The organism is Frigoribacterium sp. SL97, from assembly GCF_026625765.1.
GTDB lineage: Bacteria > Actinomycetota > Actinomycetes > Actinomycetales > Microbacteriaceae > Frigoribacterium.
On record NZ_CP113062.1, the window covers coordinates 2955204 to 3012874 of the forward strand.

General features: G+C 71.5%; 50 protein-coding genes, 2 tRNA genes and 2 pseudogenes (2 of these 54 cut by a window edge). 19 read left to right on the top strand and 35 right to left on the bottom strand.

All coding sequences use genetic code 11. The features are described 5' to 3' along the window. The 9 genes from OVA02_RS14445 to OVA02_RS14485 all read right to left on the bottom strand — a co-directional run. Nucleotides 1–17: the 5' portion of a PTS sugar transporter subunit IIA gene (locus OVA02_RS14445; protein ID WP_056046397.1), read on the bottom strand. Its footprint begins 430 nt before the window's first position; 17 of the gene's 447 nt are visible here — the first part of the coding sequence; it begins with the start codon at nt 15–17; its stop codon lies beyond the left edge, outside the window. Between the two features lie 2 nt (nt 18–19). Continuing rightward, on the bottom strand, nt 20–1141 hold the full coding sequence (locus tag OVA02_RS14450; protein ID WP_056046400.1) for an adenosine deaminase: 1122 nt from the start codon (nt 1139–1141) through the stop codon (nt 20–22). Nucleotides 1142–1273: 132 nt separating this feature from the next. Beyond that, a complete protein-coding gene (locus OVA02_RS14455) occupies nt 1274–2569 on the bottom strand; it encodes a thymidine phosphorylase (protein WP_267658726.1) in 1296 nt (431 codons plus the stop codon). 83 nt (nt 2570–2652) lie between these two features. Continuing rightward, nucleotides 2653–3090 (bottom strand): cytidine deaminase, encoded by a 438-nt coding sequence (locus tag OVA02_RS14460; RefSeq protein ID WP_162234605.1) that lies wholly within the window; start codon nt 3088–3090, stop codon nt 2653–2655. Further along, nucleotides 3087–4376, bottom strand: coding sequence for an ABC transporter permease (locus OVA02_RS14465; protein ID WP_056046404.1), 1290 nt, complete (start codon nt 4374–4376; stop codon nt 3087–3089). The genes OVA02_RS14460 and OVA02_RS14465 overlap by 4 nt, the downstream gene beginning before the upstream one ends. Next, entirely contained in the window at nt 4373–5647 is a 1275-nt protein-coding gene (locus OVA02_RS14470; RefSeq protein ID WP_056046406.1) for an ABC transporter permease, read from the bottom strand. Before OVA02_RS14470 ends, OVA02_RS14465 begins: the two co-directional genes overlap by 4 nt. Then, a complete protein-coding gene (locus OVA02_RS14475) occupies nt 5644–7164 on the bottom strand; it encodes an ABC transporter ATP-binding protein (protein ID WP_056046408.1) in 1521 nt (506 codons plus the stop codon). Before OVA02_RS14475 ends, OVA02_RS14470 begins: the two co-directional genes overlap by 4 nt. 157 nt (nt 7165–7321) lie before the next feature. Continuing rightward, nucleotides 7322–8407, bottom strand: coding sequence for a BMP family lipoprotein (locus OVA02_RS14480; protein WP_056047703.1), 1086 nt, complete (start codon nt 8405–8407; stop codon nt 7322–7324). A gap of 167 nt (nt 8408–8574) precedes the next feature. Further along, the gene (locus tag OVA02_RS14485) at nt 8575–9693 is read right to left on the bottom strand and encodes a mannose-1-phosphate guanylyltransferase (RefSeq protein ID WP_056046410.1); all 1119 of its coding nucleotides are present in this window, start codon (nt 9691–9693) and stop codon (nt 8575–8577) included. Nucleotides 9694–9789: 96 nt separating this feature from the next. Here OVA02_RS14485 and OVA02_RS14490 point away from each other — a divergent pair, with 96 nt between their 5' ends. The 5 genes from OVA02_RS14490 (at nt 9790) to OVA02_RS14510 (ending at nt 14649) form a co-directional block, all read left to right on the top strand. After that, the gene (locus OVA02_RS14490) at nt 9790–10932 is read left to right on the top strand and encodes a glycosyltransferase family 4 protein (RefSeq protein WP_056046412.1); all 1143 of its coding nucleotides are present in this window, start codon (nt 9790–9792) and stop codon (nt 10930–10932) included. Between the two features lie 186 nt (nt 10933–11118). Further along, nucleotides 11119–11571 (top strand): succinate dehydrogenase, cytochrome b556 subunit, encoded by a 453-nt coding sequence (sdhC, locus tag OVA02_RS14495; protein ID WP_082460414.1) that lies wholly within the window; start codon nt 11119–11121, stop codon nt 11569–11571. 4 nt (nt 11572–11575) lie between these two features. After that, a complete protein-coding gene (gene sdhD / locus OVA02_RS14500) occupies nt 11576–12025 on the top strand; it encodes a succinate dehydrogenase, hydrophobic membrane anchor protein (protein WP_267658727.1) in 450 nt (149 codons plus the stop codon). Between the two features lie 58 nt (nt 12026–12083). After that, a complete protein-coding gene (gene sdhA / locus OVA02_RS14505; protein ID WP_056046417.1) occupies nt 12084–13892 on the top strand; it encodes a succinate dehydrogenase flavoprotein subunit in 1809 nt (602 codons plus the stop codon). A 1-nt stretch (nt 13893) separates the two neighbouring features. After that, nucleotides 13894–14649 (top strand): succinate dehydrogenase iron-sulfur subunit, encoded by a 756-nt coding sequence (locus tag OVA02_RS14510; protein ID WP_056046419.1) that lies wholly within the window; start codon nt 13894–13896, stop codon nt 14647–14649. Between the two features lie 101 nt (nt 14650–14750). Here the strand turns inward: OVA02_RS14510 and OVA02_RS14515 are convergent, their stop codons facing one another. Together OVA02_RS14515 and OVA02_RS14520 are read right to left on the bottom strand one after the other, a co-directional pair. Continuing rightward, entirely contained in the window at nt 14751–15098 is a 348-nt protein-coding gene (locus tag OVA02_RS14515) for a hypothetical protein (RefSeq protein WP_056046421.1), read from the bottom strand. Further along, nucleotides 15098–16306, bottom strand: coding sequence for a DUF6177 family protein (locus OVA02_RS14520; protein ID WP_157485342.1), 1209 nt, complete (start codon nt 16304–16306; stop codon nt 15098–15100). The genes OVA02_RS14515 and OVA02_RS14520 overlap by 1 nt, the downstream gene beginning before the upstream one ends. 189 nt (nt 16307–16495) lie before the next feature. Here OVA02_RS14520 and OVA02_RS14525 point away from each other — a divergent pair, with 189 nt between their 5' ends. Continuing rightward, entirely contained in the window at nt 16496–17239 is a 744-nt protein-coding gene (locus OVA02_RS14525) for a hypothetical protein (protein ID WP_267658728.1), read from the top strand. Nucleotides 17240–17376: 137 nt separating this feature from the next. Here the strand turns inward: OVA02_RS14525 and ptsP are convergent, their stop codons facing one another. After that, the gene (ptsP, locus tag OVA02_RS14530; protein WP_082460298.1) at nt 17377–19026 is read right to left on the bottom strand and encodes a phosphoenolpyruvate--protein phosphotransferase; all 1650 of its coding nucleotides are present in this window, start codon (nt 19024–19026) and stop codon (nt 17377–17379) included. A 164-nt stretch (nt 19027–19190) separates the two neighbouring features. Between ptsP and OVA02_RS14535 the strand changes: the two genes are divergently transcribed. The 9 genes and pseudogenes from OVA02_RS14535 to OVA02_RS14575 all read left to right on the top strand — a co-directional run bounded on the left by OVA02_RS14535 (nt 19191) and on the right by OVA02_RS14575 (nt 29424). Then, nucleotides 19191–20351 carry a YihY/virulence factor BrkB family protein gene (locus tag OVA02_RS14535; protein WP_056046426.1) on the top strand — a complete coding sequence of 387 codons (1161 nt, stop codon included), beginning with the start codon at nt 19191–19193 and terminating at the stop codon, nt 20349–20351. A 10-nt stretch (nt 20352–20361) separates the two neighbouring features. After that, nucleotides 20362–21207 carry an exodeoxyribonuclease III gene (locus OVA02_RS14540; protein ID WP_056046429.1) on the top strand — a complete coding sequence of 282 codons (846 nt, stop codon included), beginning with the start codon at nt 20362–20364 and terminating at the stop codon, nt 21205–21207. 48 nt (nt 21208–21255) lie between these two features. Beyond that, nucleotides 21256–22261 (top strand): annotated as a pseudogene (gene trpS, locus OVA02_RS14545) (tryptophan--tRNA ligase). 44 nt (nt 22262–22305) lie between these two features. Beyond that, nucleotides 22306–22968, top strand: a complete 663-nt coding sequence (locus OVA02_RS14550) for a GNAT family N-acetyltransferase (RefSeq protein WP_267659713.1) — start codon at nt 22306–22308, stop codon at nt 22966–22968. Nucleotides 22969–23006: 38 nt separating this feature from the next. Further along, nucleotides 23007–24008, top strand: a complete 1002-nt coding sequence (gene ribD, locus OVA02_RS14555; RefSeq protein WP_159825525.1) for a bifunctional diaminohydroxyphosphoribosylaminopyrimidine deaminase/5-amino-6-(5-phosphoribosylamino)uracil reductase RibD — start codon at nt 23007–23009, stop codon at nt 24006–24008. A 17-nt stretch (nt 24009–24025) separates the two neighbouring features. After that, nucleotides 24026–24646: pseudogene (gene ribA / locus OVA02_RS14560) on the top strand (GTP cyclohydrolase II); the annotation flags it as partial. A 218-nt stretch (nt 24647–24864) separates the two neighbouring features. After that, entirely contained in the window at nt 24865–26211 is a 1347-nt protein-coding gene (locus OVA02_RS14565; RefSeq protein WP_056046434.1) for an MFS transporter, read from the top strand. Between the two features lie 173 nt (nt 26212–26384). Continuing rightward, a complete protein-coding gene (locus OVA02_RS14570; RefSeq protein WP_056046435.1) occupies nt 26385–28334 on the top strand; it encodes an ABC transporter ATP-binding protein in 1950 nt (649 codons plus the stop codon). Nucleotides 28335–28389: 55 nt separating this feature from the next. Next, nucleotides 28390–29424: an enoyl-CoA hydratase/isomerase family protein gene (locus tag OVA02_RS14575; protein WP_056046437.1), complete on the top strand. Its 1035-nt coding sequence runs from the start codon at nt 28390–28392 to the stop codon at nt 29422–29424. A 69-nt stretch (nt 29425–29493) separates the two neighbouring features. Here the strand turns inward: OVA02_RS14575 and OVA02_RS14580 are convergent, their stop codons facing one another. From OVA02_RS14580 to OVA02_RS14650, 15 genes are all read right to left on the bottom strand, one after another. After that, nucleotides 29494–30546, bottom strand: coding sequence for a Gfo/Idh/MocA family oxidoreductase (locus tag OVA02_RS14580; RefSeq protein WP_056046439.1), 1053 nt, complete (start codon nt 30544–30546; stop codon nt 29494–29496). Beyond that, nucleotides 30543–32009, bottom strand: coding sequence for an NAD-dependent succinate-semialdehyde dehydrogenase (locus OVA02_RS14585; protein WP_420709659.1), 1467 nt, complete (start codon nt 32007–32009; stop codon nt 30543–30545). Before OVA02_RS14585 ends, OVA02_RS14580 begins: the two co-directional genes overlap by 4 nt. Before the next feature lie 11 nt (nt 32010–32020). Then, complete coding sequence (locus OVA02_RS14590; protein WP_056046441.1) at nt 32021–32629, bottom strand: isochorismatase family protein; 609 nt, start codon at nt 32627–32629, stop codon at nt 32021–32023. Nucleotides 32630–32667: 38 nt separating this feature from the next. Next, nucleotides 32668–34083, bottom strand: a complete 1416-nt coding sequence (dacB, locus tag OVA02_RS14595; RefSeq protein ID WP_267658729.1) for a D-alanyl-D-alanine carboxypeptidase/D-alanyl-D-alanine-endopeptidase — start codon at nt 34081–34083, stop codon at nt 32668–32670. A 144-nt stretch (nt 34084–34227) separates the two neighbouring features. After that, nucleotides 34228–35211, bottom strand: coding sequence for a Gfo/Idh/MocA family protein (locus OVA02_RS14600; RefSeq protein WP_056046444.1), 984 nt, complete (start codon nt 35209–35211; stop codon nt 34228–34230). A gap of 68 nt (nt 35212–35279) precedes the next feature. Then, nucleotides 35280–36008 carry a hypothetical protein gene (locus OVA02_RS14605; RefSeq protein ID WP_157485346.1) on the bottom strand — a complete coding sequence of 243 codons (729 nt, stop codon included), beginning with the start codon at nt 36006–36008 and terminating at the stop codon, nt 35280–35282. 196 nt (nt 36009–36204) lie between these two features. Beyond that, nucleotides 36205–36280, bottom strand: a tRNA-Thr gene (locus tag OVA02_RS14610). A 57-nt stretch (nt 36281–36337) separates the two neighbouring features. Then, complete coding sequence (locus tag OVA02_RS14615; protein WP_055971509.1) at nt 36338–37000, bottom strand: TetR/AcrR family transcriptional regulator; 663 nt, start codon at nt 36998–37000, stop codon at nt 36338–36340. Between the two features lie 113 nt (nt 37001–37113). Further along, nucleotides 37114–38262, bottom strand: coding sequence for a DNA polymerase III subunit delta' (locus tag OVA02_RS14620; protein ID WP_200413110.1), 1149 nt, complete (start codon nt 38260–38262; stop codon nt 37114–37116). Nucleotides 38263–38302: 40 nt separating this feature from the next. Next, a complete protein-coding gene (topA, locus tag OVA02_RS14625) occupies nt 38303–41230 on the bottom strand; it encodes a type I DNA topoisomerase (protein ID WP_056046450.1) in 2928 nt (975 codons plus the stop codon). A 159-nt stretch (nt 41231–41389) separates the two neighbouring features. Further along, entirely contained in the window at nt 41390–41770 is a 381-nt protein-coding gene (locus tag OVA02_RS14630) for an Rv3654c family TadE-like protein (protein WP_123570478.1), read from the bottom strand. After that, nucleotides 41767–42141 (bottom strand): TadE family type IV pilus minor pilin, encoded by a 375-nt coding sequence (locus tag OVA02_RS14635; protein WP_267658730.1) that lies wholly within the window; start codon nt 42139–42141, stop codon nt 41767–41769. Before OVA02_RS14635 ends, OVA02_RS14630 begins: the two co-directional genes overlap by 4 nt. 5 nt (nt 42142–42146) lie before the next feature. Beyond that, the gene (locus OVA02_RS14640; RefSeq protein WP_056046454.1) at nt 42147–42425 is read right to left on the bottom strand and encodes a DUF4244 domain-containing protein; all 279 of its coding nucleotides are present in this window, start codon (nt 42423–42425) and stop codon (nt 42147–42149) included. A 102-nt stretch (nt 42426–42527) separates the two neighbouring features. Continuing rightward, the gene (locus OVA02_RS14645; RefSeq protein ID WP_267658731.1) at nt 42528–43580 is read right to left on the bottom strand and encodes a type II secretion system F family protein; all 1053 of its coding nucleotides are present in this window, start codon (nt 43578–43580) and stop codon (nt 42528–42530) included. Further along, nucleotides 43577–44659 carry a TadA family conjugal transfer-associated ATPase gene (locus tag OVA02_RS14650; protein ID WP_267658732.1) on the bottom strand — a complete coding sequence of 361 codons (1083 nt, stop codon included), beginning with the start codon at nt 44657–44659 and terminating at the stop codon, nt 43577–43579. The genes OVA02_RS14645 and OVA02_RS14650 overlap by 4 nt, the downstream gene beginning before the upstream one ends. Before the next feature lie 369 nt (nt 44660–45028). Here OVA02_RS14650 and acs point away from each other — a divergent pair, with 369 nt between their 5' ends. After that, on the top strand, nt 45029–46981 hold the full coding sequence (gene acs / locus OVA02_RS14655) for an acetate--CoA ligase (RefSeq protein ID WP_267658733.1): 1953 nt from the start codon (nt 45029–45031) through the stop codon (nt 46979–46981). Between the two features lie 69 nt (nt 46982–47050). Here acs and OVA02_RS14660 read toward each other — a convergent pair whose 3' ends face one another. Together OVA02_RS14660 and OVA02_RS14665 are read right to left on the bottom strand one after the other, a co-directional pair. Continuing rightward, complete coding sequence (locus OVA02_RS14660; RefSeq protein WP_056046459.1) at nt 47051–47521, bottom strand: RidA family protein; 471 nt, start codon at nt 47519–47521, stop codon at nt 47051–47053. Beyond that, the gene (locus tag OVA02_RS14665) at nt 47521–47679 is read right to left on the bottom strand and encodes a hypothetical protein (RefSeq protein WP_167599048.1); all 159 of its coding nucleotides are present in this window, start codon (nt 47677–47679) and stop codon (nt 47521–47523) included. The genes OVA02_RS14660 and OVA02_RS14665 overlap by 1 nt, the downstream gene beginning before the upstream one ends. 50 nt (nt 47680–47729) lie before the next feature. Between OVA02_RS14665 and OVA02_RS14670 the strand changes: the two genes are divergently transcribed. The 3 genes from OVA02_RS14670 to OVA02_RS14680 all read left to right on the top strand — a co-directional run bounded on the left by OVA02_RS14670 (nt 47730) and on the right by OVA02_RS14680 (nt 51408). Continuing rightward, a complete protein-coding gene (locus OVA02_RS14670; protein WP_082460303.1) occupies nt 47730–50288 on the top strand; it encodes a transglycosylase domain-containing protein in 2559 nt (852 codons plus the stop codon). Between the two features lie 44 nt (nt 50289–50332). After that, the gene (locus OVA02_RS14675; protein WP_123570827.1) at nt 50333–51253 is read left to right on the top strand and encodes a metallophosphoesterase; all 921 of its coding nucleotides are present in this window, start codon (nt 50333–50335) and stop codon (nt 51251–51253) included. A 78-nt stretch (nt 51254–51331) separates the two neighbouring features. After that, nucleotides 51332–51408: transfer RNA gene (locus OVA02_RS14680), tRNA-Pro, on the top strand. A gap of 151 nt (nt 51409–51559) precedes the next feature. Here OVA02_RS14680 and OVA02_RS14685 read toward each other — a convergent pair. The 6 genes from OVA02_RS14685 to OVA02_RS14710 form a co-directional block, all read right to left on the bottom strand. Further along, nucleotides 51560–52165: a thymidine kinase gene (locus OVA02_RS14685; protein ID WP_056046465.1), complete on the bottom strand. Its 606-nt coding sequence runs from the start codon at nt 52163–52165 to the stop codon at nt 51560–51562. Next, nucleotides 52165–52914, bottom strand: a complete 750-nt coding sequence (locus OVA02_RS14690; protein WP_082460304.1) for a response regulator — start codon at nt 52912–52914, stop codon at nt 52165–52167. The genes OVA02_RS14685 and OVA02_RS14690 overlap by 1 nt, the downstream gene beginning before the upstream one ends. Next, complete coding sequence (locus tag OVA02_RS14695) at nt 52901–54073, bottom strand: hypothetical protein (RefSeq protein ID WP_267658734.1); 1173 nt, start codon at nt 54071–54073, stop codon at nt 52901–52903. Before OVA02_RS14695 ends, OVA02_RS14690 begins: the two co-directional genes overlap by 14 nt. Further along, nucleotides 54070–55311 carry a sensor histidine kinase gene (locus OVA02_RS14700; protein WP_267658735.1) on the bottom strand — a complete coding sequence of 414 codons (1242 nt, stop codon included), beginning with the start codon at nt 55309–55311 and terminating at the stop codon, nt 54070–54072. Before OVA02_RS14700 ends, OVA02_RS14695 begins: the two co-directional genes overlap by 4 nt. A gap of 177 nt (nt 55312–55488) precedes the next feature. Then, nucleotides 55489–56682 (bottom strand): Rv2578c family radical SAM protein, encoded by a 1194-nt coding sequence (locus tag OVA02_RS14705; protein WP_267658736.1) that lies wholly within the window; start codon nt 56680–56682, stop codon nt 55489–55491. Between the two features lie 78 nt (nt 56683–56760). Further along, nucleotides 56761–57671, bottom strand: partial view of a malate:quinone oxidoreductase gene (locus tag OVA02_RS14710; protein ID WP_123570488.1) — the 3' portion only. 571 nt of this gene lie beyond the right edge of the window; 911 of the gene's 1482 nt are visible here — the last part of the coding sequence; the start codon falls outside the window, past its right edge; its stop codon occupies nt 56761–56763.

Genomic DNA, 57671 nt, shown 5'->3' on the forward strand with positions numbered 1-57671 from the left:
AGCGGCGGGAGTGCCATGGTCAGGCCCCCTCGAAGCCGGCGGTGATGCGGTCGGCCAGCGCCTCGCGGTCCTCGAGGGGCAGGAAGCACGACGCGGCGGCGTTGAGTTGGAAGGTCTCGTGGTCGTCGAGGTCGTAGTCGAAGGCCTGGCTGAGCAGGGCGAGCTCTTTGCAGAGGCTCGTGTCGCTCATCAGGCGGTTGTCGGTGTTGACCGTCACGCCGTAGCCGAGCTGGTACAGCAGGTCGAAGGGGTGGTCGTCGAGGTCCGTTCCCCAGGCGGCGATGGCACCGGTCTGCAGGTTCGACTGCGGCGACAACTCGAGCGGGATCTCGCGGTCGCGCACCCACGACGCGATCGGCCCGATCTCGACGGTGGAGGTCGACCCCTTGCTCGCGACGACGCGGATGTCTTCGGCGATGCGGACCCCGTGGCCGAGCCGGAGGGCCCGCCCGTCGATCAGCGCACCCCGGATGCTGTCGAGACCGTCGGCCTCGCCCGCGTGCACCGTGACGGGCATGAACTCGCGGGCCAACAGGTCGAAGGCGACCCTGTGGTCGGCGGCCGGGTACCCCGCCTCGGGACCGGCGATGTCGAAGGCCAGCACGCCGTTCTCGCGATGGCGCACGGCGAGCTGGGCGATCTCGAGCGATCGCTCGCCCTGGCGCAGCGCACTCAGGATCTGCCCGACCGAGATCTCGTACCCGTCGTCGGCCAGCGACTGCACGGCCGACGCGAAGCCCGCCTGCACGGCCTCCACCGCCTGGTCGAGGGTGAGCCCCTGCCGTTGGTGTTGCTCGGGGGCCCAGCGCACCTCGGCGTGGACGACGCCGTCGGCGGCCAGGTCGAGGACGAACTCGTGCGCGACCCGGGTCAGCTGCTCGCGGGTCTGCATGACCGCGACCGTGAGCTCGAAGGTCGCGAGGTAGTCGACGAGGGTGCCGGAGTCGGCGTTCTCGACGAACCAGCGGCGCAGCGCCTCGGGTTCGGACGCGGGGAGATCGACGCCGGCCTCGACCGCGAGGTCGACGATGGTCTCGGGCCGGAGTCCGCCGTCGAGGTGGTCGTGCAGCGAGACCTTCGGCAGGGCCGCGAGGCGCGGGCCCCCGTTCGGCAGCCGGTAGTCCTTGTCGGGAGCGCTCATGCCCTCAATCTACTAGCGCTCCGGGCGGCGACTCTGGACGCGCGCCACGAGAGAGGTGCGCTCTCCACGAGAACCGGCACCGCGCCTCCTGGACGGAGGCGCGGTGCCGGTGGGACGTGCTCGGGCGGGTCGTCAGCCGATGCGCTCGGCGACGATCGTGCGCGCCGCCGGAGCCTCGTCGCCGATCGTCCACGCCCCGTCGACGGCCTCGAGGGCACGCTCGAACCGCTCGGGTTCGTCGGTGTGCAGGGTGAAGAGGGGCTGGCCCTCGGTGACCCGGTCGCCCGGCTTCGCGTGCAGCTCGATGCCGGCGGCCGCCTGCACGGGGTCCTGCTTGCGGGCGCGACCGGCACCGAGGCGCCAGGCACCGATGCCGAAGGGCAGCGCGTGCTGCTCGGTCAGGTGACCACTGCGCCCGGCGGTGACGACGTGCGTCTCGCGGGCGGTCGGCAGCGCGGCGTCGGGGTCCCCGCCCTGGGCACGGATCATGCGCTTCCAGGCGTCCATGGCGCGTCCGTCGTCGAGGGCGGCCTCGACGTCGGCGTCGGGTCTCCCCGCGAGGGTCAGCATCTCGCGGGCGAGTGCCACCGTGAGCTCGCGGATGTCGGCGGGGCCGCCTCCGGCGAGGGTCTCGACCGACTCACGGACCTCGAGGGCGTTGCCGATGGTCAACCCGAGCGGCACGTTCATGTCGGTCAGCAGGGCGGTGGTCGCGACGCCGGCGTCGGTGCCGAGGTCGACCATGGTGCGGGCCAGCTCACGCGACCGCTCGATGTCCTGGATGAAGGCGCCCGACCCGAACTTGACGTCGAGGACGAGGGCGGCGGTGCCCTCGGCGATCTTCTTGCTCATGATCGACGACGCGATCAGCGGGATGGCCTCGACGGTGCCCGTGATGTCACGGAGCGCGTAGAGCTTGCCGTCGGCGGGGGCGAGGCCCGACCCGGCGGCGCAGACGACGGCGCCGCTGTCGGCCATGATCTCGCGCATGCGGTCGTTCGAGATCGAGGCCTGCCAGCCGGGGATCGACTCGAGCTTGTCGAGTGTTCCCCCGGTGTGGCCGAGGCCCCGGCCCGAGAGCTGGGGCACGGCGACGCCGAACGAGGCGACGAGCGGAGCCAGCGGCAGGGTGATCTTGTCACCGACGCCACCGGTGGAGTGCTTGTCCACGGTCGTCTTGCCGAGCCCGGCGAAGTCCATCCTCTCGCCCGACCGGATCATGGCCATCGTCATGTCTCGGATCTCTCGGCGCTCCATGCCGTTGAGGAAGATCGCCATGGTCAGCGCCGACATCTGCTCGTCCGCGACGTACCCGCGCGTGTACGCGTCGATGAGCCAGTCGATCTGCGCGGTGCTGAGGGCGTCGCCGCCCCGCTTGACGCGGATGAGGTCGACGGTGTCGAACGGTTCGACGGCGTTCTGGGTCACGGCGGGGCTCCTAGCAGTGGTGCGATGGGTGGTGCGAGGGCGCGACCACGGGGTCGCGACCGGGAGGGACGAGGAGGCGCGGGTCAGCCCTGCGAGGCGCGGTACGCCTCGAGCTGCCGCGGTCCGAACGCGTCGGGGATGACCTCGTCGATGGTCTTGAAGCCCGAGACGGTGTCGAGGACCATGGCTTCGTCGGAGTGTTCGTAGAGCAGCTGACGGCACCGCCCGCAGGGCATCAGGACCCCGCCGTTGCCGTCGACGCAGGCGAAGGCGACCAAACGGCCCCCTCCCGACATGACGAGGTCGGACACCAATGAGCACTCGGCGCAGAGGGTGATGCCGTACGAGGCGTTCTCGACGTTGCAGCCCGAGACGATCCGACCGTCGTCCGTGACGGCCGCGGCCCCCACGGGGAAGTTCGAGTAGGGGACGTACGCCTTGCGCATGGCGTCGCGAGCCGCCCCGCGGAGGGCGTCCCAGTCGGTCTCGGCGAGCACGGACTCGCTGCTGCGGGCGGTCACGACTTGATGTAAGGCTTGCCCGAGGCCGCGGGGCCCCGGGACTGCCCGACCAGGCCGGCGACCGCGAAGATCGTCACGACGTACGGCAGCATGAGCATGAACTCGCTGGGCACCGGCGAACCGATGGCGCCGAGCACGTTCTGCAGGTTGCTCGCGAAGCCGAACAACAGCGCGGCGAGCGTGGCCCGGATTGGGTCCCACCGACCGAAGATGACCGCGGCCAGGGCGATGAAGCCCGCGCCCGCCGTCATCTCTTTCTGGAAGTTGCCGAGCGAACCGAGCGTGAAGTACGCCCCGCCGAGGCCGGCGATCGCCCCCGCGAGGGAGACGTTCCAGAACCGGGTGGCGTTGACCTTGATGCCCACGGTGTCGGCCGCCTGCGGGTGCTCGCCCACCGAACGGAGGCGCAACCCCCACCGCGTGCGGAAGAGACCGTAGAAGACGACCGCGATCGCGATGTACATCAGGTAGACGATGATCGTCTGACGGAAGAAGACCGGCCCGACGATCGGGATCTGGCTGAGGACCGGGATGTCGAGCTGCGGGAACCGCACGCCGCGGTTCAGCGACTCGGACTTCGACAGCACCTGCGAGTACAGGAAGCTGGTGAGGCCCGTGACGAGCACGTTGAGCACGACGCCGACGATGACCTGGTCGACGATGTAGCGGATGCTGAAGACCGCCAGGACCATCGACACGAGCACGCCCGCGATCATCGCCCCGACCAGGCCGACGTAGGCCGACCCGGTCGCCGAGGCGACCATGGCCGAGACGAAGGCTCCGGCGAGCAACTGCCCCTCGATCGCGACGTTGACGACACCGACCCGCTCGCTGATGACACCGCCGAGGGCACCGAAGATCAGCGGGGTGCTGAGTGCGAGGGCGCCGAGCAGCAGACCGGGCACCGGGATGGTCTGACCGGCGCTCGCCCACGTGAGGAAGCCGAGCAGGAAGAGGACGCCGAACACGGCGATCAGCCAGATCGGCACCTTCTCGAAGCGGACGGCGCGCAGCACCGCGACCACCGTGATGACGGCCAGGAGCACCGTCAGCACGATGCCGGTGCCGGCCGCCGGCAGGACCGCGTCGGGCAGGGCGAAGAAGTCCGTCGTCGTCGACAGGCGGAAGGTGCTCTCGCCGTCCCGGGCGAGGCCGAGGAACAGCACGGCGGCCACGACCGTGAAGATCGCGAACGCGATCGGGGCCTTGAGGCTGCGGGAGGAGGCCCGCGCCAGGTCGGGCGACGGCGCGGCGGGGACCGCGGTGTCGGGGGTGAGCGTGCTCACTTGGTGACCACCGCCTCCTTGTTCGAGGCCTTGCGCACCGGGCGGAGGCCCGGGGCCGGCAGACGGAAGATCGCTCGGACCAGCGGGGGCGCGGCCACGAACAACACGATGAGGGACTGCACGACGAGCACGATGTCGATCGGTACGCCGTTGGCGGCCTGCATCGAGTACCCGCCGGCCTTGAGCGCGCCGAAGAGGACGCCGGCGCCGAACACTCCCCACGGCCGCGAACGACCGAGCAGCGCGACCGTGATCGCGTCGAAGCCGATGCCGGCGTCGATGCCCGAGGTGAAGCCGCTGGTCAGCGTGCCGAGCACCTGGGTCGACCCGGCGACGCCCGCGAGCGCACCCGAGATGAGCATCGCGTAGAGGTAGATGTTCTTGACGTTCATGCCGGCCGTGCGGGCTGCGTGCGGGTTCTCGCCGACGGCACGGAACCGGAAGCCGAGCGTCGACCGGTTGATCAGCCACCAGACGACGGCGGTGATGACGATGACCAGCACGAAGCCCCAGTTGAGGTTGTACCGGGCGCCGAACAGGTCGGGCAGGATCGCCGTGTCGAGCGTGGCGGGCGACTTGGGGTTCGCGCTGCCCGGAGCCTGCAGCAGGCCCTGCGTCCGCAACATGAAGGCCAACAGGTAGAAGGCGATGTAGTTGAGCATGATCGTGAGGATCACCTCGTGGGCGCCGGTGCGGGCCTTGAGCAGGCCCACGATGCCGCCCCACAGGGCACCCGCGGCGATGCCGGCGGCGAGGGCGAGGGGAAGGTGCACGGCGAGCGGCAGGTGGAAGGAGAAGCCCACCCAGCCGGCGGCGGCCGAGGCCATCAGCATCTGCCCGCGGGCACCGATGTTGAACAGGCCCACGCGGAACGCGACCGCGACGCCGAGGCCCGCGGCGATGAGGGGCACGGCGTAGTTCAGCGTCTCGGTCAGCGGACGGATGCCCGCCGCGAAGCCGTCGACCCGGAAGTTGTAGATCGCGCCCTGGAAGAGCGACGAGTACGACCCGCCGACCGCGGTCCAGAACGCCTGGAAGAAGTCGGCCGGGCGCGAGAAGAAGTAGCCCAGCGTGCCCTGCACCGTGGTGTCGGTGAACCCGATGAGGAGGCCCGAGACGACGAGTGCCAACACGACGGCGAGTACCGAGATGGCGGCGTTGCCGGTCGTGATCTCTCTCAGGAGGCGCGAGCCGCGTCCCTCGGTCGACTCCGGTGACGACGGGGCGGGTGGCGTGCCCGGGCCCGTCGTGGTGGTCGTGGCGTCGCTCACGCTGCCTGCTCCGTTCCCTGCGGCATCTCGCCGGCCATCATGAGCCCCAGCACGTCGCGAGGGGTGTCCGCCGGCACGATGCCGACGATGGTGCCGCGGTACATCACGGCGATGCGGTCGGCCAGGGCGGCGACCTCGTCGAGCTCGGTCGAGACGACGATGACGGGCACGCCCTGGTCGCGGGTCTCGACGATGCGCTTGTGCACGAACTCGATCGACCCGACGTCGATGCCGCGGGTGGGCTGGGCGGCCACGAAGAGCCGCAGGTCGCGGCTGAGCTCGCGCGCCAGAACGACCTTCTGCTGGTTGCCGCCCGAGAGGCGGCCGGCAGGCGTCGTGATGCCCTGGGTGCGGATGTCGAACTCCTTCACCTTGGCCACGGCGAACGCCGCGAGCTCGGCGAGCTTGAGCGAGCCGCGTTTCACGAAGGGACCGGACTGCGAGCGGTCGAGCATGAGGTTCTCGGCCACGGTGAACTCGCCGACGAGGCCGTCCTGGTTGCGGTCCTCGGGGACGAAACCGACGCCCGCGTCGAGGACCTGGCGCACGCTGCGGCCCGTGATGTCGCGCCCGTCCAGGGAGACCCGCCCTTCGACCCGGGGCTGGAGGCCGAGGATGGCCTCGGTGAGTTCGGTCTGGCCGTTGCCCTGGACGCCGGCGATGGCGAGGATCTCGCCCCGGCGGACCTCGAACGAGACGTCGTCCACGACGACCTGTCCGATGGGGTCGACCACCCGGAGGTTCTCGACCACCAGGGCGGGCTCGCCGGCTTCGGCGGGGGCCTTCTGGACGGTGAGCTCGACGGCGCGACCGACCATGAGCGAGGCGAGCTCGGCGTTCGAGGCGGTCGGTTCGGCCTCGCCGACGACCGTGCCGAGTCGGATGACGGTGATGCGGGTGGCGACCTCGCGCACCTCGCGCAGCTTGTGGGTGATGAAGACGATGGCGGTGCCGGCGTCGCGCAGCTGACGCATGATCACCATGAGCTCGTCGGTCTCCTGCGGCGTGAGCACGGCGGTGGGCTCGTCGAACACGAGCACCTTGGCGTCACGGGACAGGGCCTTGATGATCTCGACGCGTTGCTGCACACCGACGGGCAGCTCCTCGACGAGGGCGTCGGGGTCGATGTCGAAGCCGAACCGGCTGCTGATCTCTCGCACCTTGGCGCGTGCCGCGGCGAGGTCGAGCCGGCCGCCGGACCTGGTCTCTTCGTGGCCGAGCATGACGTTCTCGGCGACGGTGAAGACGGGCACCAGCATGAAGTGCTGGTGGACCATGCCGATTCCGGCGCCCATGGCGTCGCCCGGACCCGAGAAGTGCTGGACGGCGTCGTCGAGCAGGATCTCGCCCTCGTCGGCCTGGTAGAGCCCGTAGAGCACGTTCATCAGCGTGGACTTGCCGGCACCGTTCTCGCCGAGCAGGCAGTGGATCTCGCCGGGCTCGACGGTCAGGCTGATGTGGTCGTTGGCGGTCAGCGCGCCGAATCGCTTGGTGATGCCCCGCAGTTCGAGCTTCATCTCAGGTGGCTACCTCGGGTCTAGGCATTCGGGTGGGGACGGGCGGCACCGGGTCGGCGGCCCGCCCACAGGCGTTGAGAGGGCCGGGAGCGACGGGGTGACCGTCGCTCCCGGCCCTGGGTCAGTCGATGCTAATCGATGACGGGAGGTGCTTTCGTCAGCTGGTGAGCGCCGACGGGGACTCGACCTCGATGGAGCCGTCGATGATGCCGGCCTTGATGGTGTCGAGCTCGTCCTGCAGACCGGAGTCGACCTTGTCGGCGTAGTCGTGGAACGGGGCGATGCCGACGCCGTCGTTCTCGAGCGTGCCCACGTAGGGCGTGCTCGAGAACTTGTCCTCGCTGGCCTGCGTGACGACCGCGTCGGTCGCCTGCTTGATGCCCTTGAGCACCGAGGTGAGGAAGAGGTCCTTGTTGGCACTGTCGGTCTCGTAGGTGTCGCTGTCGGCACCGACCAGGACGACGTCCTTGCCGGAGTCGCGGATCGCCTCGGCGGCGCTCTGGTAGATCGGGCCACCGACCGGCAGGATGACGTCGGCGTTCTGGTCGATCAGGGTCTGGGCGCTCTGCTTGGCCGTGGTGCCGGCCTCGAAGCCACCGGTGAAGGTGCCGTTCTGGGCGTCAACGTCCCAGCCGACGACCTTGACGTCCTTGCTCTTCTGCTCGTTGTAGTACTTCACGCCGTCGGCGAAGCCGTCCATGAAGATGGTGACGGTCGGGAACTGCATGCCGCCGAAGGTGCCGACGACGCCGGTCTTCGAGTAGCTCGCCGCCGCGTAGCCCGCGAGGAACGCGGCCTCGGACGTGTTGAAGGTGATCGGCTGCACGTTGTCGGCCGTGATCGACGAGTCGTCGATGGTGGCGTAGTTGATGCCCGAGTTCGCCTCGGCCGCCGACTTGGTGGCGTCGGCGAGCGCGAAGCCGACCGTGACGATCAGGTTGCAGCCCTGGTCGGCGAGGTTCGACAGGTTGGCGTCGTAGACCGTCTCGTCGGCGGACTCGACCGTCTTGGGCGTGGACCCGATGGTCTTCGCGGCCTCGGTCAGGCCCTCGTAGCCGAGCTGGTTGAACGACTTGTCGTCGAAGCCGCCGGCGTCGGAGACCATGCAAGGGACGAAGTCGCTCGAGGCGCCGCTGGTCGAGCCAGAGCCGCTCTCGGGGGCCGAGGCACAGCCGGCCAGGATGACGGCGGTGCTCGCCAGGGCGAGGCCGCTGAGCACGGCCTTGCGCGCAGTTGTAGTCAAGTTGTCCTCCAGGGTGCAGCCCGGCACGAGGCGCGCCGGGTGGGTATGGCTGACAGGTTACCTACTGTGACGAGCGCCTCCGACCGACGGGTGGTAGTGATGCCGAGGCGTTACACAGTCGCGACCACGACGTAACGAGCACGAAACGTCCACGGGCCCGGAGCGGGTCAGAGGACGTCGCTGCGACCGCTCAGCTTGAGGGCGTCCACGACGCCCTTGACGCGTTGGGCGTTCGCCGTCGTCGTGACGAGCAGGGCGTCGGGGGTGTCGACCACGATGATGTCGTTGACGCCGATCAGCGAGATCAGCCGGCCGCTGTTGCCGACGACGATGCCGCTCGAGCTGTCGGCGAGCACGCGGGCGTTCTCGCCGAGGATGGCCAGGTCGCTCTTGCGACCGCCGGCGTGCAGCTTGGCGATGGAGGCGAAGTCGCCGACGTCGTCCCAGTCGAAGTCGCCGGGCACGACGGCCAGCCGGCCCGCCGCGGCGGCGGGTTCGGCCACGGTGTAGTCGATGGCGATCTTCTCGAGGCCGGGCCACACCTTGTCGACGACGGTGCCGCGCTTCGGGGTGTCCCACGCCGCCGCGAGCTCTTCGATGCCCTCGAGCAGGTCGGGACGGGTCTCGCCCAGCTGCTCGAGCAACCGGTCGGCCCGCGAGATGAACATGCCGCCGTTCCAGAGGTAGTCGCCGCCGGAGACGTAGCGCTCGGCCGTCTCGAGGTCGGGCTTCTCGACGAACGACTCGACCGTGCGGGCGCTCGGTGCGCCCTCGATGTCGAGCGGTGCGCCGACATGGATGTAGCCGAACCCGATCGCGGGTTCGGTGGGGGTGATGCCGATCGTGGCGATGTAGCCCTCGTCGGCGGCGACGATGGCCTCGCGGACGGCCCGACCGAAACCGCGGGTGTCGGCGATGACGTGGTCGGCGGCGAACGAGCCGATGATGACGTCCGGCTCACGACGACGGAGGACGGCGGCGGCGAGGCCGATGGCCGCGGTGCTGTCCTTCGGCTCGCTCTCGAGGACGACGTTGTGGTCGGCGAGGCCGGGCAGCTGCGACTCGACCGCTGCTCGGTGTGCCCGCCCGGTGACGACCATGATGCGTTGGTCGCCGTTGAGCGGGGCGAGGCGGTCCCAGGTGCCGCGCAGCAGGGTCGACCCGCTGCCGGTGAGGTCGTGCAGGAACTTGGGCGCGTCGGCGCGGCTGAGCGGCCAGAGACGGGACCCGATGCCACCCGCCGGGATGATGCTGTAGAACCGGTCGAGGCTTTCCTGGATCGTCATGAGTTCACCTTATCGACGCCCCTCCTCCATGCCTCCGATCCCCTCGCGCCACCGTCGCCGTCGAGGCTCGCAGCACGAGCAGTCCGAGGAGGACCGATGCGAGTCGTGATCGTGACCGAGAGCTTCCTACCCACCGTCAACGGGGTCACCACGAGCGTGCTGCGCGTGCTCGACCACCTGGCCCGACGCGGACACGAGGCCATGGTCATCGCCCCGGCGGGCCGCGGGACCACGAGCTACGCCGGCTTCCCCGTCCACCGGGTGCCGTCCGTGGCCTACCGCCAGTTCCCGGTCGGTCTGCCGAACCCGCAGGTCGCGGCCGCCATCGCCGGGTTCCGACCCGACGTCGTGCACGTCGCCTCGCCGTTCCTGCTCGGCGCCCAGGCCATCGCCGCGGCGGCACGCCTGGGCGTGCCCTCGGTCGCCGTCTTCCAGACCGACGTCGCCCGGTACGCGGGGACGAACGGCCTCGGGCTCGGCTCGGCCGTCGCCTGGCGGCTCGTGCGCCGGATCCACGACCAGGCCACGACGACGCTGGTCCCCTCGCGCGCCTCCTTGCGGGACCTCGAGACGGCCGGCGTGGGCCGGCTCGCGACCTGGGGGCGTGGAGTCGACTCGGCCCTGTTCCACCCGAACCGCAAGTCGGGCGACGCGGTGCGCGCCCTGCGGGAGTCCTGGGGCGCACCCGATCAGGTGCTCGTCGGCTACGTGGGCCGGCTGGCCCCCGAGAAACAGGTCGAGCGGCTGGCCGCCCTGCGCCCCCTGCGGGAGGCCCGCCTCGTGGTCGTCGGGGGCGGCCCCTCACTGCCCGCCCTCCGCCGCCGCCTGCGACAGCTCGACCCGGTGTTCACCGGCCCTCTGCACGGTGAGCACCTCGCGGACGCCTATGCGGCGCTCGACGTGTTCGTGCACACCGGCTCGACCGAGACCTTCGGTCAGACCGTCCAGGAGGCCCACGCCAGCGGACTGCCGGTCGTGGCCCCGGCCGCGGGCGGGCCCCTCGACCTGGTGCGGCACGGGGTCGACGGGTTCCTCTTCGAGCCCCGCCACGACCACTCGCTCCGCCGGAGCGTCCGCACCCTGGTCGCGTCGGACGAGCTGCGGGCCCGCTTCGGCGAGGCCGGCAGGCGGGCGGTCGTCGGACGCACGTGGGAGACGCTCGGCGACGAGCTCGTCGAGCACTACCGACGGGCGATGGCGAGCGTCCGCGACGGGGCTGAGCGCGCCTCCGTCCGCTGATCGCGGGGCCGGGCCGACGGGTCCGTCTTGTCTCGACGTCGAACGACTTCGGAGGGGCGGGGCCGCGTCCGCACTCGGCGGGAACATAGACTGGACAGGTTCTGAGAACGCCACCAGCGGACACGGCTGTCCCTCGTACCGATCGAGCGAGAGCGTCGTCCGCCCCATCCGCGAGGAGAAGTGCTCATGGCCGAGCAGTCGACGCGAACGGTCGCATCACCGGCAGGCAGACCGGGTGCACCGAAGATCAGTGCGCCCAAGGCGCCCGGGAAGATCGCCGGCACCCTCTACCGGGGCCGTGAGGGCATGTGGTCGTGGGTCCTCCACCGCATCACCGGCGTGAGCATCTACTTCTTCCTGCTGGTGCACATCCTCGACACCGCCCTGGTGCGGATCAGCCCCGAGGCCTACAACGCGGTGATCGGCACCTACAAGAACCCGATCATGGGGCTCGGCGAGACCGGCCTCGTCGCCGCGATCCTGTTCCACGCCCTGAACGGCCTGCGGATCATCCTCATCGACTTCTGGGGCCCCGGCACCAAGTACCAGCGCGTCATGTTCTGGGTCGTCATCGGCCTCGCCGTGGTCCTGTTCGCCGGTTTCGCCCCGCGCCACCTGATGAACGTCTTCTCGGAGTAGAGCCATGACCACCCAGACCGTCGAAGCCCCGCGCTCGGCCCGTGCGGCCCAGCGCTCCACCAACTACGAGAAGTGGGGCTGGATCTACATGCGCGCCAGCGGCCTGCTGCTCGTCGTGCTCGTGTTCGGCCACCTGTTCATCAACCTGCTCGCGAGCGAGGGCGGCGTCAAGGCCATCGACTTCGCCTTCGTGGCCGGCAAGTGGGCCAGCCCGTTCTGGCAGGTCTACGACACCCTCCTCCTCTGGCTCGCGCTGATCCACGGCACGAACGGCATGCGGACGATCGTCAACGACTACATCTCGAAGCCGACGGTGCGCAAGGTCCTGCTCGTCACGCTCGTCACCTCGACCGTCGTCCTGCTCGTCCTCGGCACGCTCGTGATCTACACGTTCGACCCGTGCCCCGCGAACGCCCCGGCCGACCTGCTGCCGTCGTTCTGCACCGCCGGCTAGCCACCCGGCCCACCGTCCACTCCGGCCACCGGCCGCACGTCCCCCACCGGAAAGAACCGTGACCACACCCTCCCCCGCCCCCGCCAGCACCGTCGTCGACGGCGTCCACTACCACCAGCACGACATCGTCATCGTCGGGGCCGGGGGTGCGGGCATGAGGGCGGCCATCGAGGCCGGCCCGAACGCCAGCACCGCGGTGATCTCGAAGCTGTACCCGACCCGTTCGCACACCGGTGCGGCCCAGGGCGGCATGGCCGCGGCCCTCGCCAACGTCGAGGACGACAACTGGGAGTGGCACACGTTCGACACCGTCAAGGGCGGCGACTACCTCGTCGACCAGGACGCCGCCGAGATCCTCGCCAAGGAGGCGATCGACGCCGTCCTCGACCTCGAGAACATGGGGCTGCCGTTCAACCGCACCCCCGAGGGCAAGATCGACCAGCGTCGCTTCGGCGGCCACACGGCCGAGCACGGCAAGAACCCCGTCCGGCGAGCCTGCTACGCGGCCGACCGCACCGGTCACATGATCCTCCAGACGCTCTACCAGAACTGCGTCAAGCACGGCATCAACTTCTTCAACGAGTTCTACGTCCTCGACCTCATCATGGGAGAGATCGACGGAGAAGAGCGCCCGGCCGGCGTGATCGCCTACGAGCTCTCGACCGGCGACCTGCACGTGTTCCAGGGCAAGGCCGTCATCTTCGCCACCGGCGGCTTCGGCAAGATCTACAAGACGACGTCCAACGCGCACACCCTGACCGGCGACGGCGTGGGCATCATCTGGCGCAAGGGCCTGCCGCTCGAGGACATGGAGTTCTTCCAGTTCCACCCGACCGGCCTCGCCGGGCTCGGCATCCTGCTGAGCGAGGCCGCCCGCGGTGAGGGCGCGATCCTGCGCAACAGCGAGGGCGAGCGCTTCATGGAGCGATACGCCCCCACCATCAAGGACCTGGCGCCCCGCGACATCGTCGCGCGCTGCATGGCGACCGAGATCCGCGAGGGCCGTGGGGCCGGACCGCACAAGGACTACGTCTACCTCGACATCACCCACCTCGACCCGGCCGTGATCGACGCCAAGCTGCCGGACATCACGGAGTTCGCCCGCACCTACCTCGGCGTCGAGCCCTACACCGAGCCCGTCCCCGTGCTGCCGACCGCCCACTACGCCATGGGTGGCATCCCGACGAACGTCAAGGCCGAGGTGCTCCGCGACAACACGACGGTCGTGCCGGGCCTCTACGCCGCCGGCGAGTGCGCCTGCGTCAGCGTGCACGGCTCGAACCGCCTCGGCACGAACTCGCTGCTCGACATCAACGTCTTCGGCAAGCGCGCCGGCAACAACGCCGTCGAGTACGTGAAGGACGCACCCTTCGTGCCGCTGCCCGACGATCCGGCCGGCTTCGTGCGCGGTCTCGTCGAGGACGTCCGCAACGCCACGGGCACCGAGCGCATCGCGACGCTGCGCAAGGAGCTGCAAGACAGCATGGACCGCAACGCCCAGGTGTTCCGTACCGAAGAGACCCTCGACGAGGTCACCCACGTGATCGCCGACCTCCGCGACCGGTTCAAGAACATCTCGGTGCAGGACAAGGGCAAGCGCTTCAACACCGACCTGCTCGAGGCCATCGAGCTGGGCTTCCTGCTCGACCTCGCCGAGGTCGTCGTCTACTCGGCTCGTTCGCGTCAGGAGAGCCGCGGGGGGCACTTCCGCGAGGACTACCCCACGCGCGACGACGAGAACTGGCTCGTCCACACGATGGCGTACCTGACGGGCGACGCCCACTCGTCCCTGGCCGGCGACCACATCCGCCTCGACACCAAACCCGTCGTGATCACGAACTACCAGCCGATGGAACGGAAGTACTGACATGAGCACCGCTGTCCTCGAGAACAAGCCCCAGGGCGCCGACGCCGTCCCCACGTTCACGGCGACCCTGATCATCCGCCGGTTCGACCCCGAGGTCGACGACGAGCCCCGCTGGCAGGACTTCGACGTCCAGGTGCTGCCGACGGACCGGGTGCTCGACGCCCTGCACCAGATCAAGTGGGAGCAGGACGGTTCGCTGACCTTCCGTCGTTCGTGCGCCCACGGCGTCTGCGGCTCCGACGCGATGCGCATCAACGGTCGCAACCGGTTGGCCTGCAAGACGCTGATCAAGGACCTCGACATCTCGCAGCCGATCTACGTCGAAGCCATCAAGGGGCTTCCCCTCGAGAAGGACCTCGTCGTCGACATGGAGCCCTTCTTCCAGTCGTACCGCGAGATCCAGCCGTTCCTCATGGCCTCGTCCAAGCCCGAGAAGGAGCGCCTGCAGAGCGCCACCCAGCGTGAGCGCTTCGACGACACGACCAAGTGCATCCTCTGCGCCGCCTGCACGTCGAGCTGCCCGGTGTTCTGGACCGACGGCCAGTACTTCGGTCCGGCCGCCATCGTCAACGCGCACCGCTTCATCTTCGACTCGCGCGACGAGGGTGCGCAGGTGCGCCTCGACATCCTGAACGACAAAGAAGGCGTGTGGCGCTGCCGCACCACCTTCAACTGCACCGAGGCCTGCCCGCGCGGCATCCAGGTGACGCAGGCCATCGCCGAGGTCAAGCAGGCCGTCTTGCGCGGACGGGCCTGACACCGAGCCACCTCCACGAGAGAGGGCCCGACCACCATGTGGTCGGGCCCTCTCTCGTCCGACGGGTCGCGGCGGCGCATGGACGCACGTCGACGACCTGGTCAGTCGTCCTCGACGATGCAGGCGGCCTCGAGGCCGAGGGCGAGTCGTAGCGCGACCGACACCCCGGTCTCGCCTTCGTCGCCCATCGGGGCGACGGCGTCGATCCAGAACACCGGTAGGGGCACCGAGGGCGGGTCGGGCAGCAGACGGTGGACCTCGTCCGCCTCGGTCAGTTCGGCCGCCTGGTAGACGGTGAGCAGCGGAACCCCACCCGCCCCGAACACCTGGAGGGCGTCGCCGCCGTCGATCTCGCGCACGCCGAGCGAACCGTCGACCGCGTGGGCCGCCGTCGCGAGGTCGAGCTGGTCGTAGACGTGCGGACTCAGGATGGTGATGTCGCGGGGCATCAGCTCTCGTCCTCGGCCGGACGCGGACGCTCGGTTCCGGCCTGGGACTCGATGCCGTCGGTCTGGCCGCCGGACCGGCTGCCCGTCCCGGCATCGGCCTCGGTGATGGCCTCGGCCTCGGCCTCGGCCGTGCTCTCGTGCAGCAGGTCCAGTTCGTGCAGGTCTTCCTCCCACGCCTGGAGCAGAGGGCTGGCGACGAGCTGGGCGAGCCTCTCGGGGCCGACCGCCTCCAGCGTGCGGTGCAGGGCGTTCCAGCCCGACGTGGCCTCGTCACCCAGCGGCACGACGTAGGCGGGCAGGCGCGGTCGGCCGACCACGACGACCGGACGTCCGGCGTCGAGGGCGGAGCGTTCGAGGCCGAGCCGACGCACGGACGGTGCGCCGATCAAGAGGGCGACCGGGTTCGGCGGGGGGTAGGTCACGGCCCGGACGCACCGATCGGACTCGCCCTCGCGGGCGATGACGAGGGCGAAGGTCGGCAGGGACGACTCGGCGATGTGGCCGAGAGCGTCGGTCAGCCGGGCGATGGCCTCGTCGAGCGTCCCCTCGGTCACGTCGACCGTCAACGCCGTGGTCTCCTCGATGCCGTGGTCGGTGACCCGTGCGGTGATCGTCGCCGACAGGTGCGGCCCCTCGACGACGACCCGGACGGTCTCGGGAGCCTGGTGACGGGCGTGTTGGGTGAGGACCCAGCGGTCCCAGCCGTGGCCCAGGGGCTCGGTCGCCCCCCATCGGGTCGGGACGGTGCCCGAGACCGCCGCTCCCAGGGTCTCGACCGCACCTCCCAGGCTCGTGTCGTGGGACGCCCTGTGGAGCACCGTGAGGTCGACGCTGAGCTGGCAGGTGGTGTCGACGGCGTCGGCGATGAGGGGCAGCCACCCGGCGGACGGCGCGGCGGGCACCGAGGCGTCGGGCTCGGTGGCCGCGGCGTCGACGTCGGCGTAGGGCAGGCCCGTGAGGCCGTCCCGGAGACGGTCCTGGTCGTCGTGCACGGCCCAGACGCCCCCGGCGGCGACCAGGGCGGCCCGGAGGCCGACGGTGAGGCGCGACCGTTCGCTGGTGACGAGCACGACACGTCGACTCGTCGGGGGTCGACCGAGGAGGTCCGCGAGCGGACGACTGAGTCGGACGACGCGGGCCCTGCTGTCGACCCGGACGGCGCGCGACGAGATCGCGTCGACCAACGGGTGTCGGATTGGGGTGCCCACCCGTCGATTCTGCTCCGTGGCGGAGGGCCGTGACCGGATGCACGGCGGACTCGGACCAGCCCGGCCCGAGACGGCCCGCGCGGCCTAGGCTGGGTCCCCGTCATCGCCAACGACCCTCGAGAGGCCTGCCATGAACGACGTCCGACGTCTCGACCGACGGCCCTGTAGGCCCGCTCCGCGAGCGATCTCGTGAGACGACGCCCGTACCGCAACGGCGAACGCCCCCTCGACCAGCGGGAACGCCGACGAGCGTTCGCGGCAGCCGTCCGGACGAGGCCGCCCCTCCGACCCACCGCCGACCGGGAGTTCGGTCGGGCTCTCGCGCGCCTCGACGAGCTCGTCGAGAAGGTCCTGCTCTCGGGCGACCACGACCGCTTGCTCGACGAGACGCGGGTGTCGACCTGGCCTCGCGAACTGGACGCCGGCGTCGCGGTCGTGGTGGACCGGCTCGATCGGCCGCCGTCGGTCGACCGCGCGGCGGTGTCCGCCGCCGTCGCGGACAACCTGGAGGCGCGCTTCGGCCTGCGTGCGGGAGCATCCCCGACCGAGAGGTCGGTCGTCCTCTGGCAGTCGGTGGCCGGTGCCGACTCGCGGCTCGCCGAGAACGGGTGGGAGCGTGACGTCCTCTCGGACGACCGAGAGGCGCTGGCCGAGTTCTTCGCCTCGGACGGCGATCCGGTGCGGGCACGTCTCACGCGGTCGTCGGGTCGCCTGCACCTCGAACTGCGGGGCACGAACGCACCCGTCGGCGACCGGTCGTCGTCGTACGCGGTGCTGTCGAGGTCGAGCGCACTCGTCCTCGTCGACGATCCTCGCGGCCTCGTCTCGGTGCTCGACGAGAGCACGGCCGGTGCGCTGCGCGACGTGGTCGTGGCCTGGGGCGAACTGGCCGACCACCTCGACGAACGACGCGCTGAGACCGGGGCACGCTGAAGCCGGACGGTCTTGAGGCCGGACCGTTCTGAGGCCCGACCGTCCTGAGGCCGGAACGCCCCGAGGCCCGACGGCCCCGAGGTCGGACGGACGACGAACGACGCCGCCCCCCGGGAGGGGCGACGCCATCCCGACCGTCAGACGGTGACGGCTTCGGCTGCCTGTCGCGCGCCCGCGGCGGTGGTCGCCGCGACGGCGGCGGCCGCGAGCTCGCGAGCCTGGTCGAGGGTGTACCGGGAGAGCTCGAGGCGCACGTCGGCCAACGCGGCCGGCGTCATCGAGAGCGTGGTCGCCCCCAGACCGACGAGCACGACGGCCAGCAGGGGGTCGGCCGCGGCCTCGCCGCAGATGCCGACCGGCTTGCCGGCTGCGGCACCGGCGTCGCCGAGCGACTTGACCAGACGCAGCACGGCGGGGTGCCAGGGGTCTTGATAGGCGGCCACGGAGCCGAGCATGCGGTCGGCCGCCATCGTGTACTGGGTGAGGTCGTTCGTCCCGACGCTGACGAAGTCGGCGCTGGCGAAGATCTGGTCCGCGAGCACCGCGAGCGAGGGGACCTCGGCCATCACGCCGACCGTCTTCAGGCCGAGTTCTCGGCCGAGGGCGACGAAGTACTCGGTCTCTTCGGCGTCGCTGACCATGGGCGCCATGACCCACAGGTCGGCGGTGGTCGCCGCCTGTGCCTGCGCCAAGGCGGTGAGCTGGTCGCGCAGGATGTCTTCTTTGACGCGCAGGGCGCGGAGGCCGCGCAGGCCGAGCGCGGGATTCTCCTCGTGGGCGTCGTTCAGGAAGCTGAGCGGCTTGTCGGCGCCCGCGTCGAGGGCGCGCACGACGACCTTCTTGCCCGGGAAGGCCTCGAGCAGGGCGGTGTAGCTCGCCGTCTGGCTCTCGACGGTGGGCGCGGTGGAATTGCCGAGGAAGAGGAACTCGGTGCGGAACAGTCCGACGCCTTCGGCACCCAGTTCGATGGCCCCGGCCGCCTCGGCCGGCGCGCCGAGGTTCGCGAGCAGCGGGACGGTGTGGCCGTCGGCCAGCGCGCCCTCGGTGAGCGGCGCGGCAGCGGCGGCGGCGCGGTCGGCGATGCGCTTCTCGGCGTCGGCGACCTCGTCGGCGGAAGGGTCGACCGTGACGACGCCGGTCGCGGCGTCGGCGACGACGATCGTGCCGTCGGCGAGGTCGAGGGCACCGGTCACCCCGACGATCGCGGGGATCGACTTGGACCGGGCGAGGATGGCCGTGTGCGACGTGGGTCCGCCATCACGCGTGACCAGTGCGAGCACCTTGTCGAGGTCGAGCAGGGCGGTGTCGGCAGGCGCGAGGTCGGGCGCGACGAGCACGAACGGGGTGTCGCTCTCGGGCACCCCGGGAGCCGGGACGCCTCGCAGCGAGGCGATGACGCGCTGCGCCACGTCGCCGAGGTCCGTCGCGCGTTCGGCCATGTAGCCCCCCATGCCGATCAGGAGGTCCTGGAAGGCGGCGAACGCCTCGTGCACGGCGCGTTCACCGGTGCGACCGTCGTCGATGCGGGCCTTCACGTCGTCGGTGAGGGTGGGGTCCTGGGCCATCAGCGACTGGGCGTCGAGGACGTCCTTCGCCTCGCCGCCGGCCTTCTCGCCGCGGGCCGTGAGGTCGGCGGCGACCGCGGAGAGGGCGGTGAGCACGGCGTCGTACTCGAGAGCCGCGTCGGCGGTGCGGGGGTCGGTGCCCGGCTCGGGCAGCGGATCGGGCATCTTCTTGACGGGGCCGACGGCCACTCCACGTCCGACGCCAACGCCCTGTAGTGCCACGGTGAACCTCTTCGAGTCTCGATGGTGGGGACGTGCGGCAGGACGCCGGGCACGCCCACGGTCGGTCCATCGTAGACGGAACGTCCGGACGTCCGGTCAGCGCCGATCCCGGGCTCGACCGAGGTGGCCGGGCCGCGTCGCCCGGCCACCCCTACCCTGGACGCATGCGCGCGCCGTGGACCCGAGAACCGACGCCCGACCCGGCCGAGGCGATCCGCGCCTCCGCGGCGGGACGCCCGTCCGGACGCGCCCGGCGGGCCGGCTCACGCGTCGTGGGGTCGCGGCCGACCCGGGTGCTGGCGCGGCACGTCACGGCGAAGGGGCCGCTGCTCGCGGCCGGGTTGACCTACCAGGCGCTCTTCGCCCTGTTCGCGGCCCTGTGGGTGGGCTTCTCGGTCGCGGGGTTCGTCGTCTCGGGCGACCAGGTGCTCCGTGACGAGTTGATCGTGTTCATCCGCTCGGCCGTCCCCGGGCTCATCCAGGACGTCGACGGCACGGGCGTCGTCGACCCCGAGTTGCTGCTCGACGCGTCGGTCTTCGGTTGGACCGGCGCGGTCGCCCTGCTCGGCCTGCTGGTGTCGTCCGTCACGCTGCTCGGCAGCATGCGCGACTGCGTGCGCATCGTGTTCCGGGCACCGCAACCGGTCACGCCGCTCGGCCGACTGATCGTGCGCGACCTCGGCCTGGCCCTCGCATTCGGGGCCGCGGTCGTCGTGTCGGCGACGCTGTCGCTGCTCAGCACCACGGCGGTCTCGGGCCTGTTGTCCGGGGTGGGCGTCTCGACCCGGTCGATCGCGGGCGAGGCGACCCTGCGCGGGGTCGGCATCGTGCTCGTGTTCGTCTTCGAGACCGCGGTGCTGGCCGTCCTGTTCCGCGTGTTGGCCGGGCTGCACATCCCCTTCCGTCGACTGCTCGCGGGGGCGATGCTCGGAGCGGCCGGGTTCGTCTCGCTGACCGTGGTCGGCGGCGTCGTGCTCCGCGCCACGGGGTCGAACCCCCTGGTCGCCTCGTTCGCGGCCGTCGTCGGACTGTTGATCGTGATCAACCTGCTGTGCCAGGTCCTGCTGCTCAGCGCCGGCTGGATCGCCGTCGGCATGGACGACCTCGGCGTGCTCGCCGACCCGCATCAGGAGGCGGCCCGCCTCCGCCGCCTCGAGGAGGAACGGCGAGCCCAGGAGGCGCGGGCCCGGTCGCGGGGCGGTCGTCTGGTGGACGGCGCCCGCGGGCTGCTCTCGCGGTCGCTGCGGGCCGTCCGTCGGGGTGACCCGTCCGACGCCCCGGGCACGGGGTCTCCCGACGACCCCGGTGACGGTGCCCGCCGCTAGTCTGGAGCCCATGTCCACGCGCCTCCGTCTCGCCACCGTCAACGTCAACGGCGTCCGTGCCGCCTTCCGCAAGGGCATGGGCGACTGGCTCTCGGCTCGCGACGTGGACGTCCTCACGCTGCAAGAGGTGCGCGCCTCGACCGACGACCTCGAGGGCCTGCTCGGCCCCGAGTGGAACGTCGTGCACGACCCGGCCACCGCCAAGGGGCGGGCCGGTGTGGCCATCGCCAGCCGGGGCAAGGCCCACGTGCACCGCGTCGAGCTCGGCCCCGACGACTTCGACAGTGCCGGGCGGTGGCTCGAGGCCGACTACGAGATCGACGGCACCGTCGTGACCGTCGTCAGCACGTACGTCCACTCGGGCGAGGTCGACACCCCCAAGCAGGACGAGAAGTGGAAGTTCCTCGACGCCATGTCGGCGCGGCTCCCCGAGCTCGCCGCCCACAACGAGCTCTCGGTGGTGACGGGCGACCTCAACGTGGGCCACCGCGAACTCGACATCAAGAACTGGAAGGGCAACGTCAAGCGAGCCGGCTTCCTCCCGCGCGAACGGTCGTACTTCGACCGGTTCCTGGGGCCCGCGGGCGAGCAGGTCGTGACCGTCGACGGCACCGGCGGAGAAGGCCTCGGGTGGGTCGACGTGGGTCGACGCTTCGCCGGCGAGGTCGAGGGGCCCTATTCGTGGTGGTCCTGGCGAGGTCAGGCCTTCGACAACGACGCCGGTTGGCGCATCGACTACCAGCTGGCCACCCCGGCGCTGGCCGAGACCGTCGAGCACTACGTGGTCGACCGGGCGGCCGCCTACGACCAGCGCTGGTCGGACCACGCCCCGGTCGTCGTCGACTACCGGCTCTGACCCGCGTCCCACCCCTTCTCTTCTCGCACCACCCCGACCGAGGACCTCATGACCAAGCCCCGTCTCTTCTCCGGCATGCAGCCGTCCGCCGACTCGCTCCACGTCGGCAACTACATCGGCGCCCTGCAGCAGTGGAAGTCGCTGCAGGCGACGCACGACGCCCTGTTCTGCGTCGTCGACCTGCACGCCATCACCGTCCCCCAAGACCCCGCCGCGTTGCGTGCGCAGATCCGCGGCACCGCCGCCCAGTACATCGCCGCGGGCATCGACCCGGCGGAGTCGACGCTGTTCATCCAGTCGCACGTGCCGGCACACACGCAGTTGGCCTGGGTGCTCAACACCCTGACCGGCTTCGGCGAGGCCAGCCGCATGACGCAGTTCAAGGACAAGGCGGCCAAGCAGGGGTCCGACGCGGCCTCGCTCGGCCTGTTCGCCTACCCGACCCTGATGGCCGCCGACATCCTGCTCTACCAGGCCGAGACGGTTCCCGTCGGAGACGACCAGCGTCAGCACGTCGAGCTCACCCGCGACCTCGCCACCCGGTTCAACTCCCGTTTCGGCGAGACCTTCGTCGTGCCCGAGGCGGTGATCCAGAAAGAATCCGCGCGCATCTACGACCTGCAGTCACCCGAGTCGAAGATGAGCAAGTCGGCGGCCACCGACTCCGGAGTCGTGTGGATGCTCGACGAACCGGGCCGCACCGCCAAGAAGATCAAGTCGGCGGTCACCGACGCCGAGCGCGAGATCCGCTTCGACCGCGGGGCCAAAGCGGGGGTCTCCAACCTGCTCACCATACCTGTCGTCGTTCTCGGGCGCCAGCGTGGCCGACCTCGAGGAGCGCTACGCGGGTCGCGGCTACGGCGACCTCAAGAAGGACGTGGCCGAGGTCGTCGTCGAGACCTTCGCGCCCGTCCGCGCCCGAGCCCTCGAACTCCTCGACGACCCGGCCGAGCTCGACCGCATCCTCGCCGTCAACGCCGATCGGGCGAACGAGATCGCCCAGGCCACGATCGACACCGTGTACGACCGCATCGGCTTCGTCCGCAAGGCCTGATCGTGCTGCCGTTCGTGCTCGCGTCGCCGACCCTCGAGTTACGGGTGCCGAGCGCGGCCGACGTGCCGGCCATCGTCGACGCCTGCCGCGACGAGACCCTGCAGCGCTTCACCACGGTGCCCGTGCCGTACGGACGGTCCGACGCCGAGTTCTTCCTGCGACGCATCGTGGACGACGGGTGGGCGACGGGACGCGAGTTCACCTGGGGGCTGCGCCGCTCGGGTTCGGGTCTGCTCGAGGGCGTGGTCAGCGTTCGGCTCCGGTCGTCCGACGTCGGCTTCTGGACGGCCCCCGCCTCGCGGGGTCAGGGGATGATGACCGAGGCGCTCGGCCTGGTGGCCGACTGGGCGTTCGGCGCCGGAGGGCTCCGAGAACTCTTCTGGGAGGGCTACGTGGGCAACGACGCCTCCGCGGCCGTCGCCCGCCGGACGGGGTTCACCTACCAGGGCGTCGGTCCGGGGCTCCACCCGGACCGTGACGGAGGCCACCCCCTCTGCTGGAAGGCCCGCCTACGACCGGGCGACGCTCGGTCGGCGCGAGCCGGTTGGCCCGACCTGGGGCGCCCCGGGGTCCGTCCCGGCGGCTCGGCGGAATACCCCGTGGCCGACGGCGTTGACTCCCTCACCGATGCCGTCGACGGCGTCGCCCGCCCGTCCCCCACCGCGCACGCCCCGGCGCGCGACCGTTCCGTCCCGGAGGCACAGTGAGCATCGATCCGATCGACCACGACGTCCTCGAACGCGCCATGCGCCGGGCCGTCACGCTCGCGCGACGTGGGCCGGCCCGCGGCGTCAACCCCCAGGTCGGTTGCGTCCTCCTGCGTCCCGACGGCAGCGTCGCGGCCGAGGGATGGCACCGGGGCGCCGGCACGCCACACGCCGAGGTCGACGCCCTCTCGCACCTCTCCCCCGGCGAGGCGCGGGGTCTGACCGCCGTCGTCACGCTCGAACCCTGCGACCACGTGGGCCGCACCGGTCCGTGCAGCGTCGCCTTGATCGAGGCGGGCGTCTCCCGCGTCGTCCACGCCGTCGCCGACCCCGGCGCGTCCTCCGGAGGCGGGGCCGAGCGGCTGCGCCGCGCCGGCGTCGAGGTGGTCGACGGCGTGCTCACCGACGAGGCCACCGAGATGGCTCGCCGCTGGTTGGTGACGGCCCGGACGGGCCGACCGTTCGTGACGCTCAAGTGGGCGTCCAGCCTGGACGGTCGCACGGCGGCGTCCGACGGCAGCAGCCGCTGGATCACCGGAACGGCGTCACGGCAGCACGTTCACGAGCAGCGAGCGGCCCACGACGCGATCCTGGTGGGCACGGGCACCGTGTTGGCGGACGACCCCAGCCTGACCGCCCGCGGCGACGGCGGAGAACTGCTCCCCGACCAGCCCCTGCCCGTCGTCGTCGGCACGCGCACCGTGCCGGCCGACGCCGCCCTGCGTCGGCACCCCCGCGACATCGTCGAGACGGGGACGCACGACCTCGAGGCCGTGCTCGACGACCTCGGCGCCCGCGGGGTCCGCAGCGTGTTCGTCGAGGGCGGACCGACCGTGGCCAGCGCGTTCGTCCGGCTCGGGCTCGTCGACGACTACGTCGTGTACCTCGCGCCCACGCTGCTCGGCGGCCCCCGGACGGCCCTCGACGACCTCGGTGTGGACCACATCGACGGGCAACGACGACTGCGCGTCACCGATGCGCACCCCCTCGGCGACGACCTGGTGGTCGTCGCCCGCGACACCCCCAGGAGCCCCGCATGACCACCACGCCCGCCGCATCGTCCCAGGTGTCGTTCGAGGTCGAGACCACGGTCCCCACCCGTCACGGCACGTTCCGCATGAGGGCCTACCGCGACACCCTCACCGGCGCCGACCACGTGGCGATCATCGCGAGCGACCCGGCCGGCCTCCCCCCGGCGGACGGTGCCCTCGTGCGCGTCCACTCGGAGTGCCTCACCGGCGAGGCGTTCGGCTCCCTCAAGTGCGAGTGCGGCCCGCAGCTCGACGCCGCGCTCGACACCATCCGGGACCACGGCGGGGCCGTCGTCTACCTGCGCGGACACGAGGGTCGGGGCATCGGCCTCGTCGACAAGCTCCGGGCCTACCGCCTGCAAGAGGACGGACTCGACACCCTGGACGCCAACCTCGCCCTGGGGCTGCCGGCGGACGCCCGGGACTACGGGGCGGCGGCCGACGTGCTGCGCGACCTCGGGCTCAGCCGCGTCAGGCTGCTGAGCAACAACCCCGAGAAGCGGCGTCAGCTCGGCGAGCACGGCATCGAGGTCACCGAACTGGTGCCCCTCGTCGTCGGCGTCGGTGCCTTCAACGAGGGCTACCTCGACACGAAGCGCGACCGCATGGGCCACGAGTTGCCCGGCCACCTCGGCTCCGACGACTGAGTCCGCGGCGGCCCCCGCTCCCGCGGCCCCGACGTGCGTCCCCACCGGGGTACACGCCGGGGTACGATGGACGACGGCTGTCACGAGCGGCCACCGTCTCACCCGGCCGAGCGATCCGCAGATCCCTGCACCGCGCCTCCGTCCGACCCGTTGCGCCGCACCATGCGCCCGGTCGTCGACGTCCGCCGGGACCTCGACCCCTGCCTCGGAGTGCCCCCGTGTCTGCCCCCACCGTCGACCCGTCGACGTCGTCCGTCCCCGCCACCAACAAGCGTTCGCGCGTCATCGTCGCGAGCCTCATCGGCACCTCGATCGAGTTCTACGACTTCTACGTCTACGCGACCGCCGCGGTGCTCGTCTTCCCGACCATCTTCTTCGCCAACGACGACCCCGCCGTGGCCCGCCTCGCCTCGTTCGCGGTCTTCGGCGTCGCGTTCATCGCCCGGCCCGTCGGGTCGATCGTCTTCGGCCACTTCGGCGACCGCATCGGCCGCAAGGGCACCCTCGTGGCGTCGCTGCTGACGATGGGCATCGCCACGGTGCTGATCGGGTGCATCCCGGCGGGCACCACGCCCGGTTGGGCCGTCGCCGGCCCGGCCTGCCTCGTCGTGCTGCGCTTCTGCCAGGGCCTGGGCCTCGGCGGCGAGTGGAGCGGTGCCGCGTTGCTCGCGACGGAGAACGCGCCGGCGAACCGCCGCGCGATCTACGGCACGTTCCCCCAGCTGGGTGCGCCCATCGGCTTCATCATCGCCAACCTGCTCTTCGTGCTGCTGAACACGACCCTCACCGAGGAGCAGTTCATGGCCTGGGGATGGCGCCTGCCGTTCCTGGCGAGCGCGGTGCTGGTGATCATCGGCCTCTACGTCCGGTTCAAGCTGATCGAGACGCCGGCGTTCCAGAAGGTCGTCGACTCGGGCAACGTCGCGACCCTTCCGCTCGCCCGCGTGTTCCGGTCGAGCTGGCGCCCCCTGCTGCTCGGCACGTTCATCATGCTGGCGACCTACACGCTCTTCTACCTGATGACGACGTTCACGCTGACCTTCGGGACGGCCGACGCCGCGGGCGACCCGGCCGGCCTGGGCATCCCCCGGACGCAGTTCCTCTGGATGCTGATCCTCGGCGTGGTGTTCTTCGGCGTCTTCACCCTCGTGTCGGGGCCCCTGGCCGAGAAGTACGGTCGCCGCGCGATGCTCATCTGCGTGACGGCCGGCATCCTCGTCTTCGGCTTCACGTTCGCCCCGCTGTTCGCCGCGGGGGCCCTCGGCGCGCAGGCGTTGCTCATCATCGGCTTCGTCCTGATGGGGCTGACCTTCGGACCGATGGGGGCCGTGCTGCCCGAGCTGTTCCCCACGAGCGTGCGCTACACCGGTTCGGCGATCAGCTACAACGTCGCGAGCATCCTCGGTGCCGCCGTGGCCCCGTTCATCGCCGTCGCGCTCTGGACGGCCGCGGGCGGCAGCACCTGGCTCGTGGGTCTCTACCTGTCCTCGATGGCGGTGTTGACCCTGATCGCGCTCGTGCTCAGCCGTGAGACCCGCGACGTCGACTACGACACGGCCGGCTGACCGGACGCGACGTGCCCTGCCGGCCGGCCCGCGCCTCCTGACCGGAGGCGCGGGCCGGTCTCGTGACGCAGGTGGATGTCACCGGGACGAAGTACGGTCGTAGTCGGCGGAGGCACCGCCCGCGACACCGACCGCCGCACCCGCGACGCCGGTCACCTGGCACGAGAGGCATCATGAGCTCCGACACGCGCGCGCGCACGACGACGTCCGACGGGAAGGAGGCGCGGGTCGACCCACCGGCCGCGCCCCGGTCGCGGTGGGGTCGCCGTCCGCAGCCCGAGGGTCCGCGTGCCACGTTCCGTCAGCTGTTGCCCTACCTGTTCGAGCACAAGAAGGTCATGGCCGTCATCATCGTGCTCAGCGTCCTGGGTGCCGCGGCGTCGCTCGGTCAGCCGTTGCTCGTCCAGCAGGTCATCTCGGCCGTGCAGGAGGGCGTGACGCTCGGTCCCCTCGTCTGGGCCCTGGTCGCGCTGGTCGTCGTGGCCGGGCTGATCAGCGGGTTCCAGCACTACCTGCTGCAGCGCACCGGCGAGGGCGTCGTCCTGTCGAGCCGCCGTCGCCTCGTCGGACGCATGCTCCGGTTGCCCGTCAGCCAGTTCGACACGCGCCGGACGGGCGACCTCGTGTCGCGGGTCGGCTCGGACACCACCCTGCTGCGGGCCGTGCTCACCCAGGGGCTCGTCGAGGCGATCGGTGGCAGCCTCACCTTCGTCGGCGCCCTGGTCGGCATGTTCCTGATCGACCCCGTCCTGCTCGGACTGACCGTGCTCGTCGTCGCCGTCTCGGTCGTCGTCGTCGTGCTGTTGTCCGGACGCATCCGCGTGGCGAGCCGCCAGGCGCAGGAGAAGGTGGGTGACCTCACGGCCGCCGTCGAACGCGCCATCAGCTCGGTCCGCACGATCCGTGCCTCGGGCGCCACCGAACGCGAGATCGTCGCCGTCGAGCGAGACGCCGAGGGCGCCTACCGACGGGGGCTGCAGGTCGCGCGCATCTCGGCCCTGGTCGTGCCGATCTCGTCCGTCGCCCTCCAGGCCTCCTTCCTCGTCGTGCTCGGCGTCGGAGGTTACCGGGTGGCCAGCGGTGCCATCGAGATCGCCTCGCTCATCTCGTTCGTGCTCTTCCTCTTCCTCATGATCATGCCGCTCGGCCAGGCTCTCGGCGCCGTGCTCAGCGTCAACCAGGCCCTGGGGGCGCTCGGACGGATCCAGGAGATCCTCGACCTGCCGAGCGAGACCGACGGCGACGAGCGCCTCGCGGCCGAGGTCGCGACCCGTGAGGCGGGCGCCGGTGGTCTGGAGGCGGACGACGGCATCGCCGTCCGGTTCGACGACGTGCACTTCCGCTACCCCGACTCACCGGTCCCCGCCGGGCCGGCCACGGGGGGCCCGCGGGTCTCCGGCGACCCGGTCCACGTCTCGGGCGAAGGCCCCGCCGACGACGACCTCACGGTGTTGCGAGGCGTGAGCTTCTCGGTGCCCGTCGGCAAGCGCACGGCACTCGTCGGCCCCTCGGGAGCAGGGAAGAGCACGATCCTGTCGCTCATCGAGCGTTTCTACGACCCGACCTCGGGTGCCGTGCGCGTGGGGGGCGCCGACGTGCGCACCCTCGACCGGCGCGACCTGCGGTCCCGCATCGGCTACGTCGAACAGGACGCCCCGGTCCTCGCCGGCACCATCCGCGACAACCTCACCCTGGGTTCGCCCGAGGCGACGGACGACGACTGCCGTCGGGTCCTAGAGGCCGTGAACCTCACCGCCGTCCTCGAACGCGGCGACCAGGGCCTCGACGCCCAGGTCGGCGAGGACGGGGTGATGCTCTCCGGAGGCGAGCGCCAGCGCCTGGCCATCGCCCGCACGCTGCTCAACGCGCCGCCGATCCTTCTGCTCGACGAGTCGACCTCGAGCCTCGACGGCCTCAACGAGCAGCGCCTCCGCGAAGCGATCGACGCGGTGGCCGAGAACCGTACGCTCATCGTCATCGCCCACCGGCTGTCGACCGTGGTCGACTCCGACCAGATCGTCGTCGTCGAGGCCGGGCGGGTGGTCGGTGTGGGCACCCACTCCGAACTGGTGGGGACGACGCCGCTGTACAAGGACCTGGCGAAGCACCAACTCCTCGTCTGAGGCCGGGCTCCGCGCGCGACGGGGCGCGGCCACGACACCGTGCGACGATGGCCCGATGAGCGATGTCGCCCCCGCGGTCCTGACCCACGTCGAGCGCGGGGTCGGTGTCGTCACCCTCAACCGCCCGGAGAAGATCAACGCGGTGACGCTCGAGATGCTCGGGCTCGTCGAGCAGGCGCTCGACGCCTGGGAGGACGATTCGCGGGTCTCGGCGGTGCTGTTGCGGGGCGCCGGGCCACGGGGGTTCTGTGCCGGGGGCGACATCGCGTGGATCCACGCCGCCGCCACGACGGACCCTCGGCGCAGCGTGGACATGTGGCGGCGCGAGTACCGTGGCACGCTGCGTCTGTCGCGCTGGTCGAAGCCGATCGTGTCGCTGCTCGACGGCATCGCGATGGGTGCCGGCATCGGACTCGGCGGTCACGTCACGCTCCGCATCGTCACCGAACGCAGCTCGGTGGGCATGCCGGAGACCCGCATCGGGCTGACACCCGACGCGGGCGGGAGCTTCTTGCTGTCGCGAGCCCCGGGCGAGCTCGGTACCCACCTCGCCCTGACGGGCCGCGCGATGACGGCTGCCGATGCCCTGCACACGGGCTTCGCCGACCTGTTCGTCCCGTCCTCCGAGCTGACTCGAGTCCTGCCGGCACTGGCCGAGGGCGGCCCCGACGCCGTGCGGGCGCTGGGCACGACGGCGGGGCCGTCCGAGCTCGCGGATGCCGCCGGGTGGATCGATCGCGCCTATCGCGGCGACGACGCCGGGACGATCGTGTCCCGCCTGCACGAGCTCGCCGAGGAAGGTCTCGCCGACGCCGGAGCCGTGGTCGACGACCTCGTGGCGGCGTCGCCCACGTCGGTGGTCCTGACCCTCGAAGCCCAGAGGCGGGCGGCCCGACTGCCCGACCTCGAGGCCGTGCTGGGGCAGGAACTCGGCATCGTCACCTCGCTCGCCGCGTCGCCGGATCTCGTCGAGGGCATCCGGGCTCGCGTGATCGACAAGGACCGCCGGCCCCGGTGGTCACCGTCGACCCTCGCCGAGGTCGACGTCGAGGCGACGCTCGCGACGGTCGACTGGTCCACGCGGCTCTGACCGGGTCGAGTCGACTGCCGCCCCGCTCGCCGCCGACGGGCTGCTCGCCGTTCGCCGCGAGCCACCGGCTCAGAGGCGGACCACGCGTCCCTCCCCCGCGGAACGGCGGGCGGCCTCGATGACCTCGAGTGCCCGGACCGCGTCCCAGGGGTCGACCGGGAGGTCGCCGTCGCCTCGGAGCGCCCGGGCCAGTCGGGAGTAGAACTCGGGATAGCGCCCCGGATCGGTCGACTCGTCGCGACGCGTGCCGCCCGTGACGACGACACCACGACGATCGCCCGCGTCGACCCCGTAGGTGGGATCGACCGGCGGCAGTCCGGACGACAGCTGGGCCTCTTGCGGGTCGAGGCCGTGCACCTCGTACGCGCCGGCCGACCCCAGCACCCGGAACCTCGGCCCGGGGAGGGCTGCGACGTGGCTCATCGTGAGCCGCGACCGTCGACCCCCGTCGTGCTCGAGCGACAGATGCACGTCGTCGTCGGCCGAGCCGGTGGGGCGGCGGGTCGCGATCTCGGCATGGACGGACCGGACCGGCCCCAGGAAGCGCATGACCTGGTCGACGAGGTGCGGGCCCAGGTCGAACAGGATGCCGCCACCGTCGGCGGGTGTGGCCCGACGTTTCCAGCCGACGCGGTTCTCGAGCTTCCACGGCTCGAAACGCGACTCGACCGTGTGCACGTCGCCCAGCTCACCCGACCCCGCGAGACGCGTCGCCGTCAGGAAGTCGCCGTCCCACCGCCGGTTCTGGTAGACCGTCAGCGGCCGCCCCAGCGACTCGGCGAGCCCGACGAGCCCGCGGGCGTCGTCGGCCGAGGTCGCCAGCGGCTTGTCGACCACCACGGCGGCCCCGGCTCGCAGGGCACGCACCGCGGTCTCGACGTGGGTGTCGTTCGGGGTGGCCACGACGACCAGGTCGAGTTCACGACGCCAGAGCTCGTCGACGTCTGCGACGACCTCGGTACCGGGATGCGCCGCGACGGCCTGCCCCGCACGGTCGGGGTCGCGCGTGACGACGGCATCGACCTGCCAGGCCGGGTCCGCCGCCAGGAGCGCGCCGTGGAACACCCGTCCTGCGAGCCCGTAGCCCACGATGCCGACGCGCAGCGGCTCGAGGGCGCTCATGCGGCGGCGAACGGGTCGGGGGTGAGCACGTAGACCGTCTCGAGGTACTCGTGGATGCCCTCGGCACCGCCCTCGCGGCCGAGGCCCGACGACTTGACGCCGCCGAACGGGGCCGAGGCGTTCGACACCACGCCGACGTTCAGCCCGAGCATGCCGGTCTGCAGCCGCTGCCCTCTGGCGAGGTCCCGCGTGAAGGCGTAGGCGACGAGCCCGAACTCGGTGTCGTTCGCGAGGCGGACCCCCTCGGCCTCGTCCCGGAACGTCGAGACGGCCAGGACGGGGCCGAAGATCTCGGTCGTCAGGATCTCGCTGCCGGGGGCGACGCCCGACACGACGGTCGGCTCGAAGAACGTGCCCGGACCGTCGACGGGGTGGCCGCCGGTCTCGACCACCGCGCCGTGGGCGATGGCGTCGCGGACCAGGCGGTCGGCCTTGTCGACGGCCCGGTCGTCGATCAACGGGCCCACGGAGACCCCGTCGTCGGTCCCCGCGCCCACCCGGAGTCCTCGCACGCGCTCGACCACCCGGGCGGTGAACTCGTCGGCGACCGACTCGTGCACGATGAACCGGTTGGCGGCAGTGCAGGCCTGGCCCACGTTGCGGAACTTCGCCTGCATCGCGCCCTCGACCGCGGCGTCGAGGTCGGCGTCGTCGAAGACGACGAAGGGCGCGTTGCCCCCGAGTTCCATCGAGGTGCGCAACACCTGCTGGGAGGCCTGCGTCAGCAGCGTCGAACCGACCGGCGTCGACCCCGTGAAGCTGAGCTTCCGGAGGCGCGGGTCACGGATCAGGGGCTCGCACACGTCGTTCGCCGACAGGGTCGTCACGACGTTCACCACCCCGTCGGGAACACCCGCCTCGGCGAGCAGGGCGGCGAAGGCGAGCGTGGTGAGCGGGGTCAGCTCGGCGGGCTTGACGACCACCGTGCAGCCGGCGGCGAGGGCGGGCGCGATCTTGCGGGTCGCCATGGCGAGGGGGAAGTTCCAGGGGGTGATCAGCAGGCAGGGGCCCACCGGGCGGTGCAGCACCGTCGTCCGGCCGGTGCCCTCGGGGTTGGTGCCGTAGCGACCCGAGACGCGCACGGCCTCTTCGGAGAACCAGCGGAGGAACTCGCCGCCGTAGGTGACCTCGCCGAGCGACTCGTCCAGCGGCTTGCCCATCTCGAGCGTCATCAGGAGGGCGAAGTCGTCGCGCCGCTGCATCAGCAGGTCGAAGGCGCTACGCAACACCTCGCTGCGGTGGCGGGGGGACGTGGCCGCCCAGTCCTCTTGCGCGGCGACCGCGGCGTCGAGGGCCCGCAGGCCGTCGGCGGGAGTGGCGTCGGCCACCGCGACCAGGACCTCGCCCGTGGCCGGGTCGACGACGTCGATCGTCTCGCCGGAGGACGACGGGCCCCACGAGCCCCCCACGAAGAGGCCGGTGGGCACGGCCTCGACCACGCGACGACGCTCGGCGGCCGTCACGACCGGGCGGCTCACGCCGGGACCCCGGTCGAGCCGTCGACGACGTCGGACGACGGGACCGTGCGCACGCCGGCCGCGCGCAGCTCGGCCAGGGCGGCCTCGCTCGGAGCCGGGGCCACACCCGCCACGAGGTCGGTCAGCACCGTGACCCCGAGCCCGGCGGTGACGGCGTCGAGGGCCGAGGCCCGGACGCAGTGGTCGGTCGCCAGACCGACGACGTCGACCTCGTCGACGCCCGTCGCGGCGAGGACGTCACCGAACGGTCGCCCGTCGTCGACGAGCCCGTCGAACAACGAATAGGCCGGCCGACCGTCGCCCTTGAGCACGTGGACGTCGACGAGGGCGGTGTCGAGGTCGGGGTGGTAGTCGGCACCGGTCGAACCCTTCACGCAGTGGACCGGCCACGAGTCGACGAAGTCGGGCTCGAGGCTGAAGTGGCCGCCGTTGTCGCCGTCGGCCGCGTGCCAGTCGCGGCTGGCGACGACGAGGTCGTACCGGTCGCGATGGGCGCGGAGGTGGTCGGTGACCGCCTGCGCGACGTGGGCGCCGCCGGTGACCCCGAGCGCGCCTCCTTCGGTGAAGTCGTTCTGGACGTCGATGACGAAGAGTGCTCTGGTCATGCCACCATTCTCGCGCGCCGCACCGACAGCGGCACGCCTCAGCCGTTGGCCAGGTTGTCGCCGCAGTTGTAGACGGCCGTGGTCAGGGTGTCGAGGGCGGCCCGCGCGTCGTCCTGCACGGAGCCGATCGCGTAGAAGGCGAAGGTGAGCTTCGTGCCGTCCGCCGCGTCCACCGTGCCGGCCAGGGTGTAGGCCGTGTCGATCCAGCCGGTCTTGGCGTGCACGGCACCACGGGCCACGGCGTTCGCGCCTGTGAACCGGGAGGCGAGCGTGCCCGTCTTGCCCGACACCGGCAGCGCGTCGTAGACGACGCCGAGGCCGTGCTCGCGGTTCAGGACCTGGATCATCAGGCGCGCGACGAAGGTCGAGGGCACGGCGTCGTTCTCGCTCAGGCCGGACCCGTCGATGATCGTGAGCGAGGACGTGTCGAGACCATAGGTCGACGAGAGCACGGACTTGTAGAGGGCGGTGAGCGACGCGGCCGACCCGTCGGCACCGGACGCCTTCGACGAGACGCGAGCGAGCATCTCGGCGAGGGTGTTGTCAGAGGTCGGCAGCAGCTGCGAGATCAGGCGGCCGACCGGCTGGGACGACACCTGGGCGATCACGGTGCCGCTCGTGGCGGCGCCCTGGGTCATGGTGGCGGAGTCGGCGCCGACGACGCCCGCGGCGACGAGCGCGGAGCGGAAGGCGTCGCCGGCACGGGCGACGGGGTCGGTGCTGCGCGGACTCGTCTGGGCCGCAGGGTTCGCCCGGTCGCCGTCGACCATGAGCGCGGTGACCTCGGAGTGGTACCCGATGGTCTGCTCGGTGCGCTTCCAGGACGGGTCCCACTTGTCGGAGGGGTTCCAGAAGGTGGCGTCGAGCGTGATCTGCGTGAGGGGCTGCTCGCCGAGCGACGCCTTCACCTGGGTCGCGAGGTCGGCCACCGTGGGGGCCCCGGCGTACACGCTCGAGCCGGTGGCGCTGAGCGTGGCGTCACCGCCGCCGACCAGGGACACGGCACCCGTCCCGGCGTCGCCGGTCACCCGGGTCGTGAGACGCGCGTCGGGCCCGAGGACCGACAGGGCGACCGCGCTCGTCAGGGTCTTCAACACGCTGCCCGTGCGAGCCGGGGTCGAACCGTTGCGGTCGAAGAGGACCTCGCCCGTGGCGGCGTTGACCACGCTGCCCTCGAACTGGGCGAGACGGGCGTCGGACGCGGCCCCGGTGACCGAGCAGGTCCGGAGGCGCGTGGCACCCGGGATCTCGGCGGGAACCGAACGGGCAGGGTCGACCGAGGGGGTCGGGGTCGGGGTCACCGTGACCGCCGGCTCGGGGCTCGACGCGGCGGCCCGTGCCGTCCCGGCGTCGGGCGCGGTGGCGGCCCCGGCGGCCACGGCGCCGCCGCCGAGCAGCGCGAAGGCGAGGACGCCCGCCGTCACGACGACCCCCGCGGACGCGAGGAGACCCAACGCCGCACCGAGGCGCCCGCCCCCGTGGACCGGGCCGCGTCGCCGGAGCCGACGCCGTCGCCCCCCGTGGTCGACTCGGGACGGTCGTGACGTGGCTCACCCTGATCGCTCATCGAGGACATCATACGGAGCCTCGCGCCCACGTCATCCCTCGGAGGGGTACCGCACGCCGATCTGTCGGCGGACCTCGTCCATGGTGCGCATGACGCCCACGACGTCGGCGGCTGTCAGCAGCGGACTCTCTCGCTCGCCCGCCGCCACGACCCGTTCGAGTTCGAGCGCCTGGTGGTGCATGCCCCTCAGCCCGTTCTCGTCGGCCTCGTAGCGTTCGACCACGGCGTCGTCCTGATCACGCACCGTGAAGCCCCCGGGCGCGTAGAACGTGTCGTCGACGTCGATGCGGCCGGCGGTGCCGAGCAGCGTCGCCGTGTTGCGCCCCGAGATGTCGAGGGCGGCGTACAGCTGGGCCGTCGCACCCGACTCGTGACCGAGCTGGATCGCGACGCGGGCGTCCACGCCCTGGTCGCTCAGCGTGGCGGCGGCCGAGACCGTCGAGGGCGCCCCGAGCAGGTCGTCCGCGAACGACACCGGGTACACCCCGAGGTCGAGCAGGGCCCCGCCGCCGAGGGCCGGGTCGTTGATGCGGTGGTGGGGATCGGTGGGCAGCGACTGGACGTGCACGGCCGTCAGGAGGCGCACCTCGCCGATGACCCCGGAGCGCACGACCTCGCGCAGTCGCGCGCTCTGCGGCGTGTACCGCGTCCACATCGCCTCGAGGACGACCACGCCGGCCTCGCGAGCGGCCGCGTGGACCCGCTCGGCCTCGATGGCGTTCACGGTGAAGGCCTTCTCGACGAGGACGTGCTTGCCGGCAGCGATGGCCAGCAGGGCGTTCTCGGCGTGGAACGGGTGCGGGGTGGCGACGTAGACCACGTCGACCTCGGGGTCGGCGACCAGGTCGTCGTAGCTGCCGTGAGCCCCCGGGACCCCGGCACGGTCGGCGAACTCGCGTGCCTTGGCCAGGTCTCGCGATCCGACGGCGGAGACGGTCGACCCCGCCCCCTGCAGGTCGGACGTGAAGGTGGCGGCGATGCCGCCGGCGCCGAGGATTCCCCATCGAAGTGTCATGCGGACTGTCTACCAGTCACCGCCGACGGGGAGGCCCGCGAGGGTCGAGGCGCCGTCCCGCGGTTCGTTCAGCAGGCGTACCAACGACTGGCCGAACGGACGAAGTCCGGGCTGTCGTCCGGTGCTCCCCCGTGCACGGCGGCGAACCCGACACAGGCGTGCGCGAGGTCTCCGCGGAAGTCCGGTCGGTAGACGGCGTCGCGGTGCGGGGCCGAGGCCCACCACTTGGCGGCGGCGACGTCGCCCGTGGTCGACGTGCCGCCCGCGAGGTTGCCGTCGCAGCCGACCGGGGGCACCCCGTCGCTGCGGACCACCTCGCCCTTGTGCCCCCAAGCGCTCAACGGATCGGGGCTCGGGTCGCCGGCGACCCAGAAGAGGTACTGCTCGAGGCACGCGTCGTACCGCACGTTCGCGGCCGGCAGCAGCCCGAGGCACGCCGCCTGTCGCCGCTCGTCGTACGCCGTCCGGAACGCGTCGAGGTCGGCGGCGGTCGTGCCCGTGGCGCCGCTCGCCGCGTCGGGGGCACCCGTCGCGCCGCTCCCGGCATCGGCGCCGGGCTGCGCGGGCGAGGGGACGGAGGCGCCGGTGGCGTCGTCGACGCACCCCGCGCCTCCTGCGTCCTCGGTCGTGGGGCCCGCCTCGGATGCGGGGTCGCCGCTCGCGAGGACCACCGTCGTCGGTCCGTCGGCCACGCCGGCCGTCGCGAGGGCCGAGGAGTCGCCTCCGGCCCAGACGACGAGGAGGATGCCCGCCAGGACGGCGGCGAGCAGCGCGGTGCAGATCACTCGGAGAGGCATGCGGGCCATCTCCTTCCGGCATCAGGTGGTCGTCGCAGATCGACCGTAGGGCGACGGAACGACGCCCGGGGGCCGTTCGGGGTACAAGTCGACGACGCCCTCACCACTATTGGGGGCGGAGGGACCGGGACCGGGGCCTCGAGAGGCACGCCCTCGGACGAGAACAGCCCCGGGTCGTGGTGACCCGGGGCTGTGGTGGAGCCGCTTATCAGAATCGAACTGATGACCTTCTCATTACGAGTGAGACGCTCTACCGACTGAGCTAAAGCGGCGGGGCCGGCCTCGGCCGGTTGCCCGTGCCTCGCGGCACGATTAGATACTGTACAGGATCAGCGGACCTCACGCGTCACGAGGCGACCGAGCTCGACGAAGCTGGCCTCCATGCGGGCGCGCAGGCTGTACCGCATGTCGCTGAGGTGGTCCACGTCGTCGTCGTCGATCCACTCGGCCCAGGCATGGCGGAGGGTGGCGATGCTGACGAGCGACACCAGGTGCGCGCGGCTGAGCAACGAGGCGTCGACGGCGTCGTCCGCCACCCCCTCGTCGGCCGCCATTCGTTGCGCGACGACGGTCGTCAGTCGCTCCTCGAAGACGCGCGTCGACGCGATGCGACGGGCCAGCAGGTCGGGGTGGGCCCGCAGCACCCGTCGGCGCAGGACGACCAGTTCGCGATCCACCGTGGCCGACTCGACGGCGTGCGTCAGCAGCTGGATCAGGCTCGACAGCACGGGCTCGTCGCGTTGGGCCACGAACCGCTCGAGGTCTCGACCGTCCGGCAGCGCGGGCGGATCACCGACGACGGCTTCTTCCTTGGAGGGGAAGTAGTTGAAGAAGGTGCGCGGCGAGACGTCGGCCCGGCGGCTGACCATGTCGACCGTCACCGCGTCGAGCCCGTGTTCGACGATGAGGTCGAGGACGGCGACCTGGATCGCTCGTCGGGTGGCCAGACGTTTGCGCTCGCGCAGACCGGGGGCGGCGTTCGGGTCGCTCATCAGGCCATCATCGCTCATGCCGCCGGGGAAAGGGGTGGACGCCCCCCGCCGATCCGGCGCTCGCGCCGGTGCCGCCGGGCCGGTGCCGCCGGCGGCGGTGTCGCCGGCGCGGGTCAGCGGGTGGCGTGACGGCTGACGACCACCAGCATGGCTTCGAGCGCCATGGCCGGCGACACGTTGGCCTCGATGCGGCGGCGGGCCAGGGCGATCGCGTCGAGGACGGCCAGGGTCGCGGCCGGGGTGGAAGCGGTCGCCGCGGCGTCGAGCTGTGCCCGGATGGCCTCGTTGATGGGCTGCTCGTCGACGCCCAGCTGCAGCAGCAGGACGTCGCGGTACAGCGAGAGGAGGTCGACCATGATGCGATCGATCCCGTCGCGGAGGCTCCGGGTCGCTCGGCGTTTCTGGTCGTCCTCGAGGGCGCGCAGTTGGCTCCGCAACGCCGGAGGCACGGTGCCACCCGGCTCGACGCCCAGGGAGCGCAGGGCGCTCGCCCGTTCTTCGGCGTCACGCTCTTCCGTGATCGCCTTGGCGTCGTCGCCCGCCACCGCGAGCAGGGTCGCCGCCGCGATGACGGCGTCCGAGACGCTGCGGATGCCCAGGGCGGTCTCGAGGGTCTGACGACGTCGCGACCTCGCCGAGGAGTCGAGCGCCAGGCGCCGCGCCATGCCGATGTGGCTCTGGGCCTCCCGGGCCGCCACGAGGGCGATCTCCGACTCCACCCCGTCGCGGTCCTCGAGGAGCGCGGCGACGTCGGCCACGGCGGGCATGCGGAGGCGCACGCTGCGGACGCGGGAGCGGATCGTCGGGATGAGGTCGGCCTCGCTCGGGGCGCACAGCAGCCAGACCGTCCGGGGTGGCGGCTCCTCGAGCGCCTTGAGCAGGAGGTTCGAGGTCCGCTCGGTCATGCGGTCGGCGTCCTCGATGACGACCACCCGGTAGCGACCCACCGACGGCGAGAACTGGCTCGCCGCGACCAGGGACCGGACCTCGTCGATCGTGATGATGATGCGTTCCGTGCTGAGGACCGCGAGGTCGGGATGCGACCTCGCGGCGACCTGCCGGAGGGTCGCCTCCTCGTCGGCCGGCTCTCGTGAGAGCAACGCGGCCGCGAAGGCGTAGGCGAGGTTGGAGCGACCCGAGCCGGGCGGGCCGGTGATGAGCCACGAATGGGTCATCGAGGCGTTGCCGGGCTGGGTGGAAGCCGCCGCTGTCAACGCCTCGATGGCGTCGGGCTGACCCGTGAGGTGTTCCCAGAGGGGCATGGTCAGCGTGCGCCCTCGACTCGAGGGCCTACCCCGCCGGTCACTCGGCCGCCGGGGCCTTCGGGGCCGGCGTCTTCGCAGCCGGCGCCTTCTTCGCCGCGGTGGTCGTCTTGGCGGTGGCCGTCTTCGCGGTGGTGGCCTTCTTGGCCGGTGCCTTGGCCGTGGTGGCCTTCTTGGCGGGTGCCTTCTTGGCCGGAGCCTTCTTGGCGGCCGCCTTGGGTTTGGCCGGACCCTTGGCCCGCTTGTCGGCGAGCAGCTGGACGGCGCGGTCGAAGTCGACCTCTTCCACCGTCTCGCCCCGCGGGATGGTCGCGTTCGTCTCGCCGTCGGTGACGTACGGGCCGAACCGGCCGTCCTTCACCTTGATGGGCTTGCCGCTCACGGGATCGGCCTCGAACTCCTTCAGGGCGCTGCTGGCCTTGCGGGCACCGTACTTCGGCTGGGCGTAGAGCTCGAGCGCCCCGGGCAGGTCGATCTCGAAGATCTGGTCCTCGCTCGTCAACGACCGGGTGTCGGTGCCCTTCTTGAGGTAGGGGCCGTAGCGCCCGTTCTGCGCCTGGATCTCGACGCCGCTCTCGGGGTCGGTGCCGACGGTCCGGGGCAGGTCGAGCAGCCGCAGCGCCGTGTCGAGGTCGACCGTGTCGACGCCCATGCTCTTGAAGAGCGACGCCGTGCGTTCTTTCGGAGCGGCGGTCTTCTTGGCGGGGGCCTTCTTCGCCGGAGCCTTCTTGGCCCCGGTCGTGGTCGCGGCGGCGGCGGCGGACGACGGCTCGGTCACCTCTCCCGTCGCCGGGTCGGCCGTGATCTCGTCGGTCGCCGACTCGGGGGTCCGTTCGGTCACGTACGGGCCGAAGCGGCCGTCCTTCGCGATGACCTCCTTGCCCGTCTCGGGGTTCAGACCCAGTACGCGGTCGCCGACGACGGGGGCGTCGATGAGCTCGCGTGCCTTCTCGGCCGTCAACTCGTCGGGAGCGAGGTCCTCGGGCACGTTGACCCGACGGGGCGTCTCGGGGTCGTCGCCCGGCGCCTCGAGGTAGGGGCCGTAGCGACCGATGCGCAGGGTCACGCCGTCGGCGAGCACGATGGAGTTGATGTCGCGCGCGTCGATCTCGCCCAGGTTGTCGATGACCTTGCGGAGACCACGGTGCGACTCGTTGCCGAAGTAGAAGCCGTTCAACCAGTCCACGCGGTCGGCGTCACCACCGGCGATGAGGTCGAGGTCGTCCTCCATGCTGGCCGTGAAGTCGTACTCGACCAGGTCGGCGAAGTAGTCCTCGAGCAGACGGACCACCGAGAAGGCGATCCAGTTCGGGACGAGGGCCGTTCCGCGAGGGGTGACGTAGCCACGGTCGACGATGGTCGACATGATGGCGGCGTAGGTCGAGGGGCGTCCGATGCCGAGCTCTTCCAGGGTCTTGACGAGGCTCGCCTCGGTGTAGCGCGGCGGTGCCGACGTGTCGTGGCCCTTCGCCTCGACCTCGTCGAGGCCGAGCGCCTGACCGGCGGTCAGCGGGGGCAGTTTGGCCTCGGCCGGCTCGGCTGCTCCGTGGCGGTCCTCGTCACGCCCCTCTTCGTAGGCGTTGAGGAACCCGCGGAAGGTGATCACCGTGCCGGACGCGGCGAACTCGGCGAGCGTCCCGGCGGCGGCGCGGGGCGCGATGCCCTCGACGAGCCCCGAGGTCGTCGCCGAGACGACGACCGAGGCGGTCGAGCCCTTGGCGTCCGCCATCTGCGAGGCGACCGTGCGCTTCCAGATGAGGTCGTAGAGCTTCCAGTCGTTGCCCCGCAGGACGTTCTGCATCTCGGACGGCGTCTTGAAGGTGTCGCCCGACGGACGGATGGCCTCGTGCGCCTCCTGGGCGTTCTTGCTCTTGCCCGTGTACAGCCGGGGCTTGTCGGGGACGGTGTCGGACCCGTAGAGCTTGGCCGCCTGGCTGCGCGCCGCACCGATCGCCTGCTGCGACAGCGCCGGCGAGTCGGTGCGCATGTAGGTGATGTGGCCGTTCTCGTAGAGCGACTGCGCGACGCTCATGGTCTGTCGGGCCGAGAAGCGCAGTTTGCGCGCTGCCTCCTGTTGGAGGGTCGACGTCGTGAAGGGAGCCGCCGGTCGGCGGGTGTAGGGCTTCGAGTCCACCGAGCCGACGACGATCTCGACGTCCGACGAACCCAGCGCCTCGGCGAGCGCCCGCGAGGCCGCCTCGTCGAGCGCGACGGCATCGTTCTTCAAGCGGCCCCGGTCGTCGAAGTCGCGCCCCGCGGCCACGCGTCCTCCGTTGACGCGGACGAGGCGTGACCCGAAGGCGACCTTCGACTCCCCCTCGGCCGCGACGGGCTCGAAGGTCGCGGTGAGGTCCCAGTAGGAGGCGGAGACGAAGGCGAGGCGTTCACGCTCGCGGTCGACGACGAGACGGGTCGCCGCCGACTGTACGCGCCCGGCCGAGAGACCGGGGCCGACCTTGCGCCACAGCACGGGCGAGACCTCGTAGCCGTAGAGGCGGTCGAGGATGCGACGGGTCTCTTGCGCATCGACCAGGGCGGTGTCGAGGTCGCGGGTGTTCTCCTGCGCCTTCTGGATGGCGTCCTTCGTGATCTCGTGGAAGACCATGCGCTTGACCGGCACCTTGGGCTTGAGCTCTTGCAGGAGGTGCCACGCGATGGCCTCGCCCTCGCGGTCCTCGTCTGTCGCGAGGTAGAGCTCGTCGGCGTTCTTCAGCGCGCGCTTGAGGTCGGAGACCGTCTTCTTCTTGGCGTCCGAGACGACGTAGTAGGGCTCGAAGCCGTTCTCGACGTCGACGGAGAACTTGCCCATCGACCCCTTCTTCAGCTCAGCCGGGAGGTTCTTGGGCTCGACGAGGTCGCGGATGTGACCGACGGAGGCCAGCACCTCGTATCCGTCGCCGAGGTACTGCCCGATCGTCTTGGCCTTGGCGGGCGACTCGACGATGACCAGTTTCTTCGTGCCTGGCACGGGACTCCTTGGGTGGTGGTGCGGCGACCCGGTCCGACGGACCGGGCGAGGGGCTGCAGGGCGAGGACGGGGTGCTCGATCGCTCCCACCGACCCCGAGGAACGTCGGGAGCCGTGCAGCCGACAGCCACACCATACACACCCGACGCCCGGGCCCCCTTCACGGGCCGCCACCCCGGGACGGGGCCGTCGCGGGCGGCGGACCGGCGGTCGCCCGGGCCCCGACGTCGAGGGGACCGAAGGTCGTCGAGACCTCCACCGTGACCTCCGCACCCGCGACGACGCAGGCCGAGAGGGAGACGCCGTTCGCCTCGGCGGTCGCGGCGGCGCGGTCGCAGGCGGCACCGACGACGGCCCCCGACAGGGCGTCGGCTGCGGCGAGCGCCGACGCGTCGGCCGCCCCGGCCGTGCGCGACCGGACCGCGAGGGCCGAGTGCGATCCGACGAGAGCGACGGCGAGGACGGTGATCGTCACGAGCCCGCCGGCCGCCAGCACGCTCGAGCTGCCGCGGTCGCTCCCGAGGAGCTGGCGGACGGTCATCCCCCGGCCCGCGGTGCGCAGCTGCGGGAGGCCAACACGACCTCGCCGACGAGACCGAGCCGTACCTGCCGGCGGAGGTCGACGCAGACGAGGTCGGCGGTGACGGACTCGGACACCGCCGCGCCCGGCGCGAGTCGGGCGAGGGTCGAGCCCACCGAACCACGGTCGCCCCGGGCGGTCTGCCGGGCGACCACGGCGGCGGCGTCGGCGAGGCGGACCGACTGCGAGGTCACGCCCAGGCTCGCCGCGACGAACGAGACGACCAGGATCAGGGCGGGCATCGTCATCGCGAACTCGACCGTCGCGCTTCCCCTCTCGTCGTCCACTCGACGGAGGAGACGGACGAGGCGCGCACGGACCCCGGTCGTCACGGCGATCACCCGACCGACAGGGCGGACCGGACCAGGTCGGAGAGGATGCTCCGGACCTCGTCCGACCTCATGATCGTGACGAGCAGGCCGGCGAAGCCCACCGCGGCCATGATCACGATGGCGTACTCGGCCGTGGCGGCACCGTCGTCGGCCCGGGCGACGCGACGCGCGACCGAGGCGAGGCGGCCGAACGGGGCGAGGCGGCCGGCCGGGGAGGCACGGCGAGCTGGGGACGGAGGGCCTGACGTGGGGACGGCGGGCGACGGGGTCTCGGCAACGGTCATGATGTTCCTCTCGTGGGTGTCGGCACCTCATCGGTGACGTTCCGAGCCTGGCGGCATTCCGCGGACGGCCTGCAGACGTCGCACCGTGCTGGGGACGACCGATCACCAGGAACCCGCTGTGGACGACACGAGCGAGACGACCAGCGGCACGACCCCGATGACCAGGAACGCCGGCAGGATGCACACGCCGAGCGGCAGCATCAGGGTGACGCCGAGGCGGCCCGCGGCGGCCTGGGCGGCCGTCCGGGCCTCCAGCCGCAACTCGCGGGCCTCGGACCGCAGGAGCAACCCCGCCGGTGCCCCCGCACGACGGGACAGGTCGAGGACCGCCTCGCACCGACGCCGCTCGACCCGGTCGGCGGACTCGCCGACCGGGCCCGCGCCTCCTGGTGGCTCGGTGACCGCGGCCTCGATCCCGCACGAGACGATCGCCTCGTCGACGGTGGCGAGGCCGGACGACCACGAGGCTCCCCCGGACAACGCCACGGCGAGGAGTTCGGGGCGCAGGCCCGGCACCCTCGACGACGGGAGGGCGCCCCGCACGAGTCGGGCGTTCCACCGACGGGCGACCATCACGAGTCCGCCGGCGACGCCGACGCACGCCCAACCGATCGGGGTGCCGACGAGCACCGCACCGGTGTCGAAGCCCAGCCCCAGGGAGAAGAGGAGGCCCACCGGCGGGAGGGCGAGGACCACGTTCGCGGTCGCCCGTGGCCCGCTCAGGGCGACCTGGACGTCACGGCGCGCCTCGTCGGCCGACCGGAGCGCCGACACGAGGGAGTGGAGGCAATCGGCCATCGGGGCCCCGCTCGTCTCGGCCACGCGCCAGGCGCAGGCGACCTGCCTCCACGTGCGGTCGTGCCCGTCGGGGTCCTGGGCGCCCTCGAAGGGTCGGGTGTCGAGCCAGGACACGAGGCTCGTCGACACCGCGACGCCGTCGCCGCCGTCGAGCGCGACCGCCTCGGCGAGCCGTCGGATGACGCCCGGGGGTTCGACCGCGCCGACGTGGCCCCAGGCCCTCGCGGGCGCGACCCCTGCACCGATGAGGACGGCGAGGCGTTCGACCAGGACGGCGGCCGGCGTGAGTCGTGACCGCCGCGTCCTCCGGCGCCCGGGGCCCGGACTCCCGGGACGACGGCCCGGACCACCGGTCACCCCCGTGACCCCGTCCGCGCGACCAGGCGCCCCTCGGGCGTCACCGCGAGATGGCCGATCTCGGCCAGCCTCCGACGACCGTCGCGTCGCTCGAGGTGGAACACGGCGTCGATCGCGCTGACGGCCTGCCGGGCGAGCGCGTCCACCCCGAGCCCGGCGAGTGCCCCGAGAGCCTCGAGTCGGGCGGGGACGTCGTCCAGACCGTTGGCGTGGACCGTGCCCGCGCCTCCGTCGTGCCCGGTGTTCAGGGCCGAGAGCAGGTCGCGGATCTCCGGCCCGCGGACCTCGCCCACGACGAGACGGTCGGGTCGCATCCGCAGCGCCTCGCGGACGAGACGGGACAGGTCGACTCCACCCGCTCCCTCGAGATTGGGCTGCCGCGTCTCGAGCGCCACGACGTGCGGATGGCGTGGCCGCAACTCGGCGACGTCCTCGATGGTGACGATGCGGTCGGAGACGGGAGCCTCGGACAACAGTGCGGCGAGGAACGTGGTCTTCCCGGCCCCGCCCGACCCGCTGACCAGGACGTTGGCACGGCGCTCCACGCAGCTGATCACCGCCTCGAGGGCCCCCGCGGGGAAGAACCCCCGACGATCGAGGTCGAGGAGCGACATCGACTCGACCCGGGGCACCCGGATCGAGAGCGCCGTCCCCGCGACCGCCAGCGGAGGCAGGACGACGTGGACCCGGAGACCGTCGCCCAGGCGCACGTCGACGCACGGGCTCGACTCGTCGACGTGGCGTCCCCCGAGCGAGACCAGGCGCACCGCGACCTGCCGAGCCGAGGCCTCGGAGAGATGGATGCTCGTCTCGGGCTCGGCCCCGTCGCCGCGATCGACCCAGACGCCCACGCCGCCGGTCACGAAGACGTCGGTGACGGCCGGGTCGTCGAGGAGGCGCCCCAGGGGCCCGAATGCGGAACGCTCGGGTCGCGCAAGGCGCCCTTGTACCCCGAATCGAGCGTCTGTACCCCGGTCCAGGCCGAGCGCCGGAACGGGAGGCAGGGTGAAGCGGGACGGAGGGTGACGGAGGGTGAGGGACGGGTGACCGGCGTTGTCGAGCTGAGGCGCGGAGGACATGGTCCCGACCGTAAGGAGCGCCCGGTCGGCACAGACAGATCGGTAGAGCACCGTGGGGACGGATCGTCGATGAACGCCCTTGGGGACGAGCCGAGCACCCACCCGGGCGACCGCCGGGTTAAAAGAGAGGGGCGGCACCGGTTGGGGGGAACCGGTGCCGCCACGTGCGCCGGGCGATTGGGGGGAATCAGCACGACGCACGTCGGAATTGAATCCGACTCGCCAAGTGTACCCCAGGTCGGCTCCGGAACACCACGTCGTCCGGCCGCCACGCGCGCGCGGCCCGCCCTTGCCCGGTGGGACCTCCGGAGTAAGGTCGTCGGCGCGGCTCCGAGCCGCGGTTCACGCAACGACGCGAGAGGACTTCCGATGCTCGACGGCACCGACGACCAGCCCACCGAAGGACGCACCTTCGCTCCGCCTGCCGACTTCGTCCGGACGGCCGTCGTCGGCTCGGACCTCGCCGGACGAGCCGCCGCCGACCGGCTCGCCTTCTGGGGTGACCAGGCCCGTGAGCGGCTCACGTGGGACCGGGTCCCGACCGAGACGCTCGACTGGACGGACGCGCCCTTCGCCCGGTGGTTCGCCGACGGCACGCTGAACGTCGCCTACAACTGCCTGGATCGTCACGTCGAGGCAGGGCACGGGGATCGCGTCGCGCTGCACTGGGAGGGCGAGCCCGGCGACGCCCGCTCGGTGACCTACGCCGAGCTGACCGACGACGTCAAGCGCGCGGCGAACCTGCTGCTGTCACTCGGCGTGCAGGCGGGCGACCGCGTCGTCGTCTACCTCCCGCAGATCCCGGAGGCTGTGGTGACCATGCTCGCCGTGGCCCGGATCGGAGCGGTCCACTCGGTCGTCTTCGGCGGTTTCAGTGCCGAGAGCCTGCGCGCGCGCATCGACGACGCCGGTGCTCGCCTGGTCGTCACGGCGGACGGAGGCTGGCGCAAGGGAGCGGTCTCCCCGCTCAAGGCCGCCGTGGACGAGGCCCTGGCGGTGGACGGCGACTCGACGGTCGAGCACGTCCTCGTCGTGCGACGAGGCGGCAACGACGTCGACTGGACCGACGGACGCGACGTCTGGTGGCACGACGCGATCGAGACCGTGGACGCCGAACACGTCGCCGAACCGTTCGAGGCCGAGCACCCGCTCTTCATCCTGTACACGAGCGGCACGACCGGGAAGCCCAAGGGCATCCTGCACACCTCCGGGGGCTACCTCACGCAGGTCGCCTACAGCCACTCCGTCGTCTTCGACCTGCACCCCGAGACCGACGTCTACTGGTGCACGGCGGACGTCGGGTGGATCACCGGGCACAGCTACGTCGTCTACGGCCCGCTCGCCAACGGTGCGACGCAGGTGCTCTACGAGGGCACCCCCGACTTCCCCGCACCGGGCCGCTGGTGGGACCTCGTCGAGAAGTACGGGGTGACGATCTTCTACACCGCGCCGACGGCCATCCGGGGCTTCATGAAGTCCGGGAGGGAGATCCCGGCGGCCCGCGACCTGACGTCCCTGCGCCTCCTGGGGTCGGTCGGCGAGCCCATCAACCCGGAGGCCTGGCTGTGGTTCCGCGAGGTGATCGGTGCCGGCCGGACGCCCATCGTCGACACGTGGTGGCAGACCGAGACGGGTGCGCAGATGATCTCGGCGCTGCCGGGTGTCACCACCACCAAGCCCGGATCGGCCCAGACCCCCCTGCCGGGCATCTCGGTCGACGTGGTCGACGACCACGGCACCCCGGTGGCGAACGGCGAGAGCGGCCTCCTGGTCGTGTCCGAGCCGTGGCCGTCGATGCTGCGAGGCATCTGGGGTGACCCCGACCGCTACGTCGAGACGTACTGGAGCCGCTTCGGCGACCGCTACTTCGCCGGCGACGGTGCCCGCCGCGACGAGGACGGCGACATCTGGCTGCTCGGCCGGGTCGACGACGTGATGAACGTCTCGGGTCACCGTCTGTCGACCGCCGAGATCGAGTCGGCCCTCGTGTCGCACCCGATCGTCGCCGAGTCGGCGGTCGTCGGTGCCGCCGACGAGACCACCGGTCAGGCGGTGGTCGCCTTCGTCATCCTGCGGAACAAGGCGAGGACGACGCAGACCCCCGAGGAGGCGGTGGCCACCCTGCGCGCGCACGTCGCCCACCAGATCGGCGCGATCGCGCGACCGCGCACCGTGGTGCTCGTCGACGAGCTGCCGAAGACGCGCTCGGGCAAGATCATGCGCCGCCTGCTGAGGGACGTGGCGGAGGGCCGCGAGGTCGGCGACACGACCACGCTGGCGGACACGTCGGTCATGTCGGTGATCACCGCCGAGATGCGCTGACCCCGGCGCGACGACGGCCCCTCCTCGTCGAGAGGAGGGGCCGTCGTCACGACCGGACGAGGAGGCGCGTCAGCGGACCTCGAGGACGAGTTCGACCTCGACCGGCGAGTCGAGCGGCAGCACCGCGACCCCGACGGCGCTCCGGGCGTGACGCCCGGCCTCGCCGAAGATCTGGCCCAGGAGGTCGGACGCGCCGTTGATCACCCCGGGCTGGCCGGAGAAGCCGGGATCGGAGGCGACGAAACCGGTCAGCTTGACGACGCGGAGGACGTCGTCGAGCGAGTCGAGCACCGTCGCCGCGGCGGCCAGGGCGTTCAGCACGCAGGTCGCGGCCAGCGCCTGCGCGTCGGCGGGCTCGACCAGCCCGTGACCGTCACCCACCTTGCCCGTGGTCGGCAGCCGACCGTCGACGAACGGCAGCTGCCCCGCCGTGTAGACGAGCGACCCCGTGCGGAGGGCAGGGACGTACGAGCCCGCGGGTGCCGCGACGGGAGGGAGGACGAGACCGAGCTCGGCCAGGCGCTCGTCGACCGTCGTCATCAGGCGTCCTGCCGAGGGCGCTTCAGCCACGCGACGGGACCACCCTCGGGCCCCTGGGTCACCTGGACGAGTTCCCATCCGTCGGAGCCCCAGTTGTTGAGGATCGCCGTGCTGTTGTGCACCAGCAGGGGCGTCGTCGTGTACTCCCAAAGGACCATTTCGGCTTCCGTTCAGCTTGAAAATCGGCGATGTCGCTTACCCTGATCCTATGTCTGCCCAAAAATCGAAGCCCACGTCAGCCATCGGGGCACTCTTCGGATTCGTCGGCTTCAGCGTCCTGGCCGGCCTCCTGGTGACCATCGGCGTGACACCGGCCATCGCGGTCGCCGGCATGACGGCCTCGAGTTCGATCGGCGTCTTCGAGTCGATCCCCGAGTACATCGAGATCGGCAAGCTGCAGCAGCGCAACACGCTGTACGCGACCCAGGGCGGGCAGCAGGTCCCCTTCGCGACCCTCTACAGCGAGAACCGCGTCGAGCTCTCGTGGGACGAGGTCAGCCCGAACCTCAAGACCGCCGTCGTCGCCGGCGAGGACCGTCGCTTCTACGAGCACGGCGGCGTCGACGTCACCTCGCTCGTGCGCGCGGCCGTGGGCTCCGCAGGCGCCGGCGAGTTGGGCGCGAGCGGTGGCGGCTCGACCCTGACGATGCAGCTCGTCCGCAACATCCGCATCGCGCAGTCGCAGCAGCTGCCGACGGCGGACGAGCGCGACGCCGCCTACAAGGAGGCGACCACCACGACCCTCGACCGCAAGCTGGAAGAGATGAAGTTCGCGATCGGGCTCGAGAAGAAGTACAGCAAGGACGACATCCTCCTGGCGTACCTCAACATCGCGTACTTCGGCGACCAGACCTACGGCGTGCAGGCCGCCGCCCAGCACTACTACAACAAGAGCGCGGCCGACCTGACGGTCCCCGAGGCCGCGAGCCTCATCGCGATCGTCCAGTACCCGGACTCGCGCAACATGTCGACGCCCGAGAAGTACCCGGCCAACAAGGCCCGGCGCGACGTCATCATCAAGTCGATGCTCGCCGAGAAGGACATCGACCAGGCGACGGCCGACGCCTCTCTGGCCACGCCCGTCGAGAGCTACGTCGTCCTCACGGCGCCCACGCAGGGCTGCGGCGCGGTCACGGTCCCCTCGGCCGCCTACTTCTGCGACTACGTGAAGAAGAGCATCAAGGACCTCGCCGTCCTGGGCTCGTCTCCTGAGGAACGCCAGGCCAACTGGAACACCGGTGGTTACGACGTCTACACGACGCTGAACCTCGACCTCAACGAGAACGCCAAGGCGCAGGTCGACAAGTACGCTCCGGCCAGCGAGGCCAACTTCCAGCTGGGCAGCGTGGTCGACAGCGTCGAGGCCGGTACCGGCCGCGTCGTCGTGATGGCACAGAACACCACGTTCTCCGAGACGTCGAGCCCCGACCGCACCCTCACCTCGGTGAACTACAGCACCGACCGGGACTACGGCGGATCGATCGGCTTCCAGCCCGGTTCGACCTACAAGCCCTTCACCCTCATCGACTGGCTCGAGCAGGGGCACGGCATCTACGAGAGCGTCAACGCCAAGCCGCGGACGTTCAACATGACCATCGACGGCAGCCGGGGCAACAAATACGCCCCCAAGAACGACGCGGGCGAGCAGCCCGGCCAGATGAGCGTCGCGGACGCGACGGCCAAGTCGATGAACACGGCCTACGCGGCCATGGCCGAGAAGCTCGACATCGCCGACATCAACGGCGTCGCGAAGAAGCTCGGCGTTCACCGTGCCGACGGGGGCGAGATGCACGACTTCGCGTCGTCGATCCTCGGCACCGCCGACGAGATCGCGCCGCTGACCATGGCGACCGCATACGCCGGGATCGCCGCGGGCGGCGTCTACTGCTCGCCGATCATCGTGGACAACATCAAGGACGACAAGGGTGTCGACCTCGGCGGCCAGCCGCAGTCGTGCAGCCAGGTCGTCGACCCCCAGGTCGCCGCGGCCGCCGCGGTGGCCATGCAGGGCCTCTGGCGGAACGGCACCGGCGTCGGCGGCCTCCCGGCGGACGGCTACCCCGAGATCGGCAAGACCGGCACCACCGACCTCAAGGACCAGATCTGGATCATCGGCGCGACGTCGAAGATCGCCACGGCCGTGTGGCAGGGCGTCGCGGACGGCCCCAAGAAGAGCCTCCGCAGCTACAACTCCCCCAACCTGGCCGGCTCGACCAGCTACGCGACGGCCCGCGTGCAGTACTTCAAGGCCGTCCAGAGCGTCAACAACACCGTGTACCCGGGAGGCGCGTTCGGCGAGGCCTCGGGCGCGGTGCTCCGCGGTTCGGGCGTCGCCGTGCCCGACATGGCCGGCACGACGCCCTCGGCCGCCCAGGCGCTGCTGAGGGGCGTCTCCCTGGTCTACGCGGACGGTGGCACCCAGCCGTCGGCCCTGCCCGCGGGTCAGGTCATCGGCTCGGACCCCGCCGTGGGCAGCGTCGTGTCCAAGGGCACGACCGTGAAGGTCTTCACCAGCGACGGCAGCGGCGCAGCCGCGGTCCCGGACGTGACCCGGCAGAAGGTGGGCGACGCGGTCAAGTCGATCGGCGGAGCCGGGTTCGACGCGTCCAAGGTGTCCATCGCGGGCTTCACGCCCGGAGACGGGAAGAACGCCTGCCAGGTCGCCTCGACGAATCCTGCCGCCAACACGTCCGTCGCGAAGGACTCGGCCATCGGGCTGACCGTCTACGGCGACAGGGACGGCAACGACCCGGGCAACTGCGCGTGAGCCCACGGAGCACCGGCGGGCCGAGCGCCCTCCAGACGACGGCCGTGACCGCAGCAGCGGGCGCGGCCGTCGGCCTCGGGGCGCTGGCCTGGGGCGTGTTCGTCGAACGCAACCGGTTCACCGTGCGGCACGAGGTGTTGCCCGTCCTCGAGCCCGGCTCCCGGACGCTGACGATCCTGCACCTGTCCGACCTGCACCTCGCACCCTGGCAGGCCGAGAAGCAGGAATGGATCCGCGGCCTCGCCGTGCTCGAACCCGATCTCATCGTCAACACGGGCGACAACATCGGCCACGAGGACGCCCACACCGCGCTCGAGTACGCCCTCGAGCCCTTCCGAGGCGTCCCCGGGGTCTTCGTCAACGGCTCCAACGACTACTACGGACCCTCCCCCAAGAACCCCCTGGCCTACTTCGGCGGCCCGAGCAAGGCCCACCGCACGCCCGTCGACCTCGACGTCGACCGGATGCAGTCGTTCTTCACCGACCAGCTCGGCTGGCTCGACCTGAACAACAGGGCCCGTGCGCTCGAGATGCGAGGCTCGCGCCTCGAACTCTTCGGGGTCAACGACGCCCACCGCGGCTGGGACCGCCTCGACCGCATCCCCGGTGCCCTCGACGACCTCCGCGAGAACGTGGGCTGGCAGGACGACCACGGTGGACCCGAGCCCATCAGCATCGGCGTCACCCATGCGCCGTACCAACGCGTGCTCAACTCCTTCGTCAACAACGGTGCCGACGTCATCTTCGGCGGGCACACCCACGGCGGACAGGTCCAGGTGCCCGGCTACGGTGCCCTCGTCACCAACTGCGACCTGCCGCGCAGCAAGGTCAGCGGTCTGACGACCTGGAGCCACGCCCGCAAGACCGCACACCTCGAGATCTCGGCCGGTCTGGGCACCTCGATCTACGCCCCCGTGCGGTTCTCGTGCCGCCCCGAAGCCGTGATCGTGACCCTGACGGCCTGAGCACGACCGGAGTGACACGAGCAGGCCCGAACATGGGCTATTCTTGTCAGGTTGCTTCACGTGAGAACGCGAAGACATCGGGGTGTGGCGCAGCTTGGTAGCGCGCCTCGTTCGGGACGAGGAGGTCGTGGGTTCGAATCCCGCTACCCCGACCACAAACAAATGGCTCCACCTTCGGGTGGAGCCATTTGTTTCTCTGTGCTCGTTGGTTCGCCCTGCGGGCGACACGAATCGGCGCCACCTTCGGGTAGGGCCGGTTTCTTCTCGTGTTCGCCGCTTCGCCGGTTCGCCCTCGGGCGACACCGGTCAGGCGAGGCGGCCGCCGGACTCGGCGAGATAGCAGGCACCGCAGAGCGACTCGTATGTCACCTGCTGACCGTCGATGGCGACCTGGTCGCCGTCGAACACGAAGCGGTCACCGACCGTGCGCGCCGTGAAGACCGCCTTGCGACCGCAGCGGCAGATCGTCTTGAGCTCTTCGAGCGAATGGGCCACCTCGAGCAGTCGCCGACTACCGGGGAAGGCCACCGTGCGGAAGTCCGTCCGGATGCCGTAGGCCAGTACGGGGACGTCGTCGAGGATCGCGATGCGCAAGAGGTCGTCGATCTGGTGCGGCGCCAGGAACTGCGCCTCGTCGACGAGCAGACAGGCCAGGCTCGACCCGGTCTCGGCCCGGACGGCGTCGCGGCGGGCCGAGAAGACCTGGCGGACCTCGTCGTCGGGGGCGAAGGTGACGTCCGCGGCCCGGGTCACGCCCAGCCGCGAGACGATGGCGTCGTCACCCTTGGTGTCGACGCCCGGCTTGGCGAGCAGGACCCGCTGACCGCGTTCTTCGTAGTTGTACGCCGCCTGCAGCAGAGCCGTGCTCTTGCCGCTGTTCATCGCGCCGTAGCGGAAGTAGAGCTTGGCCACTACTGCAGGTAACCGTCTTCGGCGGCCCGACGGATGAGCTCGGACTTCTTGCTGGCCGGACGGTTGGCCTTGGCGTACTTCTCGCGGACGCGCCGGAGGAAGGTCTTCGCCGTCTCGTACTGCACGTTCATCTGCGCGGCGACCTCGTTGGTGCTGAAGCCCGAGACGTACAACCGGAACGCCTCGGCCTCGCCGGCGCTGAGCTTGGGTCGGGTCTGGTTCGCGGCGCCGGCCGGCAGGGGACGCCAGTCGCGCTGCGGGGAGTTGTCGCGGGCCACGCCCATGACCTGGCGGGCCGCGTCCATCACCTCGCGCATGGGCAGGGTCTTCGACAGGAACGCCGACGCCCCCGCCTCGAGGGCACGCTCGCGCGACTCGCGGGTGTCGAGACTGGACAGCACGACGACCTTGGCCCCGGCGGCCCGGCAGGTGCGCACGCGGGCCTCGATCGACACGGGCTCTTTCAACTGGAAGTCGAGGAAGACGAGGTCGGTCGGGAAGTTGTCGCTGTGCACCAGCTGCAGCCAGGTGTGCGCCGTCAGGACGAGGTCGAAGTCGTAGGCGTTGACGTTGATCCAGCTGCTGAGGCTGTCGAGGAGCACCTCGTGGTCGTCGAGGATCGCGAGCCGGACACGACGAGCGGGCGGTGCCTCGGAACCCGGGCCGACGGTGGCCCAGGAAGGTGATGCGACGGGCCTCCCGAAGCCCGGACGGTGGGACGAGCGGCCGCTCGGCTCAGTGCTGGTCATAAGAAAACCTTAGTGTCAGAAGCGACGGCGCCCGATCGACCCGCAGGTCGCCCGAGACGAGGCGCAGCACGGTCAGACAGGGGGCGAGCGACCGTCGTGCGGCGACGGCCGAGGCCCCGGACGCGAGCTCGATCGTGATGCCGACCCGCGCCTCCTCGGCCTCGAGCACGACCCGGAGCGAGTGGACGTCGGCGGCCTCGACGTCGTCCACCGTCGCGACGAGGGCCCAGAGGGCGGTGCGGTGCCCGGGGCCCAGGAGATCGGCGAGCCGGTCGGGGTCGACGACCTCGGCGGGCACCCGGCGGCCGGGCGCAGCGAGTCGCCGGGCCAGCCACGTCGCGTCGGCGTCGGCCACCAGGGAGGCGCGCAACGCGTCGGCCACGCGCCGGGCCTCGTCGGCGTCCCCCTCGACGATCCGGCCGGACTCGACGAGCCGTGCGAAGAACGGCACCACCTCGCGGTTGAGGACCGTGACACGGTCCTGCTGGACCGACCGGGCGAGGGTCACCCTGAGGTCGTCGGTGCTGGCCCTGCGGAATCCCGTTGCCCGCGAGACCCACCCCTCGACATGGGCCACGAAGACCCCGGAGAAGGTCGCCGACGCGGCGGTCAGGGCGAGCAACGGGGTGAGGGCGACGACGACGTACGACGCGGTGGGCACCGGTGTGACGAAACCCGGCGCCTCGACCAGGACGACGAGGGCGAGGACCACGGCCACGGCGCCTCCGGCGGCGAGGATCTCGCGTGCCGAGCGGTACGGCGCCACCCCGAGCAGGAGCACCCCGGAGACGATCCCCGCCCAGTCGTCCCGGACGAAGGGATTGCTGCCGGAGGTGGCCAGGGCGGACAGGACACCCGCCACCGCACACGTCGCGGCGACGCACCAGAGTGCCCGCGGCCCGAACGGTGCCCGCAAGGGGCCGGCCGACACGACGAGTGCGACGCCACCCGCGGCCACGGCGACGAGTGCACCGACCGCGGCCCCCGGCGAGGACACGTCGGAGGCCCGCATCAGCGTGCCGACCACGGCGACGAGCAGGGCGGCGAGGGCCGCCCCGAAGGTGATCGGTCGGGCCGCCAGGGCGCCGAGGGGGTCGACCTGCTGGGGTGATCGATCGGAGGCGCGCCCGAGGGCACGAGGAGGGGCGGGGAAGGTCACGCGGGCACCCCGTCCTCGGTGGCGACGTCGCCGACCACCGGCGCCCCGGCGGCGAACGGGACCCGCAGGACGATCGACGTCCCGCTGCCGGGGGACGACCAGACCTGCACGTGACCGTGGACGCGTGTGAGACGGCCCTCGACCGACGCCGTCAGTCCGAGACGGTCGGGGGCCACCGCCGCCGTGTCGAAGCCGACTCCGTCGTCGATCACCATCACGGTGAGGTCGGTGCCGTCGCCGAAGACGACGAGCTCGGCCCGGTCGACCCCGCTGTGGCGGCTCACGTTCACGAGGCACTGTGCGACCGCCAGGCCGAGGGCGTCCCCGGTGACGGGGTCGAGGCGACCCACGGCCGAGACGTCGCCGGTCACGGCCACCTCGAGGCCGCCCGATCGCGACTGCTCGACGGCCGCGTGCAGTCGGCTGGCCTCCCAGCCGTCGGCGGCCGTCACGGCGGCCTCGGAGGGCACCGACCCCGGTGAGAGCCAGTCGCGCCCCACGAGGAGCTCGAGATCGGCCGCGATCGACCGCGCGGTGTCGGGCGCCAGAGGACCGGGGCGGGAGGTGGCCACGGCCGCGAGGTGTCCGAGGATCGTGTCGTGGACGAGGGCCGCGGCCTGCTGCTCGATGTCGACACGGATGCCCTGCACCTGCTGCTCGAGTGCGGACCGGTGCAGCCGCGGCTGAGCCGACCGCGCGCGTCCCCGCGACGCCTCGGCGTGACCGGTCACCACCGCGACCAGGACGAAGGCCAGCAGGGCGGTCACGTCGAGCCGCAGGGAGGCCCCTGTGTGCCAGGTCGCCAGCTGCGTGGCGAGCTCGCCGGCCGCGTAACCCGCCGCTGCCCAGAGGAGACCCCGGCGGGGCCCGACGGCGGTGCTGCCGACCATGATGAGGGCGATCTTGGGCAACGAGAGCGAGAACGCGTCCGACGCCTGCACCGCCGCGACCTGCGAGAAGAGGGTGACGGCGTACCAGTAGAGAGCGGCGGTCCCGACGATCAGGTAGGCGAGGTGGGCCGTCGTGGACCGCGTGCGCTCGACCACGACGAGCAGGACGACCATCGGGAGGAGCGAGACCAGAGCGGGCCAGAGCAACAGATCGGGCGTGGCGGCCTGTTTCGTGAGCAGGAGGGCAGCCGCCGCCGCGAGGACGGTGGCCGCGATCGCGTGGCAGGCCCTCGACACCGAGTCGCCGAGCGCCGTCGGCGCCAGGTGGGCAGGGAGGCCGAGCAGCATGGGGCCTCCTCGGCTCGTTCGTGGTCAGGACAGATCATGACAGAAGCCGGACCTGGGCTGTACCCCGACATGTGGGGCCAGGGCGGGTGTCGCGCAGGCAGAGCGCTTCTTCTTGTGCCCCGTTCTGGTCGAACGGGGCACAACACCCCGTGCCGATGACCTCTGGCCCTCGGAGGCTCAGAACAGTCGCGGCTGTGATCGGGCCCCGCCCGGCAGTTCGTGGGCGATGAGGGCGCGCGGGACCGCGGAGTCACCGGCACCGGCACCGGCACCGACGGTCAGGTCGGGGATGCCCGCCAGGCCGCCCGTCCCGGCGACAGGGGCCGCGCCGGTGCCGTTGAGGCCCATCAGTCGGAGGGAACGCGCGCTGTCGTCGAGTGCGGCGGAACGCATCGACCCCGTGGCCGGGTCGGCCTGCCCTTTCTCGAGGCCGTACTCGCGCAGCAGGGGCCGTAGCCGGGCGGCCAGCCAGGAGCGGTACCCCGTCGGGGCGTAGGTGCCCTGGGCGTAGAGCGCACGGTACTTGCCCACGAGTTCGGGGTGCTCACGCTCGAGCCAGGCGAACCACCACTCTTTGACCCCGGGCTTGAGGTGCAGGGCGCTGTACATGACGCTCGACGCGCCTGAGTCGCGGACGGCGGCGAGCGCGGCGTGCAGGTGGTCGAGGCCGTCGGTGAGGTACGGCAGCACGGGCATCATGAACACCGAGCAGGACAGCCCCAGCTCTCGGGCCGCGGAGACGGTGGCCAGGCGGGCCGCCGTCGTCGGCGTGCCCGGCTCGACCGACTGCTGCAGGTCGTCGTCGTGGACGGCGATCGACATGGCCAGGTCGACGGGCACGTGCTGCGCCGCCTCGGCGAGCAGGGGCAGGTCGCGCCGCAGCAACGTGCCCTTGGTCAGGATGCTGAAGGGCGTGCCCGAGTCGGCGAGGGCGGCGATGATGCCGGGCATGAGCCGGTACCGGCCCTCGGCGCGTTGGTAGGGATCGGTGTTCGTGCCGAGCGCGACCGGGTGGTGCTGCCAGGTGGGGCGGTGCAGCTCACGCGCGAGCACTTCGGCGACGTTGACCTTGACGACGATCTGCCGGTCGAAGTCGTCGCCGCCGTCGAGGTCGAGGTACTCGTGGGTGGGGCGGGCGAAGCAGTACACGCACGCGTGGCTGCAGCCCCGGTAGGGATTGATCGTCCACCCGAAAGGGAGGGCCGAGTCACCCCCCGGCACACGGTTGAGGGCACTCTTCGCGACCACCTCGTGGAACGTCACCCCCGCGAACTCGGGCGTCGTGACGGAGGTGATCAGGTTGTTCAATCGCGCCAGACCGGGCAGCGCCGAGGCGTTCTCGGTGTCGACCGCTTGCTCGGACCATCGCATTCCCCCATTCGAACACATGTTCGAACCAGGGTCAACCCGGGGCCCGCAGCACGAGGACGCGAGGCCCGGGACGAGGCGTCAGGCGTGGATGTGCAACGCCTCGGCGGTCGCCCCGATGGTCGACGCGGCCCGGCGTTCGTCGGACGAGAGGTCGTCGCCGTACGTGGGGATCATGGCGTTGAGCCGGGGCTTCCACGCCGCGATGCGGTCGGGGAAGCACCGCTCGAGCACGCTGAGCATGATCGGCACGGCCGTGGACGCCCCGGGGGACGCACCGAGCAGGCCTGCGATGGTGCCGTCGCCCGCCGTGATGACCTCGGTGCCGAACTGCAGCACCCCGCCCTTCTTGCGGTCCTTCTTGATGACCTGCACCCGCTGACCGGCCGTGATGCGGTACCAGTCCTTCGGGTCGGCGTCGGGCATGAACTCGCGCAGCGCCTCGAACTTGGTCTGCTTGCTCGCCGCCAGTTGCCCCACGAGGTACTTCACGAGCGAGAGGTTGGCGAGCCCGGCCCGGATCATCGGGTAGAGGTTGTGGGCACGGATCGACGCGAAGAGGTCGAACATCGAGCCGTGCTTGAGGAACTTCGGGCTGAAACCGGCGTAGGGCCCGAACATCAGGCTGGCCTGCCCGTCGACGACGCGCGTGTCGAGGTGCGGCACGGACATCGGGGGCGAGCCGACGGCGGCCTTGCCGTAGACCTTGGCCTGGTGCTTGCCGACGATCGCGGGATCGTCGCAACGGAGGAACTCACCGCTGACCGGGAACCCGCCGAAGCCCTTGATCTCGTCGATGCCCGACTTCTGCAGCAGGTGCAGCGCTCCCCCACCGGCACCGACGAAGACGAAGCGCGCGTCGACGGTCGTCGGCGTGCCACCGACCTGCTTGCGGAGGGCCACCCGCCACGTGCCGTCGGCGAGCTTCGTGAGGTTCGTGACGCGGTGGTCGACCTCGAGGATCGCCCCCTCGCCCTGCAGGTAGGTGAGGA

What these genes read in the sequence shown, in the direction of transcription:
- OVA02_RS14700 (WP_267658735.1), bottom strand. Translation starts at nt 55,311, where the DNA reads ATGCTGCTCGGCCTCCCTGCCCACCTGGCGCCGACGGCGCTCGGCGAC.
- OVA02_RS14670 (WP_082460303.1), top strand. Translation starts at nt 47,730, where the DNA reads ATGTCTGCCCAAAAATCGAAGCCCACGTCAGCCATCGGGGCACTCTTC.
- OVA02_RS14650 (WP_267658732.1), bottom strand. Translation starts at nt 44,659, where the DNA reads ATGTCCTCCGCGCCTCAGCTCGACAACGCCGGTCACCCGTCCCTCACC.
- OVA02_RS14615 (WP_055971509.1), bottom strand. Translation starts at nt 37,000, where the DNA reads ATGAGCGACCCGAACGCCGCCCCCGGTCTGCGCGAGCGCAAACGTCTG.
- OVA02_RS14660 (WP_056046459.1), bottom strand. Translation starts at nt 47,521, where the DNA reads ATGACGACGGTCGACGAGCGCCTGGCCGAGCTCGGTCTCGTCCTCCCT.
- ribD (WP_159825525.1), top strand. Translation starts at nt 23,007, where the DNA reads ATGCGCCGGGCCGTCACGCTCGCGCGACGTGGGCCGGCCCGCGGCGTC.
- OVA02_RS14575 (WP_056046437.1), top strand. Translation starts at nt 28,390, where the DNA reads ATGAGCGATGTCGCCCCCGCGGTCCTGACCCACGTCGAGCGCGGGGTC.
- OVA02_RS14620 (WP_200413110.1), bottom strand. Translation starts at nt 38,262, where the DNA reads ATGCCCCTCTGGGAACACCTCACGGGTCAGCCCGACGCCATCGAGGCG.
- sdhD (WP_267658727.1), top strand. Translation starts at nt 11,576, where the DNA reads ATGACCACCCAGACCGTCGAAGCCCCGCGCTCGGCCCGTGCGGCCCAG.
- OVA02_RS14605 (WP_157485346.1), bottom strand. Translation starts at nt 36,008, where the DNA reads ATGCCTCTCCGAGTGATCTGCACCGCGCTGCTCGCCGCCGTCCTGGCG.
- OVA02_RS14570 (WP_056046435.1), top strand. Translation starts at nt 26,385, where the DNA reads ATGAGCTCCGACACGCGCGCGCGCACGACGACGTCCGACGGGAAGGAG.
- OVA02_RS14630 (WP_123570478.1), bottom strand. Translation starts at nt 41,770, where the DNA reads ATGACCGTCCGCCAGCTCCTCGGGAGCGACCGCGGCAGCTCGAGCGTG.
- OVA02_RS14535 (WP_056046426.1), top strand. Translation starts at nt 19,191, where the DNA reads ATGCGCGCGCCGTGGACCCGAGAACCGACGCCCGACCCGGCCGAGGCG.
- OVA02_RS14510 (WP_056046419.1), top strand. Translation starts at nt 13,894, where the DNA reads ATGAGCACCGCTGTCCTCGAGAACAAGCCCCAGGGCGCCGACGCCGTC.
- OVA02_RS14540 (WP_056046429.1), top strand. Translation starts at nt 20,362, where the DNA reads ATGTCCACGCGCCTCCGTCTCGCCACCGTCAACGTCAACGGCGTCCGT.
- OVA02_RS14485 (WP_056046410.1), bottom strand. Translation starts at nt 9,693, where the DNA reads ATGACGATCCAGGAAAGCCTCGACCGGTTCTACAGCATCATCCCGGCG.
- sdhC (WP_082460414.1), top strand. Translation starts at nt 11,119, where the DNA reads ATGGCCGAGCAGTCGACGCGAACGGTCGCATCACCGGCAGGCAGACCG.
- OVA02_RS14515 (WP_056046421.1), bottom strand. Translation starts at nt 15,098, where the DNA reads ATGCCCCGCGACATCACCATCCTGAGTCCGCACGTCTACGACCAGCTC.
- acs (WP_267658733.1), top strand. Translation starts at nt 45,029, where the DNA reads ATGCTCGACGGCACCGACGACCAGCCCACCGAAGGACGCACCTTCGCT.
- OVA02_RS14475 (WP_056046408.1), bottom strand. Translation starts at nt 7,164, where the DNA reads ATGAAGCTCGAACTGCGGGGCATCACCAAGCGATTCGGCGCGCTGACC.
- OVA02_RS14600 (WP_056046444.1), bottom strand. Translation starts at nt 35,211, where the DNA reads ATGACACTTCGATGGGGAATCCTCGGCGCCGGCGGCATCGCCGCCACC.
- OVA02_RS14580 (WP_056046439.1), bottom strand. Translation starts at nt 30,546, where the DNA reads ATGAGCGCCCTCGAGCCGCTGCGCGTCGGCATCGTGGGCTACGGGCTC.
- OVA02_RS14450 (WP_056046400.1), bottom strand. Translation starts at nt 1,141, where the DNA reads ATGAGCGCTCCCGACAAGGACTACCGGCTGCCGAACGGGGGCCCGCGC.
- OVA02_RS14690 (WP_082460304.1), bottom strand. Translation starts at nt 52,914, where the DNA reads ATGACCAGCACTGAGCCGAGCGGCCGCTCGTCCCACCGTCCGGGCTTC.
- OVA02_RS14640 (WP_056046454.1), bottom strand. Translation starts at nt 42,425, where the DNA reads ATGACCGTTGCCGAGACCCCGTCGCCCGCCGTCCCCACGTCAGGCCCT.
- OVA02_RS14665 (WP_167599048.1), bottom strand. Translation starts at nt 47,679, where the DNA reads ATGGTCCTTTGGGAGTACACGACGACGCCCCTGCTGGTGCACAACAGC.
- OVA02_RS14590 (WP_056046441.1), bottom strand. Translation starts at nt 32,629, where the DNA reads ATGACCAGAGCACTCTTCGTCATCGACGTCCAGAACGACTTCACCGAA.
- OVA02_RS14705 (WP_267658736.1), bottom strand. Translation starts at nt 56,682, where the DNA reads ATGCGATGGTCCGAGCAAGCGGTCGACACCGAGAACGCCTCGGCGCTG.
- OVA02_RS14490 (WP_056046412.1), top strand. Translation starts at nt 9,790, where the DNA reads ATGCGAGTCGTGATCGTGACCGAGAGCTTCCTACCCACCGTCAACGGG.